This window comes from Pseudomonas sp. FSL R10-0056 (assembly GCF_009600105.1).
Classification (GTDB): domain Bacteria; phylum Pseudomonadota; class Gammaproteobacteria; order Pseudomonadales; family Pseudomonadaceae; genus Aquipseudomonas; species Aquipseudomonas bubulae.
The window spans coordinates 1-57268 of the sequence record NZ_WIWL01000044.1; the positions used below are offsets into that span (position 1 = coordinate 1).

General features: G+C 58.4%; 53 protein-coding genes and 1 tRNA gene (1 of these 54 cut by a window edge). 20 read left to right on the forward strand and 34 right to left on the reverse strand.

Annotated features, from left to right (window positions below; all coding sequences use genetic code 11):
* The coding region (locus GHO42_RS02470; protein ID WP_256670532.1) for a tyrosine-type recombinase/integrase at positions 1-595 on the forward strand (595 nt) is incomplete at its 5' end.
* A 43-nt stretch (positions 596-638) separates the two neighbouring features.
* Here GHO42_RS02470 and GHO42_RS02475 read toward each other — a convergent pair.
* The 9 genes from GHO42_RS02475 to dapA form a co-directional block, all read right to left on the reverse strand.
* Positions 639-1169 (reverse strand): YfbU family protein, encoded by a 531-nt coding sequence (locus GHO42_RS02475; RefSeq protein WP_153327229.1) that lies wholly within the window; start codon positions 1167-1169, stop codon positions 639-641.
* Positions 1170-1433: 264 nt separating this feature from the next.
* On the reverse strand, positions 1434-2081 hold the full coding sequence (locus GHO42_RS02480) for a hypothetical protein (protein WP_153327228.1): 648 nt from the start codon (positions 2079-2081) through the stop codon (positions 1434-1436).
* Entirely contained in the window at positions 2074-2739 is a 666-nt protein-coding gene (locus GHO42_RS02485) for a hypothetical protein (protein ID WP_153327226.1), read from the reverse strand. Before GHO42_RS02485 ends, GHO42_RS02480 begins: the two co-directional genes overlap by 8 nt.
* Entirely contained in the window at positions 2726-3436 is a 711-nt protein-coding gene (locus GHO42_RS02490) for a hypothetical protein (RefSeq protein ID WP_153327224.1), read from the reverse strand. Before GHO42_RS02490 ends, GHO42_RS02485 begins: the two co-directional genes overlap by 14 nt.
* Positions 3437-3815: 379 nt before the next feature.
* Positions 3816-3905, reverse strand: a tRNA-Ser gene (locus GHO42_RS02495).
* Between the two features lie 91 nt (positions 3906-3996).
* Positions 3997-4710 carry a phosphoribosylaminoimidazolesuccinocarboxamide synthase gene (purC, locus tag GHO42_RS02500; RefSeq protein WP_019410660.1) on the reverse strand — a complete coding sequence of 238 codons (714 nt, stop codon included), beginning with the start codon at positions 4708-4710 and terminating at the stop codon, positions 3997-3999.
* Positions 4711-4738: 28 nt separating this feature from the next.
* The gene (locus GHO42_RS02505) at positions 4739-5497 is read right to left on the reverse strand and encodes an MBL fold metallo-hydrolase (RefSeq protein WP_095002187.1); all 759 of its coding nucleotides are present in this window, start codon (positions 5495-5497) and stop codon (positions 4739-4741) included.
* A 4-nt stretch (positions 5498-5501) separates the two neighbouring features.
* Positions 5502-6617 (reverse strand): outer membrane protein assembly factor BamC, encoded by a 1116-nt coding sequence (bamC, locus tag GHO42_RS02510; RefSeq protein WP_153327222.1) that lies wholly within the window; start codon positions 6615-6617, stop codon positions 5502-5504.
* Between the two features lie 17 nt (positions 6618-6634).
* Positions 6635-7513, reverse strand: a complete 879-nt coding sequence (gene dapA / locus GHO42_RS02515) for a 4-hydroxy-tetrahydrodipicolinate synthase (protein WP_095002189.1) — start codon at positions 7511-7513, stop codon at positions 6635-6637.
* Positions 7514-7840: 327 nt separating this feature from the next.
* Between dapA and GHO42_RS02520 the strand changes: the two genes are divergently transcribed.
* Together GHO42_RS02520 and GHO42_RS02525 are read left to right on the forward strand one after the other, a co-directional pair.
* On the forward strand, positions 7841-8401 hold the full coding sequence (locus GHO42_RS02520) for a glycine cleavage system protein R (protein WP_016780071.1): 561 nt from the start codon (positions 7841-7843) through the stop codon (positions 8399-8401).
* Between the two features lie 13 nt (positions 8402-8414).
* On the forward strand, positions 8415-8888 hold the full coding sequence (locus GHO42_RS02525; protein WP_095002190.1) for a peroxiredoxin: 474 nt from the start codon (positions 8415-8417) through the stop codon (positions 8886-8888).
* A gap of 109 nt (positions 8889-8997) precedes the next feature.
* On the opposite strand, the gene queF is transcribed toward GHO42_RS02525, so the two are convergent.
* Entirely contained in the window at positions 8998-9828 is an 831-nt protein-coding gene (gene queF, locus GHO42_RS02530; RefSeq protein ID WP_095019361.1) for an NADPH-dependent 7-cyano-7-deazaguanine reductase QueF, read from the reverse strand.
* Positions 9829-9909: 81 nt separating this feature from the next.
* Positions 9910-10446, reverse strand: coding sequence for a plastocyanin/azurin family copper-binding protein (locus GHO42_RS02535; protein WP_153327220.1), 537 nt, complete (start codon positions 10444-10446; stop codon positions 9910-9912).
* Between the two features lie 155 nt (positions 10447-10601).
* Here GHO42_RS02535 and GHO42_RS02540 point away from each other — a divergent pair, with 155 nt between their 5' ends.
* Both GHO42_RS02540 and GHO42_RS02545 read left to right on the forward strand, forming a co-directional pair.
* Positions 10602-11282, forward strand: a complete 681-nt coding sequence (locus GHO42_RS02540; RefSeq protein WP_095002193.1) for a heavy metal response regulator transcription factor — start codon at positions 10602-10604, stop codon at positions 11280-11282.
* A complete protein-coding gene (locus tag GHO42_RS02545; protein ID WP_150629188.1) occupies positions 11282-12673 on the forward strand; it encodes a heavy metal sensor histidine kinase in 1392 nt (463 codons plus the stop codon). The genes GHO42_RS02540 and GHO42_RS02545 overlap by 1 nt, the downstream gene beginning before the upstream one ends.
* Positions 12674-12761: 88 nt before the next feature.
* On the opposite strand, the gene GHO42_RS02550 is transcribed toward GHO42_RS02545, so the two are convergent.
* The 3 genes from GHO42_RS02550 to GHO42_RS02560 form a co-directional block, all read right to left on the reverse strand.
* Complete coding sequence (locus GHO42_RS02550) at positions 12762-14006, reverse strand: lipoprotein-releasing ABC transporter permease subunit (protein ID WP_095020286.1); 1245 nt, start codon at positions 14004-14006, stop codon at positions 12762-12764.
* Between the two features lie 63 nt (positions 14007-14069).
* Entirely contained in the window at positions 14070-14753 is a 684-nt protein-coding gene (gene lolD, locus GHO42_RS02555) for a lipoprotein-releasing ABC transporter ATP-binding protein LolD (RefSeq protein ID WP_165446489.1), read from the reverse strand.
* A gap of 7 nt (positions 14754-14760) precedes the next feature.
* Complete coding sequence (locus GHO42_RS02560) at positions 14761-16011, reverse strand: lipoprotein-releasing ABC transporter permease subunit (protein WP_153327218.1); 1251 nt, start codon at positions 16009-16011, stop codon at positions 14761-14763.
* A gap of 94 nt (positions 16012-16105) precedes the next feature.
* Between GHO42_RS02560 and GHO42_RS02565 the strand changes: the two genes are divergently transcribed.
* A complete protein-coding gene (locus GHO42_RS02565; RefSeq protein ID WP_153327216.1) occupies positions 16106-16690 on the forward strand; it encodes a PilZ domain-containing protein in 585 nt (194 codons plus the stop codon).
* 36 nt (positions 16691-16726) lie between these two features.
* The gene (locus tag GHO42_RS02570; RefSeq protein ID WP_095002199.1) at positions 16727-17449 is read left to right on the forward strand and encodes a glycerophosphodiester phosphodiesterase family protein; all 723 of its coding nucleotides are present in this window, start codon (positions 16727-16729) and stop codon (positions 17447-17449) included.
* Positions 17450-17491: 42 nt separating this feature from the next.
* Here the strand turns inward: GHO42_RS02570 and sthA are convergent, their stop codons facing one another.
* Positions 17492-18886, reverse strand: coding sequence for a Si-specific NAD(P)(+) transhydrogenase (gene sthA / locus GHO42_RS02575; RefSeq protein ID WP_095002200.1), 1395 nt, complete (start codon positions 18884-18886; stop codon positions 17492-17494).
* Between the two features lie 258 nt (positions 18887-19144).
* On the opposite strand from sthA, the gene GHO42_RS02580 reads away from it, so the two are divergent.
* Together GHO42_RS02580 and GHO42_RS02585 are read left to right on the forward strand one after the other, a co-directional pair.
* On the forward strand, positions 19145-19708 hold the full coding sequence (locus GHO42_RS02580) for a chalcone isomerase family protein (protein WP_095020289.1): 564 nt from the start codon (positions 19145-19147) through the stop codon (positions 19706-19708).
* 155 nt (positions 19709-19863) lie between these two features.
* Positions 19864-21162 carry an MFS transporter gene (locus GHO42_RS02585; RefSeq protein ID WP_095002202.1) on the forward strand — a complete coding sequence of 433 codons (1299 nt, stop codon included), beginning with the start codon at positions 19864-19866 and terminating at the stop codon, positions 21160-21162.
* A 152-nt stretch (positions 21163-21314) separates the two neighbouring features.
* Here the strand turns inward: GHO42_RS02585 and GHO42_RS02590 are convergent, their stop codons facing one another.
* Positions 21315-22778 (reverse strand): glyceraldehyde-3-phosphate dehydrogenase, encoded by a 1464-nt coding sequence (locus GHO42_RS02590; protein WP_083369829.1) that lies wholly within the window; start codon positions 22776-22778, stop codon positions 21315-21317.
* Between the two features lie 285 nt (positions 22779-23063).
* Between GHO42_RS02590 and mfd the strand changes: the two genes are divergently transcribed.
* Complete coding sequence (mfd, locus tag GHO42_RS02595; protein ID WP_178126956.1) at positions 23064-26513, forward strand: transcription-repair coupling factor; 3450 nt, start codon at positions 23064-23066, stop codon at positions 26511-26513.
* A gap of 11 nt (positions 26514-26524) precedes the next feature.
* A complete protein-coding gene (locus tag GHO42_RS02600; protein ID WP_153327214.1) occupies positions 26525-29227 on the forward strand; it encodes a DEAD/DEAH box helicase in 2703 nt (900 codons plus the stop codon).
* A gap of 81 nt (positions 29228-29308) precedes the next feature.
* Here GHO42_RS02600 and GHO42_RS02605 read toward each other — a convergent pair whose 3' ends face one another.
* The 3 genes from GHO42_RS02605 to GHO42_RS02615 form a co-directional block, all read right to left on the reverse strand.
* Positions 29309-30046: an S-methyl-5'-thioinosine phosphorylase gene (locus GHO42_RS02605; protein ID WP_095002206.1), complete on the reverse strand. Its 738-nt coding sequence runs from the start codon at positions 30044-30046 to the stop codon at positions 29309-29311.
* 13 nt (positions 30047-30059) lie between these two features.
* Positions 30060-31058 carry a beta-N-acetylhexosaminidase gene (gene nagZ / locus GHO42_RS02610; RefSeq protein WP_178114885.1) on the reverse strand — a complete coding sequence of 333 codons (999 nt, stop codon included), beginning with the start codon at positions 31056-31058 and terminating at the stop codon, positions 30060-30062.
* Positions 31059-31241: 183 nt separating this feature from the next.
* On the reverse strand, positions 31242-31949 hold the full coding sequence (locus tag GHO42_RS02615; protein ID WP_095002208.1) for a TetR/AcrR family transcriptional regulator: 708 nt from the start codon (positions 31947-31949) through the stop codon (positions 31242-31244).
* 260 nt (positions 31950-32209) lie between these two features.
* Between GHO42_RS02615 and lexA the strand changes: the two genes are divergently transcribed.
* Positions 32210-32818: a transcriptional repressor LexA gene (gene lexA / locus GHO42_RS02625; protein ID WP_029611310.1), complete on the forward strand. Its 609-nt coding sequence runs from the start codon at positions 32210-32212 to the stop codon at positions 32816-32818.
* Positions 32819-32829: 11 nt separating this feature from the next.
* Positions 32830-33303: an SOS-induced cell division inhibitor SulA gene (gene sulA, locus GHO42_RS02630; RefSeq protein ID WP_095002210.1), complete on the forward strand. Its 474-nt coding sequence runs from the start codon at positions 32830-32832 to the stop codon at positions 33301-33303.
* A 69-nt stretch (positions 33304-33372) separates the two neighbouring features.
* On the opposite strand, the gene GHO42_RS02635 is transcribed toward sulA, so the two are convergent.
* The 7 genes from GHO42_RS02635 to GHO42_RS02665 all read right to left on the reverse strand — a co-directional run bounded on the left by GHO42_RS02635 (position 33373) and on the right by GHO42_RS02665 (position 41786).
* Positions 33373-33606: a hypothetical protein gene (locus GHO42_RS02635; protein ID WP_003446620.1), complete on the reverse strand. Its 234-nt coding sequence runs from the start codon at positions 33604-33606 to the stop codon at positions 33373-33375.
* A gap of 118 nt (positions 33607-33724) precedes the next feature.
* Entirely contained in the window at positions 33725-34246 is a 522-nt protein-coding gene (locus tag GHO42_RS02640) for a DUF6586 family protein (protein ID WP_095020292.1), read from the reverse strand.
* Between the two features lie 279 nt (positions 34247-34525).
* The gene (topA, locus tag GHO42_RS02645; protein WP_153327210.1) at positions 34526-37153 is read right to left on the reverse strand and encodes a type I DNA topoisomerase; all 2628 of its coding nucleotides are present in this window, start codon (positions 37151-37153) and stop codon (positions 34526-34528) included.
* Positions 37154-37267: 114 nt separating this feature from the next.
* The gene (locus GHO42_RS02650; protein ID WP_095002213.1) at positions 37268-37504 is read right to left on the reverse strand and encodes a DUF1653 domain-containing protein; all 237 of its coding nucleotides are present in this window, start codon (positions 37502-37504) and stop codon (positions 37268-37270) included.
* Positions 37505-37591: 87 nt separating this feature from the next.
* A complete protein-coding gene (gene fadA, locus GHO42_RS02655) occupies positions 37592-38767 on the reverse strand; it encodes an acetyl-CoA C-acyltransferase FadA (protein ID WP_095002214.1) in 1176 nt (391 codons plus the stop codon).
* Between the two features lie 27 nt (positions 38768-38794).
* Entirely contained in the window at positions 38795-40942 is a 2148-nt protein-coding gene (gene fadB / locus GHO42_RS02660; protein ID WP_095002215.1) for a fatty acid oxidation complex subunit alpha FadB, read from the reverse strand.
* A gap of 406 nt (positions 40943-41348) precedes the next feature.
* Positions 41349-41786 (reverse strand): hypothetical protein, encoded by a 438-nt coding sequence (locus GHO42_RS02665; protein ID WP_088379313.1) that lies wholly within the window; start codon positions 41784-41786, stop codon positions 41349-41351.
* Positions 41787-41889: 103 nt separating this feature from the next.
* Here GHO42_RS02665 and GHO42_RS02670 point away from each other — a divergent pair, with 103 nt between their 5' ends.
* Positions 41890-42330 (forward strand): universal stress protein, encoded by a 441-nt coding sequence (locus GHO42_RS02670; protein ID WP_016780044.1) that lies wholly within the window; start codon positions 41890-41892, stop codon positions 42328-42330.
* 76 nt (positions 42331-42406) lie between these two features.
* Here the strand turns inward: GHO42_RS02670 and GHO42_RS02675 are convergent, their stop codons facing one another.
* Positions 42407-44323 carry an ATP-binding cassette domain-containing protein gene (locus GHO42_RS02675; protein WP_016780043.1) on the reverse strand — a complete coding sequence of 639 codons (1917 nt, stop codon included), beginning with the start codon at positions 44321-44323 and terminating at the stop codon, positions 42407-42409.
* A 215-nt stretch (positions 44324-44538) separates the two neighbouring features.
* Between GHO42_RS02675 and GHO42_RS02680 the strand changes: the two genes are divergently transcribed.
* Entirely contained in the window at positions 44539-46467 is a 1929-nt protein-coding gene (locus tag GHO42_RS02680; RefSeq protein ID WP_153327208.1) for a transglycosylase SLT domain-containing protein, read from the forward strand.
* Positions 46468-46520: 53 nt separating this feature from the next.
* Here GHO42_RS02680 and GHO42_RS02685 read toward each other — a convergent pair whose 3' ends face one another.
* The 3 genes from GHO42_RS02685 to yegS all read right to left on the reverse strand — a co-directional run bounded on the left by GHO42_RS02685 (position 46521) and on the right by yegS (position 49319).
* On the reverse strand, positions 46521-47327 hold the full coding sequence (locus tag GHO42_RS02685; RefSeq protein WP_153327206.1) for an MOSC domain-containing protein: 807 nt from the start codon (positions 47325-47327) through the stop codon (positions 46521-46523).
* Positions 47328-47396: 69 nt separating this feature from the next.
* Positions 47397-48332, reverse strand: a complete 936-nt coding sequence (locus GHO42_RS02690; protein WP_095019373.1) for a chemotaxis protein CheV — start codon at positions 48330-48332, stop codon at positions 47397-47399.
* 75 nt (positions 48333-48407) lie between these two features.
* On the reverse strand, positions 48408-49319 hold the full coding sequence (yegS, locus tag GHO42_RS02695; RefSeq protein ID WP_095002219.1) for a lipid kinase YegS: 912 nt from the start codon (positions 49317-49319) through the stop codon (positions 48408-48410).
* 157 nt (positions 49320-49476) lie between these two features.
* Here yegS and GHO42_RS02700 point away from each other — a divergent pair, with 157 nt between their 5' ends.
* Positions 49477-50919, forward strand: a complete 1443-nt coding sequence (locus tag GHO42_RS02700; RefSeq protein WP_095002220.1) for a mannose-1-phosphate guanylyltransferase/mannose-6-phosphate isomerase — start codon at positions 49477-49479, stop codon at positions 50917-50919.
* Between the two features lie 83 nt (positions 50920-51002).
* Here the strand turns inward: GHO42_RS02700 and glp are convergent, their stop codons facing one another.
* Together glp and moaB are read right to left on the reverse strand one after the other, a co-directional pair.
* A complete protein-coding gene (gene glp / locus GHO42_RS02705) occupies positions 51003-52229 on the reverse strand; it encodes a gephyrin-like molybdotransferase Glp (protein ID WP_095020298.1) in 1227 nt (408 codons plus the stop codon).
* Positions 52213-52752: a molybdenum cofactor biosynthesis protein B gene (gene moaB, locus GHO42_RS02710; protein WP_095002222.1), complete on the reverse strand. Its 540-nt coding sequence runs from the start codon at positions 52750-52752 to the stop codon at positions 52213-52215. Before moaB ends, glp begins: the two co-directional genes overlap by 17 nt.
* Positions 52753-52830: 78 nt before the next feature.
* Here moaB and mobA point away from each other — a divergent pair, with 78 nt between their 5' ends.
* The gene (gene mobA, locus GHO42_RS02715) at positions 52831-53400 is read left to right on the forward strand and encodes a molybdenum cofactor guanylyltransferase MobA (protein WP_095025147.1); all 570 of its coding nucleotides are present in this window, start codon (positions 52831-52833) and stop codon (positions 53398-53400) included.
* Between the two features lie 104 nt (positions 53401-53504).
* On the forward strand, positions 53505-53726 hold the full coding sequence (locus tag GHO42_RS02720) for a YgdI/YgdR family lipoprotein (RefSeq protein WP_095002224.1): 222 nt from the start codon (positions 53505-53507) through the stop codon (positions 53724-53726).
* A 48-nt stretch (positions 53727-53774) separates the two neighbouring features.
* Here GHO42_RS02720 and GHO42_RS02725 read toward each other — a convergent pair whose 3' ends face one another.
* Both GHO42_RS02725 and GHO42_RS02730 read right to left on the reverse strand, forming a co-directional pair.
* On the reverse strand, positions 53775-54665 hold the full coding sequence (locus GHO42_RS02725; RefSeq protein WP_095002225.1) for a pseudouridine synthase: 891 nt from the start codon (positions 54663-54665) through the stop codon (positions 53775-53777).
* Positions 54666-54707: 42 nt separating this feature from the next.
* Positions 54708-54944 carry a glutaredoxin family protein gene (locus GHO42_RS02730; RefSeq protein ID WP_095002226.1) on the reverse strand — a complete coding sequence of 79 codons (237 nt, stop codon included), beginning with the start codon at positions 54942-54944 and terminating at the stop codon, positions 54708-54710.
* Positions 54945-55153: 209 nt separating this feature from the next.
* Here GHO42_RS02730 and GHO42_RS02735 point away from each other — a divergent pair, with 209 nt between their 5' ends.
* The gene (locus GHO42_RS02735) at positions 55154-56896 is read left to right on the forward strand and encodes a monovalent cation:proton antiporter-2 (CPA2) family protein (RefSeq protein ID WP_178126955.1); all 1743 of its coding nucleotides are present in this window, start codon (positions 55154-55156) and stop codon (positions 56894-56896) included.
* 142 nt (positions 56897-57038) lie between these two features.
* Positions 57039-57268: the 5' portion of a YqjD family protein gene (locus tag GHO42_RS02740; RefSeq protein ID WP_095002228.1), read on the forward strand. The gene runs 85 nt beyond the window's last position; 230 of the gene's 315 nt are visible here — the first part of the coding sequence; it begins with the start codon at positions 57039-57041; the stop codon falls past the right edge of the window.

Genomic DNA, 57268 nt, shown 5'->3' on the forward strand with positions numbered 1-57268 from the left:
CAACAAGTTTTGCGGCGATGGTCTCATTGGCCTGCGCTATGCGGTGCTTGCGACAATACTTTACGTACAGAGCCTAGCAGTAGAGGATGTGGATATAGAAACGGGCACCATTCATGTGCGCAGAGCTTCAGTGGTAGGCGAATTCAAAGTACCGAAAGAGCGCTCCAGGCTGCGGACAGTCGAGCTGATCGACCCTGCCCTGGAGTTGATGCGCAAAATTATTACCGACGCTTCACAGGCTCCAAGCGTTGAGATTAAAGTGATTCAACGCGACAACATCACCAGTAAAAAACAACAGGTACGATTCTTGTTTCGCAGTAGCACCAGTGGCCTGCTTTGGAACGGCAAGACCCTGAGCAACTGGTTTACTTCACACCTTAAAAAGGCAGAGATTCGCCATCGAGGTGCAAATCAGTGCCGCCATACATTTGCGAGTCAGATGCTATCGAGCTATGTGCCTGTCGAATGGGTCGCTCGGCAACTAGGCCATGCGGATACGACTATGGTGAGAAAGCACTACGGGAGATGGATACCGCGCGATACCAAGAGCATGGCAGGGGTCGTTTCTGAGATGCTGGGATTCAGAACACATTGAATACAGGCCCAAATGGGCCTGCATACGCTCTACTACCGAACGGCTACGCGCTAAGCACAGAAACAATCTCATCTGCAGTCATGGTGCGCTGTATTAGAGTTGCTCTGATAGGCTCAAACACTTGGTATTGACGTGCATATGTACCAGCCATATGTGTGTGAGAATTTCTCTCCGCCACATCCTTCATTGATTCAAAACGATCTAGGTCATTGACCATGTAGGCTGCAGCAGTTCTGTACTTTCCTTCATTATTACCATCGTACCCGGGAAACTCCACTGCAGTTCTTATTCTTGGAATTTCACTGACAACCACCGCTTTATCGGCGGCATCTAAACGCTCAAAGCCTTGACTCAGGAAAGAATACATATCCAATGTATTCACAACCTCAGTCACATGTGGAGGATTCCTAGCACCTTCATCCTTTATGTCGTACGCCCAATCCAGAACCCAGCAATCATCCGAAGATACGGCACTAGCAATGAGATCAGGATCGAAGCTGTCAGTAATTCCGAGCTTTTTATAAATATCGCACAGCATATGAAGAATAAGCTGCTCGGTTGCAGTAGGTTGCATTTCCTTGCTCCTAAGCGCCTACAGAAAAACCCTCAATCCAAGGGAATAACCAGACAACGGAATAATGCCAAATAGCCACACCCCAGAACACCCAAAAGCATTACTAGATATTTATTGCCTAGCATCACTCACGCCGTACCACCTGAAAAGCAGGTACTTTTACCGTAAACTGCCATGAATTTCCACTCACCCACAAAAAAGCCCCTGAAATACTAAAGAATTTCAAGGGCTTACTAATATTTGATAATAATGAAGATAGAAAGACTACTTAGCGTGCATTTCATCTAAAAGTTTTACACCTACCGTAACTGCATCAGAAAAATCGATCGGAGAGGACTCGAAAATAGCAAAAGAGCCAACAACTTCTTCTGGCCGGAATCGGTATGCAGCACCAATCAAATCTTTCTGAGCTTCTTTTCGCTCAGCCGTAAGACGGGGCTCAAGCGCCGCATAAATATTAGACTGCCACAGCGTATCATCATCTCGACTTTGCCATGACGAGAGATCAAGAATATCAAAGCCCAAGCTATTAAAAAAACCAAGTATGAAGGTCGCACAAGTCAACCCCGCGCCTGGTGCATCTATAAACCCCATTTCGCCATTAAAAACAGATGCACCCGTATATTCCATCCCGTAAGGAATACCAGCAGTATTTTCATCATACAAGCGAGAAGCTTGCTCAGCAAAAAGCTCAAGTTCTTCCTCATCAAAATTCAGATTCGGGACCGAACGATAAGGCGCATTGAGGGGATCACACTTCAAAGTGTAATGCCATGCCAAATGCAGAAGACTTAAGTGTTTCTTACTACGGTCTTTGAACACTAATGCCGCATGTCGCTGTCCGGGGGTTGGCGTCTGAAGAATTGCAGCCCCGAACAGGCCTACATCACCAATAAGTTTTACCTCAGGCAATATCAACTACCTTAGGTCGAGACAACCCCCGCAAGGCTCGATCAGGGTTTTGTTCAGTTTCGGTCAGATGAGCATGCACAAGGTCATAAAGTCCCGCCCAGTTACTCAGCTTATCTCGAACACGAAATGATGTACGCAAAATTGAAACACTGGTGATCTTTCGCATCGAAGCTGGCTGGGCAGCAGCTAAAAACTCATTTAGGCTCCAGAGATCCTTAGCCTTTATATAATCTTCTACAACATCCACTACAGCTCTAATTGCCACTCTGCTTTGCTCAGAGTCAATTAGTGCTGCAGCATCCACAGCATAAATTGAATCAAGCTGTTCTTCGATAGCAGCGATGAGTTTTCCCGCTATAGGTACAACCTGAGTATCAACAAGCTTATTTACAATCCAGCCTTCTTTAACATTAAGACGAGTAATAGTACTGTCATTAAAGCCGATATATTTTTTGGCCGAAGTTAACTTATCAATATCCTTTATGGAGGAATTATAAGAAACAATATTCAGCCTAAAATCATATGCAGGAACCGAAGTAGAACTAGTAACTACAACCGAGCCGATACGGCCAGAATCATAGAACTCCGAGACTCTCCTTTCTATTGGAGCCATCATTACAGATGACTCTAACATAGAGTATGCGCTATCCATTTGCATTTTCATTAACTCCTGCTAATGCACGAGCCTCGCTGAAGAATGCCGCAATAATACTTTTATACGCATCAGCATGTGGCAACTTAGAACCGGGACTAGTGTTCAAATCAAGTTCTAACTGAATAAGATGGTTATGCTTAGTATTCATCGCTTCGTTATTTTGATACTGAACAGTCTGGCTCAACAACTGCGACCATTTTGTCAGCCTGTTCATTACCAACCCACTAATCTTAGGGAATTTCTTAGCCCTGTTCACCTGGAATACCAAGTCTGATGCATCCGAACCAAAGCTTAATTCCGGCACCAGTTCTTTGAGCATAAGTGTACTTGCCACTAAAGAATCTGGGAAAACATTGAGCGTTGCACCCATCGCCAATCGTGCAACTGTCGGCAATTTTAGCCCTTTAAGGCTAGCCTCAAAACTTGCACTTACAGATGCAAATTCCCCTAGTGATGGATGACCCATAGGATCAGTAGGTATCGCACCCAAGGCGATATCAACTCTCCCTGGATGTGATGTGATTACAAGACGACCATTCCCGAAAGGGCCTTCCTGAATCGAAAGCTGCTGCGCCGGGCGATTTGTGACCGACTCTGGCTCTGCTCCCGCAACAGACTTCCAAGACACATTAACGCCCTCAGGAACCCCCAAGAGAGTTAAACGAATTGTCTCAGTGGCCCAAGCGGTGGTCTGTGTCATTGAAATTCACTTATCGGTTTGATGGTACGAGAATCGCATGAATGCCTCACATGCGCGCTCTGGTCACACCCATTTAGGGAATGATACAAATCATGCGCAGAGTCTAGCTAACTTTGGCCCCCCTTGCCTAGGTGGCCCGCGCGAACAAACTCACGTACCACAAAGAAAACCATCAATAGATGGCAGCTACCACTAGTTAACTCGGCGCCCCACTGAGACGCCTCTATAGCGAAATGCTTGGCAAGCTCGGAGCTAGCAGTGAACGTACTTAGCTTAAATCCCTGATGAAATTGCCCTAAAAATGCCCTAAGTAGAAAGACAAAAACGAAAAAGCCCCTGAAATGTTCAACCATTTCAGGGGCTTAGTCTTGTTCAATAATGGCGGAGAGATAGGGATTCGAACCCTAGGTACTGTCGCCAGTACAACGGATTTCGAATCCGTCCCATTCGGCCACTCTGGCATCTCTCCAACGGCGCGAATAATAGCGCGGTTTTTGATTATGGCAAAGCCTTTTTTCAAAAAAACCGCGCTGTATCAGTTGCTTGCGCGCCTTTACTGCTTAAAGCGGGACGCCGAGGCGGTTTGCAACTTCTTCGTAGGCTTCGATTACGTCGCCCAGACCCTGACGGAAGCGGTCCTTGTCCATTTTCTTGCCGGTAGCCTTGTCCCACAGACGGCAGCCGTCCGGGCTGAATTCGTCACCCAGGACGATGGAACCGTCGTGGAATACGCCGAACTCAAGTTTGAAGTCGACCAGCAGCAAGCCAGCGTCATCGAACAGCTTGTTCAGTACGTCGTTGACCTTGAGCGACAGTTCTTTCATGCGAACCAGTTGCTCGGCAGTGCCCCAACCGAAAGCCACGACGTGGGATTCGTTGATGAACGGGTCGCCCTTGGCGTCGTCCTTGAGGAACAGTTCGAAGGTGTACGGGTTGAGCTTCATGCCCTCTTCCACACCCAGACGCTTGACCAGGCTGCCCGCTGCGTAGTTACGCACAACGCACTCGACCGGGATCATGTCGAGTTTCTTCACCAGGCACTCGTTGTCACCCAGCAGTTTGTCGAATTGGGTCGGCACGCCGGCTTCTTCGAGTTTCTGCATGATGAAGGCGTTGAACTTGTTGTTCACCATGCCCTTGCGATCAAGTTGTTCGATACGCTTGCCGTCGAACGCCGAAGTGTCGTTGCGAAACAGCAGGATCAAGCGGTTTTCGTCGTCGGTCTTGTAAACCGATTTCGCTTTACCGCGATAGAGTTCTTCACGTTTTTCCATGATGGGCTCCGCATGCTAAGTAGGTGGGCTAGGCGATTGTGCGCCAGTCGAGCCCTGAATCTTGATCGGCCAGTTGCAGCCAGTCCGGGTCGCACCCTAGGGTGTCGACAAAACATTGCCGGGCCAGCTGCGGCAGGTTGTTCTTGCTGCTGAGGTGGGCCAGTACCAGGTGTTGCAGGTCTTGCCAGCCCAACTCGGCCACCAGGCTTGCGGCCTGGTGGTTGTTCAAATGTCCTTCCTGGCCCCCTACCCGGCGCTTGAGAAACGCAGGGTAGTGACCACGGGCAAGCAGGTCCCGACAGTGGTTGGCTTCAATCATCAGCGCATCCAGGTCGCGATAGCTGTCCAGCACGCCAGCACAATACGAACCCAGGTCGGTCAGCAAGCCGAACCGCCGCTTGCCGTCACTGAATACATACTGGGTGGGTTCCTGGGCATCATGGGCGACCAGGGTCACACTGATATTCAAGGCTCCGATTTGCAGCGTCTGACCACCCGCCACGTAACCGGCGGCCTCCAGAGGCTTGCGCATCCCGCGCTGGGTACCACGACTCATGTACACCGGCAAATTGTAGCGACGCGACAGCAAACCCACGCCATGCACATGGTCGGCATGTTCGTGGGTGACCAGAATCGCGCTCAGCTGGTGAGCGCTGATACCGAGCCTGGCGAGACGACGCTCGGTTTCTCGCAACGAGAAACCGCAATCGACCAGTACATAGGTGCTGTCGCTGGCTATCAGCGTGCCATTCCCTTGGCTACCACTGCCGAGAACGGCAAAACGCATACAATCAGCCCAGGTTGTCTTGGATAACGCCCAGCACCTTGCGCGCCACTTCTGGCGAGGCAACGGTGTTGATGTTTTCTTCGACGGTCACTTGCACGCTTTCACCCACCTTGCTCAGGCGAACCTGATAGCGCTGGGCACGGGCTTCAACTTCTTCCTTGTCCGGCTTGCTGCCAAAGAGACCGGAGAAGAAACCAGGTTTCTCGTCCTTCTTCTCGGCTTTTTCGGCGAGGTTGATGTAGTACAGGCCCAACGTGCGGTTGATGTCTTCAACGCGCCATTCGCCCTGTTCAAGTGCACGACCTACGCTGGACCAGGCACGGTCGAGGTCTTCGGTCAGAGTCAGCACCGGGTTGCCGCTGCCGTCTTCGTTCAGGCTCACACGTGCAGGGGTGTCGAAATCACGGGCAGCCAGCAGCGAAACCGAACCGCCCTTCTCGGCGTTGCGGCTCATGCTGATCAGCATTTCATCAACCAGGGCTGCATCCAGACCGGTGTTGACCGAGCGGTTGCCAAAGTCGACGTTGGCACTGCTACCGGCCGGGCGGTTGGCACTGACCACGTAGATTTCGCTGGTATTGCGCTGCACACCCGGCTCGATGCGTACCCGCAGGCGGGTTTCGCTGTCGGAGGCCAGGCCGCTGCTGCCCACATGACGGGCGATCGGAGCGGAAAGCTCGTCAGCACGCTGCCAGCTCGTGGTGAACTCGCCGGTTTGCGGGCGCTGTTCGTCGATGCGGAAGCCATTGTCCTGGAAGAATTGCATCGCTACCGGCCAAACCTCTGACGGCGAACGCTGCGCCATGACCCAGCGGCTGTCGCCACTTTTCTGCAGGCTGAAATCGCTGGCACTGGCGGCTACAGCCAACGGCTGTGGACGCGGTACTTCAAACTCGCCCTTGACGTTGTCGTCGGGCACATTGCTGGGGATCGGCAACAGCGGCACAAGGCGCTTGTCAGTCTGGACACCCGGCGGCAACTGCATTGGAGCGGTTTGACGCGCCTCCAGGTAGTCGCTGCCACGGTCGCGGAAGTAACCCTCTTGACCCCACAGCCAACCGCAGCCGCTGGTGCTGGAAATAATCACGGCTAGTGCGGAAAGTCCGGTCAATCGCTTCATGCGTAGTGCTTCCTCAATTAAACCAAGACACCGGACTGGCGCATTGCCTGACGCAGTGGTTCGTGGCAAGGCTCGCTGAGCCAGGTGAGTGGCAGACGGATACCGTCCGACATCATGCCCATCTCATGCAGCGCCCATTTCACGGGGATAGGGTTGGATTCGATAAACAGGGTTTTATTGAGCGGCATCAGCTTTTCGTGCAGCGCGCGGGCAGTGTCGGCATCGCCACGCATCGCAGCAGCGCACAGGTCGCTCATGTCACGCGGAGCAACGTTGGCGGTTACCGAGATATTGCCCTTGCCGCCGAGCAGGATCAGCTCGACTGCGGTGGCGTCGTCGCCGGAGTACACCAGGAAGTCGCTGCTCACCCCTGCCAGAATGGCCGGTACGCGCGTCAGGTCGCCGGTGGCTTCCTTGATACCGATGATGTTCGGCACGGTGGAAAGACGAATGACGGTAGCCGGCAGCATGTCGCAGGCGGTACGGCCCGGAACGTTGTACAGGATCTGCGGGATATCGACCGCTTCGGCGATCGCCTTGAAGTGCTGGTACAGGCCTTCCTGGGTCGGCTTGTTGTAATACGGTGTCACCAGCAGACATGCATCGGCGCCAGCGGCCTTTGCATTGGTGGTGAGTTCGATCGCTTCACGCGTCGAGTTGGCGCCCGTGCCGGCAATCACCGGAATGCGCCCTGCAACCTGCTTGACGACATGACGAATCACTTCAATGTGTTCGTTCACATCCAGAGTTGCCGATTCACCTGTAGTGCCAACGGCAACAATGGCGTTGGTGCCCTCTTGCAGGTGAAAGTCCACCAGTTTGCTCAGAGCGTCCCAATCAAGACGACCTTGTGCATCCATAGGTGTGACCAGTGCCACCATACTGCCCGCAATCATGCAACCGCTCCTGCCGGAAAAAGAGAGCCGTAATGGTACTGGCGCCATGACCCTTGCACAAGCAACAGCGCGCCCGATGAGCATTCCCCTTCGCGTTGCTTTTCGCTACCCTTCAGCCTTTGATTGGTACTGATGTGTGCGCAAGTCTGTTTCACAGGCCCTCAGCAAGCGCCAAAAGCCCCGCCCAAACGCCACCGAGCACGTTTTGCAGAGCCTGCAAACCGCCTGGAACGCAGTATTGACGGGCTTCTGACGCTCAAGTGTTACCTGATACTCAACTTGCCTGCCATCGACCGTACTGACCGCTCATCGTTTTAGGAAGGTTGAATGTCCACCCCCACAGTTCGCGAACAATTCCTTGTCATCAGTGCCCTTGGCGCCAACCCAATGGAGCTGACTAACGTGCTGTGCCGCGCCAGCCATGAAAATCGCTGCGCTGTCGTGACCTCGCGCTTGACTCGCCACGGCGAATGCAGTGCCCTGGTCCTGGAAGTTACCGGTAGCTGGGACGCCCTGGCACGCCTTGAAGCTGGCTTGCCTGCGCTGGCCAAAAAGCACGCGTTCAGCGTCAATGTAGTACGCAGTGCGGCCCTTGAAACCCGCCCGCAGGCGCTGCCGTACGTGGCCTATGTCAGCTCGGCCTACCGCTCGGACATCATCAACGAGCTGTGCCAGTTCTTCATGGACCATAACGTCGAGCTGGAAAACCTGACGTGCGATACCTATCAGGCGCCACAAACCGGCGGCACCATGCTCAACGCCACCTTCACTGTGACCTTGCCGGCCGGCGTGCAAATCAGCTGGCTGCGTGATCAGTTCCTCGACTTCGCCGACGCGCTGAACCTGGACGCACTGATCGAACCTTGGCGCCCACAGAACCCGATGTAAGGAAACCGATTCAATGGCTGTTGCAATTGACCAACCCGTAGACGATTTCCAGATCCCGGCGACGAGTGAAAAAACCGTCAGCCTGTCGCAGCTCAAGGGCAAGCAGGTAGTGATCTACTTCTATCCCAAGGACAGCACGCCGGGCTGCACCACTGAGGGCCAGGGTTTTCGCGACCATTACGCCGAGTTCCAGGCGGCCAATACCGAAGTGTTTGGTGTGTCCCGCGACAGCCTCAAGTCCCATGAGAACTTCAAGGCCAAGCAGGGTTTTCCGTTTGAGTTGCTGAGCGACAAGGACGAAGCCCTGTGCCAGCTGTTTGACGTGATCAAGCTGAAAAAACTGTACGGCAAGGAGTACCTCGGCGTGGACCGCAGCACCTTCCTGATCGACAAGGATGGCGTGTTGCGTCACCAATGGCGCGGCGTGAAAGTGCCGGGGCATGTCGAGGCGGTACTTGAGCAGGCCAAGGCGTTGAATAACGGCTAAGCAAAACTCTGTGGGAGCGGGCTTGCTCGCGATTCAGGCGACGCGGTTTGTCAGGCAAACCGCATAGACCTATCGCGAGCAAGCCCGCTCCCACATGAGTCACAGCGTATTACTGACGCACCAACCGCACATTCTGGAACTCGACCGCTTCGGTGCTGCGGTACGGGTTTATATCCAGCCCGCCACGGCGCACATAGCGCGCATACACGGTCAACTTCTCGGGCTTGAGCAAACGCTGCAGGTCGAGAAAGATCCGCTCCACACACTGCTCATGAAAGTCCGAATGCTGGCGAAAGCTCACCAGGTACGCCAGCAAACTGGCGTGATCCAGCGCCGCCCCACGGTACTCGACCACCACCGTGCCCCAGTCCGGCTGACTGGTGACCGGGCAGTTGGATTTGAGCAAATGGCTGTAGACGCTTTCTTCAACCACCTGGGAATCGTCGCACTTGAGCAATTCAGGACGCGGCTGCGCGTAATCACTGACCGTGATATCCAGGTCATCAATGCACACACCCGGCAATACGGCTACGCCATCAGCCTGAACTTCATCCAGACTGCGTACGCGCACGCTGACAGGCTTGCCGGATGCGGCCGACAAATCTGCACGCAATGTAGCCTCAAGGCTCGGGGTATCGGCAAATACCGTCTGGTTCAGCGAGTTGAGATACAGCTTGAACGACTTGGACTCGACGATATTCGGCGAATCGGCGGCAAAGCAAAACTCGCCAATGGCCACCACCGGCTTGCCCGATGGCAACAACCAGGACAGCTCGAAGCAGGTCCAGAAATCCACGCCGACATAAGGCAGCGTTTCGGCGCTCAGCCCCAGCTCGGCCCATTTCGCCGCGCGCGGGATCGGGAACAGCAAGGACGGGGTATAAGTGCTGATGTATTCACTGGACTTGCCCAGCGGGGAATGTTCGGCGGCGGGATGCATGACAAAAACCTGGCTAGAAAAACCCGGTAATTCTATCGGGTTTAAGCCAGGCTTTCAGCGTTCACCGACAATCAGGACGTTTTAAGGCGCAACTTTCACCTTGCCGACCATGCCAGCCTGATAGTGACCCGGCACATTACAGGCAAATTCCAGGTTGTCGGCGCGGGTGAAGGTCCAGGTCAACTCCGCGGTTTTACCCGGCTCGACCAGCACGCTGTTGGGGTCATCGTGCTTCATGCCCGGCATATTCATGGCGCCGTGGCCCATTGCCGAGTGATCCATGCCGTCATGCCCCATACCGGTCGGGGTAAGCATGCCGCTTTGCTGCATTTCGAGCATTTCTTTCTGATGTGCCGCGTGCATCGCCGCATTGCCCAGGTTGAACTCGTGCAATAACTGCCCTTTGTTGACCAGGACAAAACGCACCGTTTCACCGGCTGTCACATCCAGCGACTTTGGCGTGAAGGCAATATCAGTCATGTCGATTTCAACCGTGCGCGTGGCGCTGGCGGCAGGTGCGGGCTGACCAAAATCAAAATGCCCGGCAGGCGATGCCATTACCGGCAGGCTCAAGGCCAAAAAACAGCCAGCAAGCGACAAACGGATACGTGCGGTCATACTTACTCCCAGAAACAAAAATGTCAGGCTTGGCGCTACTTTAAAGTCTCGGCACTGGCATTCAACTGACTGCAAGATTACAACTTTGTCAGCTTGACCCTGCATAACCTGCACCAAGGTATAAGGCTGAGGATAATTTTTATGATGAGTCGACCATGAAACTGCTGATAGTCGAAGACCAGGTCAAAACCGGACAGTACTTGCGCCAGGGCCTGAGCGAGGCCGGGTTCACCACCGAACTGGCGGCCGACGGTATTACCGGGCAACACCTGGCCCTGACCGGGGATTACTCGCTGCTGATTCTCGACGTCATGCTGCCCGGCCGTGATGGCTGGCAAATCCTGCAAGCGGTGCGTAGCGCCGGACTGAGCATGCCGGTGCTGTTTTTGACCGCACGGGATGCGGTCGCTGACCGCGTCCACGGCCTGGAGCTGGGGGCCGATGATTATCTGGTCAAGCCGTTCGCCTTTTCCGAGCTGCTGGCACGGGTTCGCAGCCTGTTGCGCCGCGGTAGCAACACTCCCCAGGAGACCAGCCTGCAACTGGCCGACCTGCGCCTTGATCTGATCCGCCGCCGTGTTGAGCGCAACGGCCAGCGCATCGACCTTACCGCCAAGGAATTCGCCCTGCTGGAGCTGCTGCTACGCCGTCAGGGAGAAGTGCTGCCCAAGTCGTTGATTGCTTCACAGGTATGGGACATGAACTTTGACAGCGACACCAACGTCATCGAAGTGGCGATTCGCCGCCTGCGCCTGAAAATCGACGACAACCATGAGCAGAAGCTGATCCACACCGTGCGCGGCATGGGTTATGTGCTTGAAGAGCGCAGCAGTTGATGCGCCGCCTGTCGTTGAGCAGCCGCCTGGCGCTGCTGTTTGCCGGTTGTACCGCCGTGGTATCGCTGTTTGCCGGGGTGCTGTTCGGACGCGCCAGCGAGGTGCATTTTGTCGAGCTCGACCAGCAACTGATGGAAAGTCGCCTCGCCGTACTACGCAGTACGCTGCAAGGGGCTGACACCCTTGAACGCTTCACCCTGCGCCTGCCCGCCCTGATGCAGGATCTGGCCCACCAGCCGGACCTGGCGATACGGGTGCGCGGCCCGGACGGGCATCTATGGTTTGACAGCTCACCGCGCCTGCCACTGGCGCTTGAGACCCGCCCGGGCTTGGGCAGCCTGCAAATAAACGGCACCGATTACCGTGTTCTGGTCCCGCAGACCGACAGCCCCGATGCGCCGCATCTGACCCTGTTGCTGGATATCACCCACCACCAGCACTTCCTGCAGCGCATGCAGAGGTTGATCTGGATGACTGTAGGCCTGTCGGCACTGGCCACGGCGATTCTTGGTGCGTGGGCAGCCCGCAGCGGCTTGCGCCCTCTGCGCCGCATGAGCGCGATCGCAGCCAGCGTTTCGGCCGACTCGCTTAACGCCCGCCTGCCCCAGGAACAAATGCCCGCTGAACTGGCAGAGCTGGCCACGGCTTTTAACGCCATGCTTGCGCGACTGGACGATTCATTCCAGCGATTGTCGGCATTCTCCGCCGACATCGCACATGAACTGCGTACGCCATTGTCCAACCTGCTGACCCACACCCAGGTCACCCTGACCCGCCCCCGGGGCATTGAAGAGTACCGCGAGGCACTGCATAGCAACCTTGAAGAGCTGCAATGGATGGCGCAACTGGTCAACGACATGCTCTATTTGGCCAAGGCCGATCACGGCTTGCTTACGCCTCGGCGCGAAGCCCTGGATCTGGGTCAGGAAGTGGAGGCATTACTGGAGTTTTATGCGCTGCTGGCCGAAGACTCGCACATTGAACTGACCCGCGAAGGCAATGCACTTCTTGCAGGCGACCGCAGCATGCTGCGCCGCGCCCTTTCCAACCTGCTGGATAACGCCTTGCGCTATACGCCGGCGGGTGGCGCGATCAAAGTGCTGATTGAGGCTTTGCCGGGCACTGCGCGCATCAGCATTGAGAACACGGGCACGGGAATCCCTGCAGAACTGCTGCCACGCCTGTTTGACCGGTTTTACCGGGCAGATCCGGCACGCCGTGAAGGCAGCAGTGAGCATGCGGGGCTGGGGCTGGCGATCACCCAGTCGATCATTCGTGCCCATGGCGGACAGATCTGCTGTGAGTCGCAGGAGGGGGTAACGCGGTTTGTCGTGGAGCTGCCAGCAAAGCTGCCCTCACCCCAGCCCTCTCCCGGAGGGAGAGGGAGCTGATTTGTGGCGCTGCGCAGAACTGCTTTTGCCTTTAGTCCCCTCTCCCTCCGGGAGAGGGTTAGGGTGAGGGGCTTTTGCTCTTCAACTATCAGGAATACCGCAACGCATGGGCCGGTTGAATCTTCGCTGCCCGATACGCCGGATACAGCGTAGCCAGAAAGCTCAGTACAAAGCCCGCACCGCAGATCAGCGCCACATCGCCGCCCTGCAGCTCGGATGGCAGGTTGCTGACAAAATACACGTCGGAACTGAAGATATGCTGCCCGGTCACCCGCTCCATCCAGCCCACCAGTTCACTGACATTCAACGCCGCAATCACCCCCAGCACGCCACCGATCAAGGTGCCGACAATACCGATCACCGTGCCCTGCACCATAAAGATGGCCATGATCTGCCGCGGTGTCGCACCGATGGTGCGCAAGATCGCGATGTCGGCGCCCTTGTCGTTCACCACCATGATCAGCGTGGCGATGATATTGAACGCTGCCACGGCCACGATCATCAGCAACAACAGACCGATCATGGTTTTTTCCATTTTCATGGCGCTGAACAGACTGCCCTGGGTGTGAGTCCAGTCGTCAGCCTTGTAACCATCCCCCAGGCCGGCCGCCACTTGCTGTGAAACCTGCGGTGCCGCGTACAGATCCTTGACCGCCAGGCGCACGCTTTGCACCTGGTTCGGCTCCCAGTGTTGAATGGCTGCAGCATCGGCCATATGGATCAGGCCCATGGTGCCATCCAGTTCAGCACCAACCTTGAAGATACCCACCACATTCAACCGCTGCAGGCGCGGAGTAATGCCACCAGGCGCGGTGCTGGCCTCGGGGACGATCAGGGTGATCTTGTCACCCACGCCCAGACGGAAACGCCGCGCAACAATATCGCCCAGCACCACACCGTATTCGTCGGGTTTCAAGTCCTGGAGGCTGCCCTGCACGATGTGCTGGGTCACGATCGAGACCTTGCCTTCCTGCTCCGGATCGATGCCGCTGATCTGGATCGGCTGCATCGAGCCTTTATAGGACAGCATGCCGTCCAGCTCGGTAAACGGCACGGCTGCCGTCACCTCGGGGTTTTTCATCGCGGCCTCGGCCACCGGGCGCCAGTCATCGATGGGCTTGACGCCCACGATGGTCGCGTGGGGCACCATGCCGAGGATGCGGTTACTCATTTCACGCTGGAAGCCGTTCATCACCGACAACACCACGATCATCGCCAGCACGCCGAGGGCGAGGCCGATCATCGAGGTCATGGAGATAAACGAAACAAAACGATTGCGGCGCTTGGCGCGGGTATAGCGCGTGCCGATAAAAATCGATAACGGTCTGAACATTCGCGGGCACCGTATAAAAATTGAAGACCTGACGCCCGCTTGCAGGCGTCAGATGCTGGCCAGTCAGATCGTGGTCAGGCGACCTTCCTGAAGGTGCAACACGCGATCCATCTGGCGGGCCAGGTTCATGTCGTGGGTTACCACCAGGAACGCAGTGCGCATTGACGTGCTGAGTTCCAGCATCAGGTCCTGAATGCCCTGGGCCGTGTGCGAGTCGAGGTTGCCGGTGGGCTCATCGAGCATCACCAGCCCCGGCTTGTTGACCAGCGCCCGGGCAATCGCCACACGCTGGCGCTCGCCGCCCGACAGTTCGGCCGGCTTGTGCTCCAGGCGATGACCCAGACCCACCCGGGTCAGTAGCGCCGTGGCCCGCTCACGCGCCTCGGGGATCGCCGTCTTGCCGATCAACAGCGGCATGCAGACGTTTTCCAGGGCGGTGAACTCGGGCAACAAGTGGTGAAATTGATACACGAAACCCAGCGAGCGGTTGCGCAACAGGCCACGGGCCTTTTCGCCCAGGGCCGATAGCTCTTCACCCGCCAGCCAGACACTGCCACTGGTCGGGGTATCAAGCCCGCCGAGCAGGTTGAGCAAGGTACTTTTGCCCGAACCCGAAGTCCCGACGATCGCCACCCGCTCACCAGGGTGCAACTCAAGCTGCAGCCCCGACAGCACCACCACGGATTCCGGGCCTTCCTCGTAGGACTTGCCCAGGTCGCGGCAACTCAACACTGCTTGTTCTTTCATGCCCAACTCACTCATAACGAAGCGCCTGCGCAGGCTGGGTGCGCGCAGCACGCCAGGCCGGGTACAAGGTCGCGAGGAAACTCAGAACCAATGCCGCACCGCACACCATCAACACGTCCTGTGCCTGCAACTGCGAGGGCAGGTAGTCGATGAAATACACGTCGGCATTGAGAAACTTGTGCCCGATCAGGCCTTCAAGGGCCGAGATCGCAGCGCTGACATTGAGCGCAGCAAGCATCCCGACCACCGCGCCGATGGCCGTCCCGACCACACCGATAACGGTGCCCTGAACCATAAAGGTGGCCATGATGGTGCCCGGCGTCGCCCCCAGGGTACGCAGGATGGCGATGTCGCCTTTCTTGTCATTGACCACCATCACCAGCGTGGAAATGATGTTGAACGCGGCCACGGCCACAATCAGCAGCAACAGCAGGCCAATCATGGCTTTTTCCATGCGGATGGCCTGGTACAGGTTGCCGTGGGTACGGGTCCAGTCACGGGCGTAATACTGGCTCTCGCCCAGCTGCTGGGCGATTTCCCAGGCAGTGCGCGGCGCTTCGAACAGGTCATCGAACTTCAGCCGCAGGCCCTGTACCTGGTCAGGTTTCCAGCGCTGCAAACGCGCCAGGTCCTGCAGGTTGGTGATGCCCAGGTAGCCGTCGATCTCACCGGCACCGACATGAAAAATGCCCTGCACGGTAAAACGCTTCATGCGCGGGAACATGCCAGCCGGTGTCACCGTGACTTCCGGCGCAACGAAGGTCAGCTTGTCGCCGACGCTCACACCCAGCTTTTTCGCGGCCTTGTCGCCAATGATGATGCCGAAGCTGCCCGGGGTCAGCGAGTCGAGCTGGCCCTGCTGCATGAACCGGTCAATGATCGAGACATTGCGTTCCTGCTCCGGGTCAATGGCATTGAGCAGGACTTTCTGCACGTTGCCATCATTGGTCAGCAAGCCCTGCATCTGGGTAAACGGCGCAACCGCCTCCACCTTGGGGTTCTGCTTGACCTTGGCCGCCAGGCTTTGCCAGTCACTGATCGGCTGATCGCCGACGATGGTCGCGTGGGGCACCATGCCCAGCACGCGGGTGCGCATCTCATGATCGAAGCCGTTCATCACCGATAACACGACAATCATCACGACCACGCCAAGGGCGAGCCCGATCATCGAGGTCAGGGAAATAAACGACACAAAATGATTGCGACGCTTTGCACGGGTATAACGCGTGCCGATAAATAAAGAGAGAGGTCTGAACATGTCGGGGCTTGTTCGAGGGAAAAGAAGACGTCCTTGTGGCGGGGCCTGATAAGCAGCTTTACACTCAGACCACAGCCGCCATCATGGGTTCGCCATGTCGACATTAGATGAAGCAGATCGCCGCGAATACTACCGTATCGAGGATATGATCGCACTGGAAATAACCCCGCTGTCGGCCCTCGAAGCCGCGAGCAGTGAAGTGTTGCAGGATGAGTCACCGCTGTTCAATTTGCTCAGCGAATTGCACCTGAGCGAATTCGAGTCCCAGCATTTGCTGCGCCAGATCAGCGAACGCGACCGCACCCTTTCCAGCTACCTTAAAACCCTGAACAAACGTGTCGAACTGCTGAGCCAGATCGTTGCGCAAACGGTGCTGGGCCAGATCGGTGAACTGCAGCCGGTCATGCTGTCCGAAGGCGGTATCGAGTTCCATCACCCGCACCCCTGCCCGGCGGGCAGCCACCTTTCAGTCAAGCTGGTATTGATGCCCCAGGCCCTGGGCTTGTTGTTACGCGCCCGCGTCATCGATTGCCAGGCACAGGATGCCGGTTACCGCGTCAATACCGAATTTGAATCCCTCACCGATACGCAGCGCCAGTTGCTGGCGCGCTACATTTTGCAAAAACAGGCACAGGCGCGCCGCCTGGCCCGCGAACAACAAACATCCGCGCCCGAGTAAGCACCGGGCCGTGATCACTCTGTACAAGGAGCAAATGTGACCCTGATTTATGGCCATCGCGGCGCCAAAGGCGAAGCACCGGAAAACACCCTTGCCAGCTTTGAGCAATGCCTCAAGCATGGCGTACGGCGCTGTGAGCTCGACCTGCACCTGTCGAAGGACGGTGAGCTGATGGTCATCCACGACCCGACCCTCAAGCGCACCACGGACCGGCGCGGCAAGGTTATCGAGCACACGGCTGCCGACCTGGTGACCTATGACGCGCGCAAGGGTGGCCCGGGCTGGATGCAGCCGTGCCCGATCCCGCGCCTTGAGGAGCTGTTTGAAAAGTGCGACTTCGAGCACTGGCAACTGGAGGTCAAGAGCGCCTCGCGCACCCGCGCAGCAACCACCGTGCTGGCAATCCGCGAAATGGCGGTACGTCACGGGCTGATGGACAAGGTCACGGTCACGTCAAGCTCGCGTGAGGTGCTCAAGGCTGCGCTGGAGTTGACGCCAGACCTGTCCCGCGGCCTGGTGGCCGAATACGCCTGGCTCGACCCGATCAAGGTCGCCCAGAGTTATGGCTGCGAGATGCTGGCATTGAACTGGACACTGTGCACGCCTGAACGCCTGGAGAAGGCCCAGCGTCAGGGTTTGCATGTGTCGGTATGGACAGTCAACGAACCTGCGCTGATGCGCAGGCTCGCCGACTTCGGCGTAGATAGCCTGATTACAGACTTTCCCGGTTTGGCCACTGCCACCCTCGGGAATAGCTGAAATCGGTCTCCCCGGCCGGCTCAGGCCACCGGCCGGAGCCGCTCAAAAAAGCCGGTTGAGGCCATCGTAGGCGGCTACCCGATAGGCTTCGGCCATGGTCGGGTAGTTGAACGTCGTGTTCACGAAGTACTTCAGGGTATTGAGCTCGCCCGGCTGGTTCATGATCGCCTGGCCGATGTGCACGATCTCTGATGCCTGATAACCGAAGCAGTGAACGCCCAGCACTTCCAGGGTTTCACGGTGGAACAGGATTTTCAGCATGCCCTGGGGCTCGCCGGCAATCTGTGCGCGCGCCATGCTCTTGAAAAACGCCTTGCCCACTTCGTACGGCACCTTGGCCTGGGTCAGCTCCTGCTCGTTCTTGCCGATCGAGCTGATCTCCGGAATGGTGTAGATGCCGGTCGGCACGTCATTGACGAAGCGCCAGCTGCCGTTATCAACGATGCTGCCCGCTGCCGAACGCCCCTGGTCGTGGGCGGCACTGGCCAGGCTTGGCCAGCCGATTACATCACCTGCGGCAAAAATGTTCGGCACGGTGGTGCGGTAGTTTTCATCAACCGTGATCTGGCCACGGCCATTGGCCTTGATGCCGATGTTTTCCAGACCCAGCAGATCGGTGTTGCCGGTACGGCCATTGCACCAGAGCAAGGCGTCGGCCTTGATCTTCTTGCCGGACTTGAGATGCAGGATCACGCCGTTTTCGACGCCTTCTACCCGCTCGTACTCTTCGTTGTGGCGTACGGTGATGTTGTTGTTGCTGAAGTGGTAGCTCAGCGCTTGCGAGATCTCGGAATCGAGGAAGCTCAACAGTTGCTCGCGGTTATCCACCAGCTCAATCAACACCCCCAGACCACTGAAGATCGACGCGTATTCGCAGCCGATCACGCCTGCCCCGTAAACAATCAGCTTACGCGGGGTGTGGCCCAGACTGAGGATGGTGTCGCTATCGTAGATACGCGAGTGAGTGAAATCGATATCAGCCGGGCGATACGGGCGCGAGCCGGTGGCGATAATGATTTGCTTGGCCATCAGGGTTTCGACAACGCCGTTGGTGCACACCACTTCGATGGTTTGCTCGTCGGTGAAGCTGCCGGTGCCGAAGAACAGGTCGACGCGATTACGTGCGTAGTAACCGGTGCGCGAAGCCACTTGCTTGGAAATAACCTTCTCGGCACTTTTCAGTACGTCCGGGAACGAGAACCAGCGCGGCTCACCAATGGCCCGAAACATCGGATTGGTGTTGAACTGCATGATCTGGCGAACCGAGTGACGCAAGGCTTTGGACGGGATCGTGCCCAAGTGCGTGCAGTTGCCGCCAACCTGACGCCGGCTATCCACCATTGCCACCTTGCGCCCTGCTTTTGCGGCGTTCATTGCCGCACCTTCTCCTGCCGGGCCGGAACCCAGTACCACTACGTCGTAGTTGTAGACAGCCATGCGTACTCCTCAGAACAGGCCGTGGCACCGCTTTGGGCACCTACGGCTAAATCATGTCGCGGCCAGCGCCATGAAGGATCAAAACGTGGGGCACAGTCTATAGAAGCCTGAACGCCGCGAACATTAACCCTTGGTCTGGTCGTTGGCTATTTTTGTGTTCACTACATCTCATCGCGCGCGAGAGCCTGCCTAGCAGCTGCCGCACACTTAGCAAAACTGGCATAACCTCTAACAACCCATCGATCAGAGCCATCCACCATGCGCCAGTTGTTGATCGTATTGTTGCTGCTTTACTCCACCACCAGCCTGGCCGATGAGTCAGCTCGGCTAAAAGAAGCCAACTTTCCCGCCCAATGGCGCGATGGCACGCAACTCATGGAACGAAAAGGCCAGATCGTGCTGACCTACCTCTGGGCCGATATCTATGCCGCAGCCCTTTTCACCCAGCCAGGCATCCAACCGCAACAGGCCTTTGACGAACAGCGCGAGCTGCGCCTTGAGCTGTTCTATCTGCGCGATCTGGAGCACAGCGATATCACCCGGGCCTCGGCCACCATCCTCAAGCGCCAGCAACCGGCAGCCACCCTGGCTCGCCTCGACGCCCCGCTAAAACAACTTCAGACCAGTTTTGGCGATATCAAACGCGGCGATCGCTACGCCCTGGACTACAACCCGCAACGCGGGCTGAAGCTGGAGCGCAATGGTCAGGTCATTTTCACCAGCCAGAATCATCAACTGGCCAAAATCTACCTGGGCATCTGGCTCGCACCCGAAGGTCTGCCCGACCCACTGCGCCTGAGCCTGCTTGCGCAAAGGCCCTAGCCCGGCCGTGTAGCGCCAACAAATGTTGCCTACACACTTTGTTACACATATGGTTACAAAACTGTTTTGCGCAATGGCGCAGGTCATTGCCTGGCAGTGTGGACGAGTAAAAACACGGATAACGCATAAAAACAGATAAGAGCGGGTGATTTCTGATGGCCTCCAGTACGGGCAAAGGCAAGGCGATTTTTCGCGTTGTCAGCGGTAACTTCCTAGAGATGTTCGACTTTATGGTCTTTGGCTTTTACGCCACGGCCATTGCCAAAACCTTCTTCCCAACCGATAGCGCTTTTGCCTCACTGATGCTCGCCCTGGCCACCTTCGGTGCCGGTTTTCTCGCGCGCCCGCTGGGTGCGATTTTTCTCGGTGCCTATATTGACCGCCACGGCCGTCGCAAGGGCCTGATCATTACCCTGGCTCTGATGGCCATGGGTACCGTACTCATCGCCTGCGTGCCGGGCTACGCCACCCTGGGTGTTGCCGCACCCCTGCTGGTGTTGCTCGGGCGCTTGCTGCAAGGTTTTTCGGCAGGCGTGGAACTGGGCGGGGTGTCGGTGTACCTGGCAGAAATCGCCACACCGGGCCGCAAGGGTTTCTTCGTCAGCTGGCAGTCGGCTAGCCAGCAGGCTGCCGTGGTGTTCGCAGGCTTGCTGGGGGTTGGTCTCAACCATTGGCTAAGCCCTGAAGAAATGGGTGAATGGGGCTGGCGGATTCCGTTTCTGCTGGGTTGCATGATCGTGCCGGTGATCTTTGTGATCCGCCGCTCGATGGAAGAAACTCCTGAGTTCGAAGCCCGCAAACATCACCCTACCCTGCGTGAAATCCTTCGCTCAGTCGGTCAGAACTTTGGCTTGGTGCTGGGTGGCATGGCCCTGGTGGTGATGACCACCGTGTCGTTCTATCTGATCACTGCCTATACCCCGACCTTCGGCAAGGCTGAATTGCATCTGTCGGACTTCGATGCCTTGCTGGTCACAGTGTGCATTGGCCTGTCGAACTTTTTCTGGCTGCCGGTCATGGGCTCGCTGTCGGACAAGATCGGGCGTAAACCGCTGCTGCTGGGTGCGACCATCCTGGCGATCCTGACCGCATACCCGGCGTTGTCCTGGCTGGTGGCCAACCCGAGCTTCAGTCATCTGCTGATTGTCGAACTGTGGCTGTCGTTCCTGTATGGCTCGTACAACGGCGCGATGGTGGTTGCCCTGACCGAAATCATGCCAGTTGAAGTGCGCACCACCGGTTTCTCCCTGGCCTACAGCCTGGCGACCGCCACTTTCGGTGGCTTTACTCCGGCGGCTTGCACTTACCTGATTCATGCCCTGGACAACAAGGCCGCCCCCGGTCTGTGGCTGACCGGGGCGGCGATACTGGGCCTGATTGCGACCGTGGTGTTGTTCCGTGGCAATCAGCATCAGTTGCGTACGGCGCAATCGGCGGTGGCGGGTAATGCCTGACCCCTGTGGGAGCGGGCTTGCCCGCGATGCCAGCAACGCGGTCTGACTGAACAACCGCGCTGATCCCATCGCGAGCAAGCCCGCTCCCACAGGTTTCCCGCACAAACAAAAACGCCCCGACAAGTCGGGGCGTTTTCAGTTGCGGCGGTTGCTTAGCGCGGGAACGCTGGCGGGTTGACCCCAGCCATGTCTTCCATCACGCGTACTACCTGGCAGCTGTAACCGAATTCGTTGTCGTACCACACGTACAGCACAACGCGGTTGTCATTGCAGATGGTCGCTTCAGCATCCACCACACCGGCGTGACGCGAACCCACGAAGTCAGTGGACACCACTTCCTGGGAGCTGACGAAGTCGATTTGCTTGTGCAGATCGGAGTGCAGCGCCATGTGACGCAGGTACTCGTTCATTTCTTCACGGGTAGCCGGCTTCTCAAGGTTCAGGTTGAGGATGGCCATCGACACGTTCGGCGTCGGCACACGGATCGCGTTACCGGTCAGCTTGCCGGCCAGCTCAGGCAATGCCTTGGCAGCAGCGGTAGCAGCACCGGTCTCGGTGATAACCATGTTCAGCGCGGCGCTACGACCACGGCGGTCGCCCTTGTGGAAGTTATCGATCAGGTTCTGGTCGTTGGTGTACGAGTGAACCGTTTCAACGTGACCATTGACGATGCCGAACTTGTCGTTGACAGCCTTGAGCACCGGCACGATGGCGTTGGTGGTGCAGGATGCCGCCGAAACGATCTTGTCGTCTGCGGTGATTTCGCCGTGGTTGATGCCGTGAACGATGTTCTTCAGCTTGCCCTTGCCCGGAGCGGTCAGGACCACGCGATCGATACCAGGGCACTGCAAGTGCTGGCCCAGGCCATCGGCATCACGCCATACACCGGTGTTGTCCACCAGCAGGGCGTTCTGGATACCGTACTGGGTGTAGTCCACTTCGGTAGGGTTTTTCGCGTAGATAACCTGAATCAGGTTGCCGTTGGCGGTGATGGTGTTGTTGGCTTCATCGACCACGATGGTGCCATCGAACGGGCCATGCACCGAGTCACGACGCAGCAGGCTGGCACGCTTGACCAGATCGTTGTCGGCGCCTTTGCGCACAACGATGGCACGCAGACGCAGACCGTCGCCACCACCGGTTTTTTCAATCAGGATGCGCGCCAGCAGACGGCCGATACGACCGAAGCCGTACAGCACAACGTCAGTACCTTTACGTGCAGAAGCGTTTTGCTGACCCACAACATCGGCCAGTTCTTCGCGCACAAACTGCTCAGCCGTGCGGCCATTGCCTTCGGCCTTGAACTTCACGGCCAGCTTGCCCAGGTCTACCGAAGCAGCGCCGAGCTTGAGCTCGCTCATTGCCTTGAGCAACGGGAAAGTTTCGTGCACGGACAATTCGATATCATCGGACTGACGATGGCGAGCAAAGCGGTGAGCCTTGAGAATCGCAATGACTGAACGGTTGATCAGGCTGCGGCCATAGATCGAGCTAACCACATTGTTATTGCGGTAAAGCTGACCGATAAGCGGAATCATCGCTTCTGCGAGTGCTTCACGGTCGATCCATTCACCAAGACACTGGTCGGGCTTCTGAGTCACGGGAACCTTCCACATGTAGGGGCTGAAAAAAGGGGCTACATTATGCCGCTGCGCCCATGCAGGGGCAATGCACGCCTGTCATACGCCGTTACTGAAACGATTAAGCATCAACAAATATAGGCGAAAAATTTTATAACAACTGCCATTTCATCAGTCTGCTGCCCTTGCACAGCCCCTTTGGCACCCCCATGTCAGTGTTATGCGCTGATTTGCGCCGCTGTTAAAGGCTGCAACTGACAGCCAGCCCCTTGGCCCGTTACAATCGCCAACTTTGTCGCAACGCTTGGAGCTCAACCTTCCGTGCCCGTCCTGCGTCTACCGAAACTCCCTGCCACGGCAGGTAAACAGCACTGGAGCAATCTGCCCGGTGCCGCCCTGAGCCTCGCGATTGCCGAGGCTGCCAGCGCCGCCAGGCGCTTCACCCTGCTCCTGACCGCTGACAGCCAAAGCGCCGAGCGTCTTGAGCAGGAACTGAGATTCTTTGCCCCCGACTTGCCGGTGCTGCATTTTCCCGACTGGGAAACCCTGCCTTACGATCTGTTCTCGCCGCACCAGGACATCATCTCCCAGCGTATCGCCAGCCTGTACCGGCTGCCGGAACTGAGTCATGGTGTTTTGGTAGTGCCGGTGACCACCGCCCTACATCGCCTGGCCCCGACCAAGTTCCTGCTCGGCAGCAGCCTGGTGCTGGACATCGGCCAGAAGCTGGATGTGGAGCAAATGCGTACCCGGCTTGAGGCCAGTGGCTATCGCTGCGTCGATACGGTGTATGAGCATGGCGAGTTCGCCGTGCGCGGCGCGTTGATCGACCTGTTCCCGATGGGCAGCAAACTGCCTTACCGGATCGACCTGTTCGACGACGAAATCGAGACCCTGCGCACCTTCGACCCCGAGACCCAGCGCTCGATCGACAAGGTTGAATCGGTGCGCCTGCTGCCGGCACGTGAGTTCCCGCTGCAAAAAGACGCGGTGACCCGGTTCAAGGCGCGCTTTCGCGAGCGTTTTGATGTCGACTTCCGTCGCTGCCCGATCTTTCAGGACTTGAGCAGCGGCATCACCCCTGCGGGTATCGAGTACTACCTGCCGCTGTTTTTCGATGAAACCTCGACCCTGTTCGACTATTTGCCGGCTGACACGCAAGTGTTCTCGCTGCCAGGCATCGAGCAGGCCGCCGAGAATTTCTGGTCTGACGTACGCAACCGCTACGAAGAGCGCCGTATCGATCCGTCGCGACCACTGTTACCGCCTGCCGAGCTGTTCCTGCCGGTTGAAGACTGCTTCGCCCGCCTCAAAAGCTGGCCGCGGGTGGTCGCCAGCCAGGATGACGTGGACACCGGCAGCAGCCGCGAACGCTTCCCGGCGCAACCGCTGCCCAACCTGGCCATCGAAGCCAAGGCCAACCAGCCATTGGCGGCTTTGTCCGGTTTCCTTGAGCAGTTTGATGGCCGCGTGCTGTTTACCGCCGAATCGGCCGGGCGCCGCGAAGTGCTGCTCGAACTGCTGGAACGCTTGAAGCTGCGCCCCAAAACAGTCGACAGCTGGCCGGATTTCGTCGCCAGCAAGCACCGCCTGGCGATTACTATCGCCCCGCTGGATGAAGGCCTGCTGCTGGAGGATCCAGCGCTGGCGCTGATCGCCGAAAGCCCGTTGTTCGGCCAGCGCGTGATGCAGCGCCGGCGCCGGGAAAAACGCGCCGATGCCAACAACGATGCGGTGATCAAGAACCTCACCGAGTTGCGCGAAGGCGCACCCGTTGTGCATATCGACCACGGCGTAGGTCGCTATCAGGGCCTGGCCACACTTGAAGTCGACAATCAGGTGGCCGAGTTCCTGACCCTGGAATACGCCGAAGGCGCCAAGCTCTATGTGCCGGTGGCCAACCTGCACCTGATCGCCCGCTATACCGGCAGCGATGATGAACTGGCGCCGCTGCACCGCCTGGGCTCGGAAACCTGGCAAAAGGCCAAGCGCAAGGCCGCCGAACAAGTGCGTGACGTGGCTGCCGAGCTGCTCGACATCTACGCTCGTCGTGCAGCCCGCGAAGGTTATGCATTTGCCGATCCGAAAGCGGATTACGCAACGTTCAGTGCCGGCTTCCCGTTTGAAGAAACCCCGGACCAGCAAACCACCATCGAAGCCGTACGCGCCGACATGCTGTCGCCCAAGCCCATGGATCGTCTGGTGTGTGGCGACGTGGGCTTCGGCAAGACCGAAGTGGCCATGCGCGCGGCCTTTATTGCTGTGCATGGCGGCCGTCAGGTGGCCATTTTGGTACCCACCACCCTGCTCGCCCAGCAGCACTACAACAGCTTCCGCGACCGTTTTGCCGACTGGCCGGTAACGGTCGAGGTGATGAGCCGCTTCAAGTCGGCCAAAGAGATCAACCAGGCAGTCGCCGACCTGGCCGAAGGCAAGATCGATATCGTCATCGGCACCCACAAGCTGCTGCAGGACGATGTCAAAATCAAAAACCTGGGCCTGGTGATCATCGATGAAGAACACCGCTTCGGCGTGCGCCAGAAAGAACAGCTCAAGGCCTTGCGCAGTGAAGTCGACATCCTGACCCTCACCGCCACGCCGATCCCGCGTACGCTGAACATGGCCGTGTCAGGCATGCGCGACCTGTCGATCATCGCCACGCCACCGGCGCGCCGGCTGTCGGTGCGCACCTTCGTCATGGAACAGAACAAAAGCACCGTCAAAGAGGCGTTGCTGCGTGAGTTGCTGCGCGGCGGGCAGGTCTACTACCTGCACAACGACGTTAAAACCATCGAGAAATGTGCGGCCGAACTAGCCGAGCTGGTGCCTGAAGCACGGATCGGCATCGGCCACGGGCAAATGCGCGAACGCGAACTCGAACAGGTGATGAGTGACTTCTATCACAAGCGCTTCAACGTCCTGATCGCCTCGACCATCATCGAGACCGGGATCGACGTGCCGAGCGCCAACACCATCATCATCGAGCGCGCCGACAAGTTCGGCCTGGCACAGTTGCACCAGTTGCGCGGACGCGTCGGACGCAGTCACCACCAGGCCTATGCCTACCTGCTGACGCCACCGCGCCAGCAGATTACCGGGGACGCGCAAAAACGCCTGGAAGCCATCGCCAACACCCAGGACCTGGGTGCCGGCTTTGTCCTGGCCACCAACGACCTTGAAATCCGTGGCGCGGGCGAGTTACTGGGGGACGGTCAAAGCGGCCAGATTCAGGCGGTTGGTTTTACCCTGTACATGGAAATGCTCGAACGCGCGGTCAAGTCGATCCGCAAGGGCGAGCAACCCAACCTCGACCAGCCGCTGGGTGGCGGCCCGGAAATCAACCTGCGGGTACCTGCGCTGATTCCCGAGTCGTATCTGCCGGATGTGCATGCGCGACTGATCCTCTACAAACGTATTGCCTCGGCAACCGATGAAGAGGGCCTCAAGGACTTGCAGGTCGAGATGATCGACCGCTTCGGCCTGCTCCCCGAGCCGACCAAGAACCTGGTACGCATCACCCTGCTCAAATTGCAGGCCGAGCAACTAGGCATCAAAAAAGTCGACGCCGGCCCGCAGGGCGGGCGCATCGAGTTTGCCGCCGACACCCCGGTTGACCCGATGGTGCTGATCAAATTGATCCAGGGCCAACCCAACCGCTACAAATTCGAAGGCGCGACCCTGTTCAAATTCATGGTACCCATGGAGCGCCCGGAAGAACGCTTCAATACCATTGAAGCGCTGTTCGAGCGCCTGACGCCGAAGTCTTCCTGAATGAAAAACCCATGCCCCTGAACCCCACCGACCGACTGACCCAGCCGCTGGCACCAAGCTGGGTCAGTCGCTTCAAGGAACAAAGCCTTGAGCGTGGCCGCCGCTACGCCAAGGAAAATCGGGTCAGGATCGCCCAGATCGGCGACAAGCTGATTACTGCCAGCTGTCAGGGCTCTGGCGAAAACATCTACCGACAGACCATTCAGTTGCGCGAGTCGGCCAAAAGCACCTTGCTGCTGGTCAGCGCCCACTGTACCTGCCCGGTGCGGGTTAATTGCAAGCACACCGCAGCCGTCTTACTGAAGATTGAAGAAACCTTGAACTACCCCGCCGCTGCTCAGGATGCCGAGCTTCTGGAAAAACTCCAGGCCGTACTCGACTCACGTCGCCCCAACAATCTGCCAGAACAGCTGGTCGAGGACGTCCAGCCAGTACCGCGACTGTGGCTGGCCAGTGCCGAATTCAGCGCTTTCGAGCCGCGCAACGGCAAAATGCAGCGCTATATCCAGCACCGCGCCGCCCTGTCGTTCAACTACCTGGACCAGTACGTGAGCGGGCAAAAAAACGCTGACATCCTGCTGCGCCAGGAACAGCAAACCCTGCGCATCAAGCGCAAGCCCGAGGTCGAAAACCTTTACCGCGAGCAACTGCGCAGCCTGGGCTTTAAAATTGCCACGCGCCAGAGCAAGGCACTACCGGAAAGCGCCGGCGAGCTGTTTGAGCTGGTCAATGACAGTGCCTGGCTGAATTTCACCCTCAACCAGTTGCAAGGCCTGGCCGAAAAGGGCTGGGAGTTGCAGATCGATGAAGGTTTCGGCTTTGACCTGACCCCGGTAGAAGACTGGTATGCCACTGTCGACGAAGCCCCGGAGCGCGACTGGTTTGACCTGGAGCTGGGGATTATCGTCAACGGCCAGCACCTGAGCCTGCTGCCGATACTGCTCAACCTGATGCGCTCCCACAGCGACATCCTCAACCCGGAAAAACTCGCCCGGCGCAGGGACGACGAACTGATCCTGGTGAATATTCCGGCCAACCCTGCCAGCGGCCATGGTCCGCTGCAGGTTGCGCTGCCGTACGGGCGGCTGAAACCGGTACTGGCCACTCTGGACGAGTTTTATCTGGGCGAGCCGGACGCCACTTCTCTGCGGATCAAAAGTGCTGACGCACCGCGGCTCAACGCCCTGGATGCACTCCCCCTGCGCTGGGAAGGTGGCGAGCAGATTCGCGGCTTCGCCCAGCGCCTGCGAGATATCAAGAACTTCAGCGTCGAAGCCCCCGAAGGGCTCAATGCCAACCTGCGCCCCTATCAGCTCGAAGGCCTGAGCTGGATGCAGTCATTGCGTCAGCTGGAAGTGGGCGGCGTGCTGGCCGATGACATGGGCCTGGGCAAAACCCTGCAGACCCTGGCGCATATCTTGTGCGAAAAAAATGCCGGCCGCCTTGATCGCCCAGCCATGATTGTGATGCCCACCAGCCTGATCCCCAACTGGCTCGACGAAGCGGCGCACTTTACGCCGCAGCTCAAGGTACTGGCGCTGTATGGTGCCACGCGCAAAAAATATTTCGCGCACCTCAACGACTACGACGTGATCCTGACCACCTACGCCTTGCTGCCCAAGGACATCGAGCATCTGGCAAAACTGCCGCTGCACCTGCTGGTGCTGGACGAAGCACAGTACATCAAGAACCCCGGCAGCAAGGCCACCCAGGCCGCCTGCGAGCTGGTTGCCCGCCAGCGCCTGTGCCTGAGTGGTACCCCGCTGGAGAACCACCTGGGTGAGCTGTGGTCACTGTTCCACTTCCTGCTGCCCGGCTGGCTGGGCGACGTCAAGACTTTCAATCGCGACTACCGGGTGCCCATTGAACGCCAGGGCAGCAACGAGCGTCTGCAGCATCTCAATGCGCGAATCAAACCGTTTCTGCTGCGCCGCACCAAGGAGCAGGTCGCTACCGAACTGCCGCCCAAGACCGAAATCATCCACTGGGTGGACCTCAACGAAGCCCAGCGCGACGTGTACGAAACCATGCGCATGGCGATGGACAAAAAAGTCCGCGACGAAATCACCCGCAAGGGCGTGGGACGCAGCCAGATAATTATCCTCGAAGCGCTGCTCAAACTGCGCCAGGTATGTTGCGACCTGCGCTTGGTCAGCGACACCCCGCCGAAAAAAGGCAGCACCTCGGGCAAGCTCGACAGCCTGATGCTGATGCTCGAAGAGCTGTTTGCCGAAGGCCGACGCATCCTGCTGTTTTCGCAGTTCACTTCGATGCTGGGGCTGATCGAGGCCGAGCTGAAAAAGCGCAAGGTGCCCTACGCCATCCTCACCGGGCAAACCCGGGACCGACGTACACCGGTCAAGGACTTCCAGAGCGGCAAGCTGCAGATTTTTCTGATTAGCCTCAAGGCGGGTGGTGTAGGCCTGAACCTTACCGAGGCAGACACGGTGATTCACTACGACCCTTGGTGGAACCCGGCGGCAGAAAACCAGGCCACTGACCGCGCCTATCGTATAGGCCAGGAAAAACCGGTGTTTGTGTACAAAATGATTGCCCGCGGCACTGTGGAAGAAAAAATCCAGCATTTGCAGCAGGAAAAGTCAGATTTGGCGGCAGGCGTACTGGACGGACGCGTCGCAGGGGACTGGAAACTGCAGGATGACGACATCGACGCATTGTTTGCGCCGTTGCCGCCTAAAACTGAAAAGCGCTGAAAATTGACGCAACTTGCGGCTTGATTCTGTAGCAGCTGCCGAGCTCCGCGAGGCTGCGTTCGGCGGCTGCTACGGACTTGATTAGCCCGCCAGCACCCGCGCCAACGTCGCTTTTACCTTGCCCATACCCTCATGCAGCGCCTGCTCGATTTCAGCCATGGTGATAATCGCTGTCGACTTGCCCGCTGCCGGGTTAACCACCAGCGCCAGGCACGCGTAATCCAGTTCCAGCTCGCGGGCCAGTGCCGCTTCCGGCATGCCGGTCATGCCCACGATGTCGCAACCGTCACGTTCAAGACGGGCGATTTCTGCCACGGTCTCAAGACGCGGGCCCTGAGTAGCGGCATAAACACCATGACTGCTGTAGGAGCAGCCCTCGGCCGCCAATGCGCCAATCAATTGCTCGCGCAACGATTCGGTGTAGGGATAGCTGAAGTCGATATGGGTCACCTGCTCCAGATCACCGGCAAAAAAAGTATGCTCGCGGCCACTGGTGTAGTCGATCAACTGATGAGGCACACAAAAATGCCCGGTGCCCATCGCCATATGAATCCCGCCCACGGCATTTACCGCAAGAATCGCTTCGGCCCCGGCCTGCTTCAGCGCCCACAGGTTGGCGCGGTAGTTGACCTGATGCGGAGGCACCCGGTGCGGATGGCCGTGACGGGCCAGGAACAACACTTCGCGGCCGCCAAACTCACCGATCTGGATATCTGCCGAGGTCGGCCCGTAGGGCGTGTCCAGCGCCAGCGCGCGGCTGATGGTCAACCCTTCCAGCTGGGTAAGGCCCGTACCGCCGATAATTGCGTAAACCGTCATTGAGGCAGATCCCTTAATCAATTAATTGAGCATCTTTGAGTGCGCCCATCGCCACCAGCCAGCGCGGGCTCTGGCGATAATCGGTACTGGCCCAGGCCTGGCCACGCATGCGCGCAATCCGTGGCGATGGCGTAACTTTCAAGCGCTGCGCAGCACTGAGTGCCAGCTCTGCCGCGGCGCGGTCGTTGCACACCAGGCCCATGTCGCAACCGGCCGACAAGGCGGCCTCGATACGACTGGCGGCATCACCCACCACATGAGCACCAGCCATCGACAGGTCGTCACTGAAAATAACACCATCAAATTGCAGTTCACCGCGCAGGATGTCCTGCAGCCAGCGCCGGGAAAAACCTGCGGGTTGGCTGTCGACTTGCGGATAGATCACATGGGCCGGCATGACCGCCGCCAGTTGCTTGCTCAAACGGGCAAACGGCACCAGGTCATGGGCACGGATCTGCTCCAGGCTGCGCTCATCCGTAGGGATGGCTACATGAGAGTCAGCTTCAGCCCACCCGTGCCCCGGAAAGTGCTTGCCGGTGGCAGCCATGCCCGCGTCGTTCATCCCGCGAATGAATGCCCCGGCCAATACAGCGGCGCGCTCGGGGTCACCCTCGAACGAGCGGCTGCCGACCACAGCACTGCGCTGATAGTCCAGGTCCAGAACCGGGGCAAAGCTCAAGTCCAGCCCCACCGCCAGCACTTCAGTGGCCATGATCCAGCCACATTGCTCGGCCAGGTATTCGGCATTGGGGTTGTCGGCAATGGCGCGCATGGCTGGCAGGCGCACAAAGCCCTGACGCAGGCGCTGCACGCGGCCGCCTTCCTGATCGACCGCCAGCAGCAGGTCCGGTCGTATGGCCCGAATAGAAGCACTCAACCCACGCACCTGGCGCGGGTGCTCGATATTGCGTGCAAATATGATCAATCCGCCCACTTCAGGCTGGCGCAGCAATTGCCGGTCTTCAGCCGTCAGCCAGGTACCGGCGACGTCCACCATCAAGGAGCCTTGCAAGGCAGAACTCATGGGAAATCCTTTAGAAAGAGAGAGCGCTTGTTAACCGGTCCGGATACGCAGGCACGGGCCTGCGCACCGCACTCCAGAGAGGCGGCGGCGAATTGGCAGACGGGAACAAGACAGGGCTGGGCATGACAGCTAGCTTAGCGGATCAAAGCTGCCGCGCCCACCCGCAGCGGGTCAAACCTTGACGCTGACCGGTGCAGTTTTACTGCGAGGACGCATCTGCGCACTGGCCATGGCCGGATCGCTGACGCCGCTCTGGGCACGCATGCCGGCGGCGAGAAACGGCACCATCAGGCGCATCACCTGCTCGATCGAGGTGTTAACGCCAAAATCGGTCTCGGCAATGGCACGCAGCGCCTTGATCCCCGACATGCTGAAGGCCGCCGCGCCGAGCATGAAATGCACGCGCCAGAACAGCTCGATGGGCGGGATCTGCGGAGCCGCTTCATTGACCAGCAGCATATAGCGGCGGAACACCTTGCCGTACATGTCTTCAAGATAGCGGCGCAAGTGGCCCTGGCTCTGGCTGAAGGCCAGACCCAGCAAACGCATGAAGATCGACAGGTCGTTGCCACTGCGTGGCTGAATCACCAGCGCCTGCTCGACCAGCATCTCCAGCAACTCCTCAAGAGTCGGGCGATTCTCCGGCTTGCCCTGACGGCGCTCCAGCTCACGGTCCAGGTTGGCACAGAAAGGCCCAAGGAAGCGTGAGAACACCGCCTGGATCAGCGCTTTCTTTGAACCAAAATGGTAATTGACCGCTGCCAGATTGACCCCGGCCTTGCTGGTAATCAGCCGCAATGAAGTTTCAGCAAACCCTTTTTCCGCGAACAGCTGCTCGGCAGCATCAAGGATACGTTCAACGGTTTCCGACTGGGCCATGACTACTCCGCCTGACAAACATTTAAACACTTGTTTGAAACATACGTTTCAGCCAGTCAAAAGTCAAGATGACCTATTCGTTTTGCGACCGGTCGGTTTCGCATTTAACCACAGCCTCGGCCAGCCCGGCCCCAACTGATAAGGTACGGACCACAGCGCTTATCGACGACCGTCCAGCGGACTGCCGGAAATGGATGATTGCCAATACGCCTTCACTGTATATAATCCCAGTCACTGTATAAAAAGACAGAGCGATCATCATGTTAAAACTGACGCCACGCCAAGCTGAGATCCTGGCTTTCATCAAGCGATGCCTGGATGACAACGGATACCCGCCCACCCGTGCCGAGATCGCACAGGAACTGGGCTTCAAGTCACCCAACGCTGCCGAAGAGCACCTCAAGGCCCTGGCCCGCAAGGGTGCCATCGAGATGACCCCCGGGGCTTCACGAGGCATTCGCATTCCCGGCTTCGAAGCCAAGGCTGACGAATCCACCCTGCCCATTATCGGCCGGGTTGCTGCCGGTGCGCCGATCCTGGCGCAGGAACACGTTGAAGAGTCCTGCAACATCAACCCGACCTTCTTCCATCCGCGAGCTGATTACTTGCTGCGCGTACAGGGCATGAGCATGAAGGACGTCGGCATCTTCGATGGCGACCTGCTGGCTGTGCATACCTGCCGCGAAGCGCGCAACGGCCAGATCGTGGTAGCCCGCATCGACGACGAAGTGACCGTAAAACGCTTCAAGCGTGAAGGCAGCAAAGTCTGGCTTATCGCTGAAAATCCGGATTTTGCCCCTATTGAAGTCAATCTCAAGGAGCAGGAACTGGTTATTGAAGGCCTGAGCGTCGGCGTTATTCGCCGCTAATAGGAGGCGTCATGCAGTTCCCCCACACACCGCTGCCCGCACAACTGACCCTGTTCGAGGCGTTCATGGCACAGCCCATGGCCCCTGCGATCAAGGACGTGCTCGAATCACCCTGGAGCGCCGAACCTGAAGTCTTCAGTGAGCTGTCGCTACGCGGTGCTGCCGGAAACTGCCTGAACCTGCTTGCCCCCATGCTGCGCGAACTGAGCGAGCAGCAAAACGCCCGCTGGTTGACCCTTATCGCACCACCGGCCAGCCTGACCCAAAGCTGGCTGCGCGATGCAGGGCTGAACCGCGAGCGAATTTTGCTGCTGCAGCCCAACGGCAATAAAAGCGCGTTGCAGCTCACCTGCGAAGCGCTACGCCTGGGCCGCAGCCACACCGTTGTCAGCTGGATCAACCCGCTGAACAGCGCTGCACGCCAACAGTTGATCAGCGCAGCCCGCACCGGTCACGGGCAAAGCCTGAATATTCGCCTGGGCTAAACAAGCAACGCTGCCACAGGGCCAGTGCAGAATGCACTTGCCTGGCTGCGGCACAGGGTTGCGGGGCGATTAATGAAGAATGCGCGGCCCGTCGTCTTTTTCCAGCTCGCCTTCTGCCAGCCGACCCGCCATTTGCACTCCGACGCTGAGCATGGCCTTGGCCACCTCTACGTGCTGACCCTGAAGAAAAGCCTTGGCATCTTCAGAAAAATTCAGCGTGACCAAAGACCCTTCGTCCTCAGCACGGCGCAACTCGATGCGGCCGTCTGGCAACTCGACAATTTCTAGAAAGGACGTTGGCATATAAATTTGTTCTCCACGAAAGCGTGGGAGTATATCAGCCATCCTATGGGAAATTCCCAGGATCTGTGCGCTTTGTACTACAGACTGATGAATGACTGTACCGTTTCGCTTATGACCCTCAGCACTCATTGAGTCCATCACGGAACCGAATGGCCAGCGCCTTGAGATTCTGGCGCCACTCTTCCATGGTTTCGCGGCTTAGCTCATGTGGCGCCTCGTCCTCCAGGCTGACCGTATCGATCAAAGGCTGGAATACATCTGCCTTGACCTTTTTCGGCGCCTGCAGCGGCTGATACAGCGCCGCATGGGTGGCCACCAACTGCGCCAGCCAGGTTTGCGGCGCGCAAGCCAGCTCGACCAGCTCTGCCAGTTCAGGGATGGCTTTCTCGTCCAGCACCTGCCGGGTGAGCAACAACTCAACCCGTGGTGCGCTGGCTTGTGACAGGCGATAAAAGCCTGCAATTTCATGACACAGGCCTAGCAAGGCACCATATAAATGGAATACCGCCGCCTCGCGCTCGGCCTGAACCAGCGCCTGGGCATTCATGGCCCGACCTTCGCTCGCCTTGTTCATGGCCTCCAGGGCCAGACCGGCGAAATAGATCTTCTGATTGGTGCGGGTATAGAGTTCGTGAGCCATGCGGGCGCTCCACAGCGGATGGGTAAAGGCAGGTCGTGCAGTCTCAGGGATCAGGGCGTGCTGGCGCAAGGCCCACGCTCCCTAACGTCACGTGTGGGAGCGGGCTTGCTCGCGATGCAGGCGCTGAGGTGTTCCAGTCATACCGTGTCGATGCCATCGCGAGCAAGCCCGCTCCCACAAAAAGTGCTCCAGCGGCGACAAACACGCCCGGAACCGGCAAAAAAAACCGCGCAAGGCATGCAGCCCTTGCGCGGTTTTTTATTCAGCTATCAGCTCGGATCAGGCGTCTTTGTCTTTACGCTTGTCTTCAACCTTCCAGCTCTTGCCATCGTAGAACGCACGCCAGCCAGTCGGCTTGCCATCCACTTCGGTCTGTACGTACTGCTCTTTGGTTTTGCGACTGTAGCGAATCACCGCCGGGCGACCATCCGGGTCTTTCTTCGGTGCTTCACACAGGAAATGGTACTTGGGATCGATCTCGTCCTTGTGTGGAATGATTTCAATCACCAGCGGCGCTCGGGTCTCGCGGTTCTTGGGGAACTGGCTGGCCGCCAGGAACAACCCCGAAGCGCCGTCACGCAGGATATACGTGTCGTTGACCTTCTCGCACTTGAGCTCCGGCATCTTCACCGGATCCATTTTCGGCGGCGCCGCTTCACCGCTTTTCAGCAGTTTGCGGGTGTTTTTGCATTCGGCATTGGTACAGCCGAAGAACTTGCCGAAACGACCGGTTTTGAGCTGCATCTCGCTGCCGCACTTGTCGCACTCAAGGCTCGGCCCTTCGTAGCCCTTGATCCGGTAGTTGCCTTCCTCGATCTCGTAGCCAACGCAATCCGGGTTGTTACCGCAGATATGCAGTTTGTGCTTCTCGTCCAGCAGGTAAGCGTCCATGGCCGTGCTGCAAATCGGGCAACGGTGCTTGCCCAGCAGTACCAGCGACTCGGATTCACCTTCGTCGTCGGCGGCAATTTCGTCGCCCGGCACCAGGTTGACCGTGGCCTTGCAGCGTTCTTTCGGCGGCAGGCTGTAGCCCGAGCAACCCAGGAATACGCCGGTCGATGCCGTACGAATCTGCATCGGACGACCACATTCCTTGCACGGAATATCTGTCATGACTGGCTGGTTGGCGCGCATGCCACCTTCCGGCGCAGCAGCAACTTCAAGCTTCTTCTTGAAGTCGCCGTAGAACTCGTCCAGGACGTTTTTCCAGTCGCGCTCACCTTGCGCAACGTCATCGAGGTTCTCTTCCATGCCGGCGGTAAAACCGTAGTCCATCAGGTCGGAGAAGCTTTCAGACAGGCGCTCGGTAACGATATCGCCCATTTTTTCGGAGTAGAAACGGCGGTTGTGCAACGCCACGTACCCCCGATCCTGAATGGTCGAGATGATCGCTGCATAGGTCGAAGGACGACCGATGCCACGCTTTTCCATCTCTTTTACCAGGCTGGCCTCGGAGTAACGCGCAGGTGGCTTGGTGAAGTGCTGGCTCGGATCGAGCTCGATCAACTTGAGCTTATCGCCCTGGGCCATGTCCGGCAGCACATCGTCGTCGCCCGGCTTGGCAATTTGCGGCATCACACGGGTGTAACCGTCGAATTTGAGGATGCGACCTTTGGCACGCAGCTCAAAATCACCGGCCGCCACAGTGACGGTGGTCGACAGGTATTTGGCCGGCAGCATCTGGCATGCCACGAATTGGCGCCAGATCAGCTCGTAAAGGCGCTCAGCGTCGCGCTCCATGCCCGTCAGCTTGCTCGGGTGCATGTTGACGTCGGAAGGACGAATCGCTTCGTGAGCCTCCTGTGCGCCTTCCTTGCTGCTGTACACGTTGGCTGCCGGCGGCAGGTAGTCCGCGCCGAACTCGCCTTCAATGTAGGCACGTGCCATTTCGACCGCATCGGCCGACAGGTTGGTGGAGTCGGTACGCATGTACGTGATGTAGCCCGCTTCATACAAGCGCTGCGCCATCATCATGGTTTTCTTCACCCCGTAGCCCAGGCGATTGCTCGCTGCCTGCTGCAGGGTGGACGTGATAAACGGCGCCGACGGCTTGCTGCTGGTCGGTTTGTCTTCACGCTTGACGATGCTGTAGCTGGAAGCCTTGAGCTTCTCCAGGGCAGCCATGGCCTGGGTTTCGTTCAGCGGCTTGAATGCCTCGCCTTTTTCGCGGGCAACGTCGAAGCGCACCTTGGCACCCTTGGCGGTGCCAAGGTCAGCGTGAATTTCCCAGTATTCTTCGGGGTTGAACGCACGAATTTCGCGCTCACGCTCCACCACCAGCTTCACCGCCACCGATTGCACACGGCCTGCCGACAGGCCACGGGCAACCTTGGCCCACAGCAGCGGCGAAACCATGTAACCCACTACACGGTCGAGAAAACGGCGTGCCTGCTGGGCGTTGACCCGGTTGATATCCAGTTCACCCGGCTTGGAAAAAGCTTCCTGAATCGCCTTTTTGGTGATTTCGTTGAACACCACGCGCTTGTAGCGGCTGTCATCACCCCCGATGGCTTCGCGCAGGTGCCAGGCAATGGCTTCCCCCTCGCGATCCAAGTCGGTTGCGAGATAGATGGTGTCAGCATCCTTGGCGAGCCGGCGCAGCTCTTCGATGACCTTTTCCTTGCCCGGGAGGATCTCGTACTTGGCTTTCCAGCCATGTTCCGGATCGACGCCCATGCGCGAGATCAGCTGCTTTTGAGCTTTCTCTTTTGGCGACAGGGCCGGCGCCTCGCCGGCCGCAGCCTTACCACGCTTGGCAGCAGGTTCTTTGCTGGCGCTAGCCGAACCGCTGGTGGGCAGGTCTCGGATATGGCCGATACTCGACTTCACCACGTACTCGTTACCCAAGTACTTGTTGATGGTCTTGGCCTTAGCCGGGGATTCCACAATGACCAGCGATTTGCCCATGGATCAGAAAATTCCTGAATTCTAGAAGTGAAAGGCGGTTCGCGCCTGACGCGGCACCGCTATATATAGTGGCTACAAGGTGAGGTCAAGCACAGGGTTCTGCGCGACCATGCCTTATGGCCGGGAAAAAACGCTGGGTTCGGCCTGAATCAGGGCAAAGCGCGGGACCTGTTCGCCCTCGACAATGACTGACTCCAGGAACATGCTCAGCGGGCGCACCCAAAAGCCGTAATCGCCATACAGGGCTTGGTAGAACACTACATCCTCTTCGGTTTCGGAGTGGCGAGCCACACTGAATACCCGATATTGAGGGCCTTTGTAATGTTGATAGAGCCCGGGTTGTAGCGGCATGTTGCGGCCCCTCTGCAAAATAAAAAAATAAAAACGCTTAAAAACAAAAACCGGGGCACAAGGCCCCGGCTTCCATCATCGCAACGCTTAGACGCGTTCGAAGACGGTGGAAATGCCCTGGCCAAGACCAATGCACATGGTGGACAACCCGAAGGTGCCGCCATTTTGCTTCATTACATTGAGCAAAGTGCCAGAGATACGAGCGCCCGAACATCCAAACGGGTGACCCAGAGCGATGGCACCGCCGTGCAGGTTAACCTTCTCATTCATCTTGTCGAGCACTTTCAAATCTTTCAGCACTGGCAGGGCCTGTGCAGCGAAAGCTTCGTTAAGCTCGATGAAGTCGATATCAGCCATATTCAAGCCCGCACGCTTCAACGCTTTTTGCGTAGCCGGTACTGGACCATAGCCCATGATCGCAGGATCCACACCGGCAACGGCCATGGAGCGGATAACGGCCAAAGGCTCCAGGCCCAGGTCTTTTGCACGCTGAGCCGACATCACGATCATGCACGAAGCACCATCGGTGATCTGCGACGACGTGCCCGCAGTCACTGTACCGCCTTTAGGGTTGAAAGCAGGTTTCAACGCCGCCAGGCTTTCCAGGGTGGTATCTGGACGAATAGTTTCATCGTAGTCGAAAATCTTCAGGAAGCCGTTTTCGTCATATCCCTGCATCGGGATGATTTCGTCTTTGAACTTGCCTTCAATCGTCGCCTTGTGCGCCAACTGGTGCGAGCGCACTGCAAATGCGTCCTGCTGTTCGCGGGTGATGCCGTGCATCTTGCCCAGCATTTCAGCGGTCAAACCCATCATGCCCGAGGCTTTCGCTGCGTACAGCGACATGTGCGGGTTAGGGTCAACGCCGTGCATCATGCTCACGTGGCCCATATGCTCGACGCCGCCAACCACGAAAACGTCACCGTTGCCGGTCATGATCGCTTGCGCAGCCGTGTGCAGAGCGCTCATGGACGAGCCGCACAGGCGGCTTACGGTCTGTGCAGCGCTGGTGTGCGGGATCTGGGTCATCAGCGACGCCATGCGCGCGATGTTCCAGCCCTGCTCCAGGGTCTGGTTCACACAGCCCCAGATCACGTCTTCCACTTCGCTCGGGTCAACCTTGTTGTTGCGCTCCAGCACTTTGCTGATCAGGTGCGCAGACATGTCTTCAGCACGGGTGTTGCGGTGCATGCCACCCTTGGAGCGGCCCATCGGGGTGCGACCGAAGTCTACAATCACCACGTCTCTAGGATTCAAGCTCATAATTTCACTCTCACTCTAATGGGGCGCTTAACCGAAGAAGCTCTGGCCGTTCTTGGCCATCTCACGCAGCTTCGCAGTCGGGTGGTACAGCGCGCCCAGTTCAGCGTACTGATCGGCCAGGGCCACGAACTCTGCAACACCGATCGAGTCGATGTAGCGCAGTGCGCCGCCACGGAACAGCGGGAAGCCAATACCGTAGACCAGACCCATATCGGCCTCGGCTGCGGTTTCAACGATGCCGTCTTCCAGGCAGCGTACGGTTTCCAGACACAACGGAATCATCATCCAGTTGATGATGTCCTCGTCGGTCACGTCGCGCTGCTCGTAAACAATTGGCTTGAGCACTTCAAGTACGCTGGAATCAACGACTTTCTTCTGCTTGCCCTTTTTGTCAGCCTCGTAGGCATAGAAGCCCTTGCCGTTTTTCTGACCCAGGCGCTTGGCCTCGTACAGGGCGTCGATCGCCGAGCGGCGGTCGTCTTTCATGCGGTCCGGGAAGCCTTCAGCCATCACGTCGCGACCGTGGTGGCCGGTGTCGATGCCGACCACGTCCATCAGGTACGCCGGGCCCATTGGCCAGCCGAATTTTTCCATTACTTTGTCGATGCGCACAAAGTCGACACCGGCACTGACCAGACGGGCAAAACCGCCGAAGTACGGGAACAATACGCGGTTGACCAAAAAGCCCGGGCAGTCGTTGACCACGATCGGGTTCTTGCCCATTTTCTTGGCGTAGGCAACGGTGGTGGCAACAGCCAGGTCGCTGGACTTCTCGCCACGAATCACTTCAACCAGCGGCATCATGTGCACCGGGTTGAAGAAGTGCATGCCGACGAAATTTTCCGGACGCTTGAGGGCCTTGGCCAGCAGGCTGATGGAAATGGTCGAAGTGTTGGAAGCCAGGATGGCGTCTTCGCGAACGTGGTTTTCCACTTCCGCCAGTACCGCTTGCTTGACCTTCGGGTTCTCGACTACCGCTTCGACCACCAGGTCGACGTTGCCGAAATCGCCGTAGGACAGAGTAGGACGAATACCGTTCAGTACTTCGGCCATTTTCGCCGGAGTCATGCGACCTTTATCAACGCGACCCACCAGCAACTTGGCGGCTTCAGCCAGCCCTTGCTCGATGCCGTGTTCGTTGATGTCCTTCATCAGGATCGGCGTGCCTTTGGAGGCCGACTGATAGGCAATACCGCCACCCATGATGCCTGCACCCAGAACGGCGGCCTGCTTCACGTCTTTGGCGATTTTGTCGTAGATCTTGGCTTTTTTCTTCAGTTCCTGATCGTTCAGGAACAGGCCGATCAGACAGTTTGAAGCGGAGGTCTTGGCCAGTTTGGCAAAACCTGCAGCTTCCACTTCCAGCGCCTTGTCACGACCGAAGTTCGCGGCTTTCTGGATGGTCTTGATCGCTTCAACCGGGGCCGGGTAGTTCGGGCCGGCCTGGCCAGCCACGAAACCTTTGGCGGTTTCGAACGCCATCATTTGTTCGATTGCGTTGAGCTTGAGCTTTTCCAGCTTCGGCTGACGCTTGGCCTTGTAGTCCAGCTCACCACTGATGGCGCGCTTGATCAGGTCCAGGGCAGCTGCGCCCAGCTTGTCAGCGGTGACCACAGCATCAACGGCACCTACTTTCAGAGCGTCTTCTGCGCGGTTTTCCTTGCCGGAGGCAATCCATTCAACCGCGTTATCAACGCCGATCAGGCGTGGCAGACGCACGGTGCCGCCAAAGCCCGGATAGATACCCAGCTTGACTTCCGGCAGGCCGATCTTGGCGCTGTCAGCCATGACCCGGAAGTCGGCTGCCAGGCACATTTCCAGACCGCCGCCCAACGCGATGCCATTGATGGCAGCGACGGTCGGTACGTTGAGGTCTTCAAAATCGCTGAAGATTCTGTTGGCTTCCAGGTTGCCGGCAATCAGCTCGGCATCCGGCAATTTGAAGTTTTCAACGAATTCGGTGATGTCGGCGCCGACGATAAACACGTCTTTACCGCTGGAAACGATGACACCCTTGACCGAAGCATCTGCCTTGATCGCATCTACTGCCTGACGCAATTCGTTCAGGGTTAGACGGTTGAACTTGTTGACGGACTCACCCTTGAGGTCGAACTTGAGTTCGACGATGCCACTTTCAAGAGCCGTAACCGTGATGGCTTTACCTTCGTAAATCATCAACTGATCTCCAGGATATGGAAGCTGAACAGTACACGTCAGAAGCTAGCGTCTGGCTGTCACTGACCTTTGCGTCAATGCTGTTGCCAATCCGCCAGGCACACCCGCCAACGCGATAATCGGGATTGAACAAGCATCGTCCGACACGACAAACACTCAATTCATACGCCCGTTTGATTTGGGTGTCGACACCTTCACGGAAAAGCGATCGATTGTCAATTGTCCAAAACAATGATGACAAAACGACCCGGCAGTCAGTTTAGACACCTGCGCTATGAGCGCCCGAAACCATTAAGGCGCCTTGCAGGTGAAAAGTGTGGGAGCGGGCTTGCTCGGGATTCAGACGCCGCGGTTTGCCTGCCACACCCCGCCGATTCCATCGCGGGCAAGCCCGCCCCCACAAGGGTCATGCCAGCGCCTTGAGCACCTCGTCAATGGCCTTGAGCACCTGGGCCTCGCCCTTCTCGCCCCAGACCAGCACAATCATTTGTTTATCGGCCTCAACCTTGTAGACATTGGCTGGCAGCTTGCGAAACTGCGCCAGCAGGCGCTCGTCCTCGCATTCTTCCTGCCAGCGATTGAGCCATTTTCCCGGTGCCGATTGCCAATAGCACCAAACATCAGGTTTAGTACTGCGGCGCGGACGGTGGTACTGCGCGCAGGAACCGGGCGGTTGCGGCTCAAGCCAGTGCGGCCACTCCTGAGGCGCCAGCTGCATGGACAACCCCATGCGCCGCGCCTCCATGCGCAGGTCCATCCGACCACTCTGCCCCCGGGACGGGCGCAACCACGCCAGGGGACTCAGAACCAGTGCCAGGATTGACACCACTATCCATACCGTCATATCTGTACTCTCACTGCTTGATAAACGCATGACCCAGACTTGAACCAAGGCTCTGGAAAAGGGCCATACTCATAATTAATCGCCATCTACAGGAGCACCCCACATGCCCTACGAACATATCCTGGTCGCCGTCGACCTGACCGACGAATGTGACCCCGTGATCAACCGCGCCAGTGAAAGCGCCAAGGCCAACGGCGCCAAATTGTCACTGATCCATATCGTCGAACCGATGGCGATGGCGTTCGGCGGCGATGTGCCAATGGATCTCTCGCAATTGCAGCAGCAACAGTTCGACCAGGCCAAGGAACGCCTTGAACGCCTGATCGCCAAATACCCGCAGCTGCACAAGGACTACTGCCACCTGAACTACGGCCAGCCGCGCCAGGAAATCCATGCCCTGGCCAAAGCGCAAAACTGCGACCTGATCGTGGTTGGCAGCCACGGCCGCCACGGCCTCGCCCTGCTGCTGGGCTCGACCGCCAACGACGTACTGCATGGTGCACCGTGCGACGTGCTGGCGGTCAGCCTGAAAAAACCTGACTGAGTTTATCTGCAGCAACCACAAAAAAGCCCGGCCCCTTATAAAAGGGCCGGGCTTTTTCAGTTCAGCACGGGGTCAATCAGGCATCCAGCTCGGCCCAGCGCTCAACCAGCTGCTCAAGCTCGGCTTGCAATGTTTCAAGCTTGGCAATCACTTCCGCGGTTTTGGCCGCAGGCAGTTGATAGAAACCAGCGTCAGCCATTTCTGCTTCAACCGCAGCAATGGCCTGTTCCTTGGCGTCGATATCGGCCGGCAGGGCTTCCAGCTCACGCTGCAGCTTGTAGCTGAGTTTCTTTTTCGCCGCAGGAGCAGGCTGAGCGGCCACAGGTGCCGGTGCAGCCTCGACCACGGCCGAGTTGAGGTCGGCTTTGCCCGACTTGCTCTCGGTCACGCCCAGCAGGCGCGGTGAACCGCCCTGGCGCAGCCAGTCCTGATAGCCGCCCACGTACTCGCGAACCTTGCCTTCGCCCTGGAAAACCAGGGTACTGGTTACCACGTTATCGAGGAATGCCCGATCGTGACTGACCATCAGCACAGTGCCCTTGAAGGTCAGCAGCACCTCCTCAAGCAGCTCCAGGGTTTCAACGTCGAGGTCATTGGTTGGCTCATCGAGCACCAGCAGGTTGGCCGGCTTGCTGAACAGCTTGGCCAGCAACAGACGCGCACGCTCACCACCCGACAGCGCCTTGACCGGCGTGCGGGCACGCTGAGGGCTGAACAGGAAGTCACCCAGGTAGCTGAGCACGTGACGGCTCTGGCCGTCGATATCGATAAAGTCGCGGCCTTCGGCCACGTTGTCGATCACGGTTTTTTCCAGATCCAGCTGATGGCGCAGCTGATCGAAGTAAGCCACGTCGATACGCGTGCCCTCTTCAACCGTACCTTCAGTTGGCACCAGGCCGCCCAGCATCAGCTTGAGCAGCGTGGTTTTACCGGTACCATTGGCACCCAGCAGGCCGATACGGTCGCCGCGCTGCAGCACCATCGAGAAGTCCTTGAGCAGGAACGGACCACCCGGGTGAGCAAAGCTGACGTTTTCCAGCACCATCACTTGCTTGCCGGACTTGTCTGCCGTGTCCAGCTGGATATTCGCCTTGCCGGTACGCTCGCGACGTTCGCTGCGCTCTACGCGCAGTTCTTTCAGGGCGCGCACGCGGCCTTCGTTACGGGTGCGACGGGCCTTGATGCCCTGGCGGATCCAGACTTCTTCCTGAGCCAGACGCTTGTCGAACAGCGCATTGGCGGTTTCTTCCGCGGCCAGGGTGGCTTCCTTGTGCACCAGGAAACTGGCGTAGTCGCCATTCCAGTCGATCAGGCCGCCACGGTCCAGCTCCAGAATCCGAGTGGCCAGGTTCTGCAGGAATGAACGGTCATGGGTAATAAACAGAACCGCGCCCTGGAAGTCCTTGAGGGCCTCTTCCAGCCACGCGATTGCGCCGATATCCAGGTGGTTGGTCGGTTCGTCGAGCAGCAGCAGGTCCGGTTCGGAAACCAGAGCCTGTGCAAGCAGGACGCGACGACGCCAGCCGCCGGACAATTCGGCCAGGGTTTTGTCGGCAGGCAATTGCAGGCGGCTCAGGGTGCTGTCCACCAATTGCTGCAAGCGCCAGCCATCACGGGCTTCGAGGTCTTGCTGGACGTGCATCAGCTTGTCCAGGTCAGCATCGGTGACGATGTTCTGGCTCAAGTGATGGTACTGGGCCAGTAGCTCGCCAACACCGTCCAGGCCTTCGGCCACAACGTCGAATACAGTCCGCTCGTCGGCAACCGGCAACTCTTGCGGCAATTCGCCAATCTTGAGGCCGGGCGCGCGCCAAACAGAGCCGTCATCGGGTTTTTGATCACCTTTAACCAGCTTCATCATGCTGGACTTGCCGGTACCGTTGCGGCCGATGATGCACACCCGCTCTCCACGGGCGATCTGCCAGGACACCTTGTCCAACAACGGCATAGAGCCGAAAGCAAGGGACACATCGCTGAATTTGAGCAGGGTCATGAGCTTCTCCAAAAACTGGGCGCGCATTCTACCTGATTTGAACCCCCGGGCGGCCGGGTATTTCTTGTACGGTGCCGTCTTGCCTTCATTTAGTGCCAAGTTGCTATGGTTGGCCGCCAAGACGTTCACGCGTCGCTGGCAAAAGGCTAAGCTACGAAATAATCCGTGCAGGTTCGGCCTGCGCTCGTCACGTTTTTTATCAGTACGGAAGCCTCATGCGCAGTCGTCTCTTCAACTTTTTATCCTGCCTGCTTCTCACCAGCTGCGCCGTGCAAGCCGCCCATGGCGCAGACCTGACCCAACAACGCCAGCTCTACGACCAGGCCAAGCGCGCCTTGGCCAAAGGCGATTCCGGCCCTTACTTTCAAAATTCCGCAGCCTTGCGCAGCTACCCGCTTACGCCGTACCTGGCCTATGACGAGTTGACCGCACGCCTGAAGTCCGCAAGCAATACAGAAATCGAACAGTTTCTCGCCGCACATGGCGACCTGCCGCAAGCCAACTGGATGAAACTGCGCTGGCTGCGCTGGCTGGCAGACCGTGGCGACTGGGCCACTTTCACAAAGTACTACGACCCCAAGCTCAACTTCACCGAGCTGGACTGCCTCAACGGCCAATATGAGTTGCAACACAACCGCAAGGCCGAGGGTTATGCCAGCGCAGAAAAACTCTGGATGGTCGGCAAGGCGCAACCGGCCGCCTGCGATGCCCTGTTCAGCCAATGGGCCGCGGCAGGCCAGCTGACCGAGCAAAAACGCTGGCAGCGGGTCAAACTGGCCGCTGAAGCACGTAATTACGCCCTGGCCACGCAACTCGCCAACGGCCTCAATACGCTTGGCCCACAAGCCCGGCTGATGATTGACGTGGCGCAAAAACCCGACATGCTCAGCCAGCCGTCACGTTTTGCCCCGGCCAGCGAGGCCATGTCTGACGCCGTAGGCCTGGGCCTGCGCCGCCTGGCACGTCAGGACCCGGAAAAAGCCGCGTCCCTGCTCGACACCTACGCCACCAACATGCATTTTTCCCGCGATGAAAAAGTCGCCATCGCCCGGGAAATCGGCCTGACGTTCGCCCGCCGCTACGACAGCCGCGGCCTGGACATCATGACCCAGTACGACCCCGAACTGCGGGACAATACCGTCACCGAGTGGCGCCTGCGTCTGCTGCTGCGTCTGGGCCGCTGGGAAGATGCCTACCAGCTCACCCGCAAACTCCCACAAGACTTGGCAACCACCAGCCGCTGGCGCTACTGGCAGGCCCGCAGCCTTGAACTGGCCGAACCCAAAAACCCGCAAGCTCAGGTCCTGTTCAAAAAAGTCGCCAACGAACGTGATTTCTACGGGTTCCTGGCCGCTGACCGGGCGCAAACCCCTTATCAACTCAACAACCGGCCGCTGGTGCTCAGCCCGCAACTGATCAAAAAAGTGCGCAATACGCCAGGCGTGCAGCGCGCACTTGAATTCCATGACCGCGGCCAGGTGGTCGATGGTCGTCGTGAGTGGTATTACGTCAGTCGCCTGTTCAGCCGTGACGAAATGGTCGCCCAGGCCAAGCTGGCTTACGACCTCAAGTGGTATTTCCCGGCTATCCGCACCATCAGCCAGGCCCAGTACTGGGATGACCTGGACATTCGCTTCCCGATGGCCCACCGCGATACTCTGGTGCGCGAAGCCAAACTCCGCGGCTTGCACTCCAGCTGGGTATTCGCCATCACCCGTCAGGAAAGTGCCTTTATGGATGACGCCCGCTCCGGCGTTGGCGCCAGCGGCCTGATGCAGTTGATGCCCGCCACCGCCAAAGAGACCGCACGAAAATTCAGCATCCCGCTGGCCTCGCCGCAGCAAGTGCTGAACCCCGACAAGAACATCCAGCTGGGTGCCGCTTACCTGAGCCAGGTGCATGGCCAGTTCAACGGCAACCGGGTGCTGGCTTCAGCGGCTTACAACGCCGGGCCGGGACGTGTGCGCCAGTGGCTCAAGGGTGCCAACCACCTGGGCTTCGACGTGTGGATCGAGAGCATCCCGTTCGACGAAACCCGCCAGTACGTGCAGAACGTGTTGTCTTATTCGGTGATCTACGGGCAAAAGCTCAATGCACCACAGCCTGTAGTGGACTGGCATGAGCGCTATTTTGATGATCAGTGACAGGTAGCCTGTAGCAGCTGCCGAAGGAACGAGGCAGCTGCTACAGGGCTTGGCTACTCCAGGATTGTTACCGGCATGCCGACCTCCAGAACGCCATTACCCTCGTTAACCAGGTTCTGACCGAACATGGTGCCGTTTTCCTGCTTGCGGTAGGTCATCAGGGTCGCCAGCGGTTCGCGCTGTTCATCACGCACCCCTGTATGCGGATCAACAGTAGTGAGGATGCAGCGCGAGCAGGACTTGACCACGCGGAACTCGACATCGCCGATGCGGATACGCTTCCAGCCGTCTTCGGCAAAGGCTTCGCTGCCTTCGATCACCAGGTTGGGGCGAAAACGCAGCATGTCCATCGGCCGGCCGATCTTGTGCGAAATATCATCCAGCGATGCCTGGCCAATCAGCAAAAGCGGATAACCATCGGCGAACGCAACCTGGTCATCATCCCGGCCGTAGCCCGACTCCGTGGTGCGCGCCCTTTGCAGTGGCACATGCACCAGCCGCACCGGCTTTTCTACAAAGCGGCTTAGCCAGTCAGCAGCAGCATCCCCTGCATCCGGTACACGCAAGGTGTCGCGCCATATCGTCACGCCACGCAGGTCGGTGTCGGCATCCGGCACTGCGACCTCCAGTGCCTCGAACCCTTCGGCATTCAAGGTCAAGCCACCGGCGGCATTCCACAGCGCAGACAGCTGACTCATTTTGGGGTCGGCACGCTGGGTCAGAAACCGCCCGCTAGCTTCATCCACCAACATCCAGCGTCGATCGCCCACCAGCCCCAGCTTGTCCAGCGTGGCCAGAGGCAAGCTTTCACCTTTGCCGGATTTAAGTGGAAAACGATAAAGCGCGCTTAGACGCAGCATGACTCAGCTCCCTGCGGGGTTAAAAAGCCACAGTATACGAGCCGATCACTGATGCAAAGGTGCAGGACTTCAAGCAGGTTGTTGGTCCAGTATCAGGCGCTGGCGTACGACATCCACCAGCTTGTCCGGCTGGAATTTGGACAGAAAATTGTCGCACCCGACCTTTTTCACCATCGACTCGTTAAAGCTGCCGGACAACGAGGTATGCAACACCACATACAGCGCGCGCAAACGCGGGTCATTACGGATTTCAGTGGTCAACCGGTAACCGTCCATTTCCGGCATTTCGGCATCGGTGAAGATCATCAGCAACTTGTCGGTCATTACCTGCCCGGTATCGGCCCAGCCCTTGAGCATGTTCAGCGCCTTCAAACCATCGCTGGCAATATGCATCTTGACCCCCAGTTGCGAAAGCGTTTCACGCAGTTGCGCCAGCGCTACACTGGAATCGTCGACCAGCAGCACTTCACGCCCGCGCACTTGCTCGAAGATCGGATCGGCAAGCTTCTCGCGCGAGACTTTGGCGTTGTACGGCACGATTTCGGCAAGAACTTTTTCCACGTCGATGATCTCGACCAATTGCTCCTCGACCTTACTGATGGCCGTCAGGTAATGACTGCGCCCGGCACTGGCGGGTGGAGGCAGGATGGCCTCCCAGTTCATATTGACGATACGGTCAACCCCGCCCACCAGGAAGGCCTGCACCGAGCGGTTGTACTCGGTGACGATAATGGTGCTGTCCGGGCCCGGCACCAGCGCACGCATGCCGATGGCCTGGGACAGGTCGATCACCGGCAGGGTTTTACCGCGCAGGTTGACCACGCCGCACACATGGGGATGACGGTGCGGCATCAAGGTCAGTTTTGGCAATTGCAGGACTTCTTGCACCTTGAACACGTTGATCGCGAACAACTGCCTGCCGGCCAGACGAAACATGAGAAGTTCCAGTCGGTTTTCACCGACCAGTTGAGTGCGCTGGTCTACCGTGTCGAGAATGCCGGCCATGAGTAACTCCTGGGGTAGGTACTTGATGCCTGACCTTATCGGCCGGATTCCCAGGACCTTGATATCGTTTAGCTATCAACTAACCCGCAGTTCTGACTGGCCCAGCAAAGGCGACCCCTGGGGCAAGTGGACCTTCAAAGCACCCTTGCGCACGGCAAAGCGCATCGCATCGCCCGCAAGCGGCTCACCATCGAGGTTGATCGCCAGCCCCTCGGCGGCCTTGATCTCGACCCAGGGCAAACGCGCGCGGACAAACAGGTTATCCAGCCCCCAGCCTTCGGTCATCAGGCTTTTGAGCGTACCGACGATTTCCGTGGGTGCTGGCAAAATGCTGATATCCAGCAAGCCATCATCGACCAGCGCCTCAGGGCACAGGACTTGCCCGCCCCCGGCCTGACGACCGTTGCCGATGCCCAGCGCCAGCAACTCGCCTTGCCAGTGAAAGTCCGGCCCCTGTAGCTCGGCATAGGCCGCGTGCAGCTCAGTAAAGCGCGACAGCCCGGTAAACAGATAGGCCGCCCCGCCCAGTACCTTTTTCAGGTCTTCGGAGGTATTGGCGGTGACCTGGCTACCAAAGCCACCGGTGGCCATGTTCAAAAACAACTGGCCGTCGACTTCACCCAGATCGATGGGACAGGCTGGCACATCGAGCAAGGCCAGGGCTTGAGCGGGCTCCAGGGACACACCGGCCGCCCGGGCAAAGTCATTGGCGGTGCCCAACGGCAATAGCACCAGGCTGGCCTCGGTATCGGCCAGTGCCATCGCCTCGCAAATATCACGCAAAGTGCCATCGCCGCCACCGGCAATCAGCCGGGTGTAGCCGCCCTCCAGCGCCTCGCGTACCAGACGCTGCGCATCCCCGGCCTCCCAGGTCAGCCGCACCGCCAGTTCCCACCCCGCCGCCCGCTGCTGCTCAACGGCAGCGCGCACGTCTTCGTTGAGCGCCTGCTTGCCGTGCAAAATCAAAAAAGCCTTACCTGCACTCATATTCCATCCCTCGACATAACGGTCTGATTGCTTGGACAACAGCCAGACCGAAAAGGCCCATGCACCCGTGATTTAACCTTCACGGCTCGATCAAAAGCGCAGAACCGGTCAGACTTCAACCCCTGTAAGTTGTCCAATGATTCTAGAGGCGTTCTGTATGAGCACACTGGTTCCCTGCATCATCGCCGGTGGCGCTGGCACCCGGCTATGGCCAGTGTCGCGCGAGGCCATGCCCAAGCCCTTTATGTGCCTGCCCGATGGTCAGAGCCTGCTGCAAAAGACCTTTGCCCGCGCAACCGGCCTGCGTGACGTTGGCCCGTTGCTGACCGTAACCAACAGGGAGGTGTTTTTTCGCACGCTTGATGATTACCGCGCACAGAGCATGGACGACATCGAACTGGACTTTATCCTCGAGCCATTTGGCCGCAATACTGCCCCGGCGATTGCCGCAGCCGCCTTGCAGATTGCGCAGCGCTACGGCGGTGATACGCAGTTGCTGGTGCTCCCCGCCGACCATCTGATCACCGATATTGCCGCCTTCGGCCGGGCCGTCGACAACGCCCGCAAACTGGCCGACGAGGGCTGGCTGGTGACCTTTGGCATACTGCCAACCCGGGCCGAAATCGGCTTTGGTTATATAGAAAAAGGCCAGAAGCTGAACCAGGATGGCTTTGAAGTGGCGCAGTTTGTTGAAAAACCGGACGCCAAAACGGCCCAGGGCTACCTCGACGGCGGCCTGCATCTGTGGAACAGCGGCATGTTCTGCATGCGCGCCGACAGCGTACTGCAAGAATTCAGGGCCCATGCGCCTCTGGTACTGGATGCCGTGACCCACTGCCTTGATCACAGCCAGATGTTTGAGGGCAAACAACAACGCCACCTCGAACTGGACAGCCAGAGTTTCGCCCTGGTGCCCGATATCTCCATAGACTACGCCGTGATGGAGCGCTCGCAAAAAGTTGCCGTGGTGCCCTGCCAGCTGGGCTGGAGTGACATAGGCTCATGGCAGGCGGTGCGCGAGCTGACCCCGGCCGACGCCAATGGCAACCAGTGTACTGGCGAAAACGTACTGCACGATGTACACAACTGCTACATCGACTCGCCGAAACGGTTGGTGGGCGGGGTCGGACTAAACGACCTGATCATTATCGATACGCCGGATGCTCTGCTCGTGGCCGACGCCCGACGCAGCCAGGACGTCAGGCACATCGCCCGAACACTCAGACTCCAGGGCCACGACGCCTATCGCCTGCACCGCACTGTCACCCGCCCGTGGGGCACCTACACCGTGCTGGAGGAAGGTCCGGGGTTCAAGATCAAACGCATCGTGGTCAAGCCCGGAGCCGCGCTGTCCCTGCAGGTGCACCAACGGCGCAGCGAACACTGGATTGTGGTCAGTGGCAGGGCCGAAGTGAACAATGATGGCCTGGACTTCACCCTCGAAACCAACGAGTCCACCTTTATCAAACCCGGCAGCCCACACCGGCTGGGCAACACCGGGGAGGCTGAACTGGTCATGATCGAAGTGCAAAGCGGCGAGTATGTGGGCGAAGACGACATCGTGCGCCTGACTGATATCTATGGGCGCGCGCCTGTCTGAGATCATTGTGGGAGCGGGCTTGCTCGCGATGGCGATCACCCGCAATCGCGAGCAAGCCCGCTCCCACGGGTGACGCAACAGTGCTAGCCCAGCACTTCACTCAACGGGATAAACCCCACCCGGTCGCCTTCGGCCAGGGTGCAATCCTCAAGGACTTCCACCAGCCCTTCAGCCCATGCCGCGCTGCGCAACACGCCTGAACTCTGGTTTTTGTAAATCACCGCACGCCCTTGCTCCAAACGCCCGCGCAGGTACTCGCGACGATTGCCCGGCTTGGGCCAGACAAATCCTGCAGGCACCTGGAACTTCAGCGGTTCGACAGCCTGCACGCCTTGCAGGCGCAGCAGATAAGGCCGTGCCAGCAACGCGAACGTCACCAGAGTCGAGGCAGGGTTACCTGGCAGGCCGATCACCGGCACACCGCGAAAATGCCCGCAGGTCAGGGGTTTGCCCGGCTTGATTGCCAACTTCCACAGCGCCAGCTCGCCCTCTTCGCGCAACGCAATGCCCAAAAAGTCTGCCTCACCGACCGACACTCCGCCGGTGGATAAAATCAGGTCAACCGTTCCCAACTCACCCAAGCGTTGGCGGGTGGCGGGCAAGTCATCAGGCAGAATCCCCCCATCGACCACTTCACAACCCATGCGCGCCAACCAGCTGCACAGCACTATGCGGTTGCTGTTGTAGATTTGCCCCGGGCCCAACGGCTGCCCGGGCTCGATCAGTTCATCGCCAGTGGATAACACCGCCACCTTGACCCGTCGCATGACTCGCAGCTCGGCGCAGCCCAGGGATGCTGCCAGCCCCTGCTCGATCGGCCCCAAGCGCGTCCCCGCAGTAAGGACTACCTCACCAATGGTGGTTTCCTGCCCTTTAGGACGAATGTTCTGACCTGCACGCAAGGCATGGGTGAATACCACTCGTCCGTCGGCCTGCACCACGGCATTTTCCTGCATTTCGACGCAGTCCGCGCCCGCAGGTACCGGGGCACCAGTAAAAATGCGTGCACAGGTGCCTGGCGCCAGTGGCTCCGGGGCAGTACCGGCAAAAATTCGCTGGCTAACGGTTAGCGGTTCCCCGGACCAGTCGCCCAGGTTCAACGCATAACCGTCCATTGCACTGTTGGGCCAAGGGGGAAGATCAAGGCTTGCAATCAAGTCGTGGGCCAGTACGCGGCCATCCCCTGCGCCCACCGGAACCGATTCGGTGTCAAGGATCGGCGCCGACTCAGCCAGTGCCAGCAAACGCTCAAGTGCCACCTCGACGGGCATCAGCGCGCCGGTTCGACCCGGCTTATCCACGGGTTTCACAGGCCGGCGCCTGCTTCAAGTGGGCGACGAAGTTGCAGGGGCGATGACGGGAATCCAGTTGCTCGGCCAATATCCCGTCCCAACCGGTGCGTACAGCGTTGGTCGAACCCGGCAGGCAGCACACCAGCGTACCGTTGGCCAAGCCGGCAAGAGCACGGGACTGCACGGTCGAAGTGCCGATATCGGCCACGGAGATCTGGCGGAACAGTTCACCAAAGCCATCTACTTGCTTGTCCAGCAGACAACTGACGGCTTCTGGCGTGCTGTCCCGTGCAGTAAAACCTGTGCCGCCGGTAATCAGCACCACCTGCACCCCATCGTCGGCGATCCAGGTGGCGACCTGGGCGCGGATTTTATACAAGTCATCCTTGAGCAACACCCGTGCCGCCAGGTTGTGCCCGGCATCACGCAGGCGATCGACAAAAACCTGACCCGAAGTGTCCGTTTCCAGGGTTCGAGTGTCACTGACGGTAAGAACGGCGATATTCAAAGGTACGAAAGGTGCATCAACCTTGGCTTTCATAGACGAGGTCCAGTTGTAGGAGAAACAGCCCGGTGTTATATCACAGCGCTTCTTTTGCCTGGTTGCGCGGAGTTCCATATGAACCGGTTTCAATGCTCCATCTTGCTGCTGGCAGGTGGCCGTGGCCAGCGCATGGGCGGTCAGGACAAGGGGCTGGTGAGATGGCAGGGTCAGCCGCTGATCGCGTATGCCCAGCGCGTCACCCGCCCGCTGACCGATGACCTGATCATTTCGTGCAATCGCAACCACGAACAGTACACCCGCCTGGCCGATCAACTGGTCAGTGATGGCAATGATGACTTTGCCGGGCCGTTGGCGGGGATCCGCGCCGGGCTGGCCGTGGCCCGCCACTCACACTTGCTGGTGTTGCCCTGCGATGTACCGAAAATCGACCGCGGGTTGCTCGATGCCCTGCTGGGCGCTGCCGCTCAACATCCCGATCAGCCGCTGATGGTGCGCCACGGGGAGCACTGGGAACCGCTGTTATGCGTGATCCCCACAGCACTGAAAGATGTATTCGAGGCCGCCTGGCAGGCAGGTGAACGCAGCCCGCGCAAAATCATGCTCCAGCTCAATGCACGGGCCTGGCAATGCGCCGAAAATGACCCGCGGCTGGCCAATTTCAATACCCCGGACTGGCTGAAATAATCCGCGCCAGTGTCTGCCTGGGGCTAGCAATGGAACTTGCAGACGATGTATACGTCTCAAGGACAGTAATCATTAACAGCACATTCACTTGTTGGAGATACACAATGACTCACCGGACTCTCGCCGCCCTGATGCTCGCTGCTGGCATGGCCGCCCTTGCCGGCTGCTCCTCGCCTTCGGTGATCACCCTGAACGACGGTCGCGAAATCCAGACTGTCGACGCGCCAAAATACGATGACGACTCAGGCTTCTACCAGTTCAAGCAACTGGACGGTAAAGAAACCCGCATCAACAAAGACCAGATTCGTACCGTTAAAGAGCTGTAATACCGCTCTCTGGTCTTAAAACAAAACCCGCCTAGTGCGGGTTTTGTTTTACCAGTCCAGATGAATCCTGCTCTCGAAAAAGCGCGCTTCTCCCGTGAGCGGATCAACAAAGCGCAAACTCTGGGCCAGCAGTTTCAGCGGCTCGGCATAGTCATCGACAGCGTCCCTGATCACGTCCGGGTAGAACGGGTCATTGCATATCCCTGCCCCCAGCGCCGCCATATGCACCCGCAACTGATGCTTTTTCCCGGTGACGGGGTACAACGCATAACGCCACAACTCACCGTTTTTCTCACAAACGTCGACCAGGGTCTCGGTATTGCTGACGCCCGGCCCTTCTTTCATGCGGAAAAAAGGCTCGCCCTCCACCAGGCGGCTTTTATGCACCAGCGGCAGCTCAAGTTCAGGCAATGCGCGAGCAATGGCCTCATAGCGTTTGTCGATCTTGCGCGTGGGAAACAACGACTGATACGCCGAACGAGTGTCCGGATTGGCAGAAAACAGCACGAGGCCCGCCGTGTGCCGGTCGATACGGTGCAGGGGCACCAGATGGGGGTTGCCCAGGGTGCGGATCAAGCGCCGCAGCAGTGTTTGCTCGACATACTCACCGCCCGGGGTCACCGGCAGGAAGTGCGGCTTGTCCGCCACCACCAGATGCTCATCGGCATACAGGATGGTTTCCTGCACCGGAATGGGCGTTTCGTTGGGCACTTCGCGAAAGTAATGAATGCGCAGGCCTTCCCGGTACGCCAGCTGCGGGCTGATAGGCGCACCGTCGGCATCCAGCACCCGGCCACGGGCGATACGGTCAAGCCACTGTTCGCGGCTGATGGCACTGAAGTGTTCACTCAGGCAGTCGAGCACCGTCAACCATCTGCCTGGCGGCAGGTGCAAGGTACTGGCTTGATGCTCGGCGGCGATGAAAGGCTGGGACGACATAAAGGGTCTCGAGCGGAAAATGCAGCCGGTGATTATGCAGGTTTATCCAAGAAAATTGACCACCTGCGCAGTATCAAACGGCCAGCCCAACTCCTGGCCCGTATCGACCCGGCGCAATACCGGAATACGCAAGCCGTAGCTTTCAAACAACGAGTCGCTGTCAGCAATATCGACCAGCTCGACCATCAACCCATGCTCGACCAAGGGCATTAAAACCGCTTCGGCCAGTTCACACAGGTGACAACCCAGGGTGCCGAACAATTGGCATTCGGGAGGCATAAATAACGACCTTAGAAATAAAGTGTTTATCTTAAGAGCCTGGCCCGGTGACGTCGACCCGTAGCAGATACCCGCAGCCGTATGCCTGATTTGCCAATACAATCGCTCTATTCCCCTGCTTGCGACTACGCTTGACCCACATCAGCGACAGACCTTCGTATTTGCCGGATGCTCGCGACCTTTTTCCCGACCTGCCAAGGAAGCCTTTCGTGTTTGCCAATCTGTTAATCATCCTTGCCTCGTCACTGGTGGTCATTGCCCTGTTCCGGCGCCTGAAGCTGCCGCCGGTGCTGGGTTACCTGTGTGTCGGCCTGTTTGTAGGTCCCACCGCCCTCGACTGGATCAATGACAGCCCCGACCTGCCTGACCTGCCTGACCTGGCAGAGCTTGGAGTGGTGTTTTTGCTGTTTTCCCTGGGGCTGGAGTTCTCGCTGCCCAAGATGCTCAAGCTGCGTCGGGTGGTATTTGGCCTGGGCAGCCTGCAAGTGCTGTGTTCGGCAGTGGCGCTGGGCGGCCTGCTGTATGCCTTTGGCATGAGCCTTAACGGCGCGTTCCTGCTCGGTGCCGGACTCGCCCTGTCATCCACGGCGATCGTAAGTAAAGAGCTGACTAGCCTGGGGGAAATCTTCAGCCGTCACGGTCAGAATGCCATTGGCGTACTGCTGTTTCAGGACGTGGTCGCGGTACTGTTGCTGACCTTGGTGCCGGTGTTCGCCGGCAGCAGCGACCAGGCCTGGTATTGGGCCTTGCCAGTTACCTTGGGCAAGACTGTGATCCTGTTTCTGGGGCTGCTGTTTGCCAGTCGCTTCCTGCTGCCGCGCCTGTTCCACGAGGTGGCCGCGTCGCGCTCGGCAGAGCTGTTTGTGTTGCTGGCGCTGGTGATCGTGCTGCTCACCGCCTGGCTCACCCACCTGCTGGGCCTGTCCCCTGCGCTCGGCGCCTTCCTGGCCGGCATGCTACTGGGTGAAAGCCACTATCGACACCAGATTGAAGCCGATATCCGACCTTTCCGGGACATTCTGCTGGGTCTGTTTTTCGTCAGCATCGGCATGCTGATCGACCTGCAGCTTTTCATTCACCACGGTTTCCTGATTTTAGGCCTGACCCTGGTCCTGATGCTGATCAAGGGTGCCGTGGTCGCGATTCTGGTCAAGTTGCGTGGCAGCGACGGAGAAACCGCCTGGCGCAGTGGCCTGGCCCTGGCCCAGGGCGGTGAGTTCTGCTTTGCCCTGATGGCGCAGATGCAGAGCAACTCGCTGATCCCGGCGGATATGGCTGCCTATCTGCTGGCCGCCACGTTCTGCTCGATGCTGCTGACACCCCTGCTGCTGCGCGCCGCGCCACTTATCGCAGCCAGCCTGCACCGGCAATCCTATGAAGAGGCGGAGCTGGAAGAAATCGCCAGCCAAAACGCCGAACTGCACGGGCACGTGGTGATGTGCGGCTATGGCCGCGTGGGCCAGTCCATTGGCCGTTTCCTGCGCAGCGAACACAAGGACTTTGTCGCGCTGGACTACGACCCCGATCGCATTGAGGAAGCAGCTAAAGCGGACAGCTGCGTGCACTACGGCGACGCCCGCCGGGGTGATCTGCTGCGCGCTGTAGGCCTGGATCGTGCGCGACTGCTGGTGATTGCCGTGGACAACACCGAGGTGGCCATGAGCGTACTCAAGGAAGCCCGGCTGATTACCCTCGAAGTGCCTATCCTGGTCAGGACCCGCGATGACAGCCAGCTCACCGAGCTGAAGGCCGCCGGGGCAACTGAAGTGGTACCGGAATTGCTCGAGTCGAGCCTGATGCTCGCCTCCCATGCCTTGATTTTGCTGGGCCTGTCAGAAAAAATCGTGCAACGCCGGGTCGACCAGGTACGCCATGACCGCTATCACCTGCTCGAAGGCTGTTTTGAAAGCGAAGACGCGCGGGAAGCTGCAATCCCCCGCGAAAACGACTGATTTAAGGTAAGGTTTTGCCTCTGTACACAAAAGACATCTCTGGCATTGCCCATCCAACCGCGCAAGCAATGCCAAGGAAACGAGTGAACCTTCACCGAAGGCCTACACTCGAACGATTATCAAGCCACTAATGGAGTGAATCATGGCCCGTAAAACAGCAAAGAATGCTCAAGAAATCCTGATGGCCGATTTCCAGACGCTGGTACTCGATGCCGAAAAGCTGCTGGAACACACCGCGTCCCTGGCCGGTGACCAGGCTGAAGAACTGCGCGCCCAGATAAAGGACAGCCTGTTCAAGGCCCGCGCAACCCTGGAAGAAACCAAGGAATCGTTGAAAGACCGCAGTCAGGCGGCTGTGGTGGCCACCGAAGA

Bases quoted from the DNA above. Each gene is read 5' to 3' on its own strand.
- GHO42_RS02505 (WP_095002187.1), bottom strand. From the start codon at position 5,497: ATGCGTTTTGCCGTTCTCGGCAGTGGTAGCCAAGGGAATGGCACGCTG.
- GHO42_RS02680 (WP_153327208.1), top strand. From the start codon at position 44,539: ATGCGCAGTCGTCTCTTCAACTTTTTATCCTGCCTGCTTCTCACCAGC.
- dapA (WP_095002189.1), bottom strand. From the start codon at position 7,513: ATGATTGCGGGCAGTATGGTGGCACTGGTCACACCTATGGATGCACAA.
- lexA (WP_029611310.1), top strand. From the start codon at position 32,210: ATGTTAAAACTGACGCCACGCCAAGCTGAGATCCTGGCTTTCATCAAG.
- purC (WP_019410660.1), bottom strand. From the start codon at position 4,710: ATGGAAAAACGTGAAGAACTCTATCGCGGTAAAGCGAAATCGGTTTAC.
- mobA (WP_095025147.1), top strand. From the start codon at position 52,831: ATGAACCGGTTTCAATGCTCCATCTTGCTGCTGGCAGGTGGCCGTGGC.
- GHO42_RS02685 (WP_153327206.1), bottom strand. From the start codon at position 47,327: ATGCTGCGTCTAAGCGCGCTTTATCGTTTTCCACTTAAATCCGGCAAA.
- GHO42_RS02525 (WP_095002190.1), top strand. From the start codon at position 8,415: ATGGCTGTTGCAATTGACCAACCCGTAGACGATTTCCAGATCCCGGCG.
- GHO42_RS02580 (WP_095020289.1), top strand. From the start codon at position 19,145: ATGCGCCAGTTGTTGATCGTATTGTTGCTGCTTTACTCCACCACCAGC.
- GHO42_RS02640 (WP_095020292.1), bottom strand. From the start codon at position 34,246: ATGGCTCACGAACTCTATACCCGCACCAATCAGAAGATCTATTTCGCC.
- queF (WP_095019361.1), bottom strand. From the start codon at position 9,828: ATGCATCCCGCCGCCGAACATTCCCCGCTGGGCAAGTCCAGTGAATAC.
- lolD (WP_165446489.1), bottom strand. From the start codon at position 14,753: ATGAAAGAACAAGCAGTGTTGAGTTGCCGCGACCTGGGCAAGTCCTAC.
- GHO42_RS02665 (WP_088379313.1), bottom strand. From the start codon at position 41,786: ATGACGGTATGGATAGTGGTGTCAATCCTGGCACTGGTTCTGAGTCCC.
- GHO42_RS02670 (WP_016780044.1), top strand. From the start codon at position 41,890: ATGCCCTACGAACATATCCTGGTCGCCGTCGACCTGACCGACGAATGT.
- GHO42_RS02650 (WP_095002213.1), bottom strand. From the start codon at position 37,504: ATGCCGCTACAACCCGGGCTCTATCAACATTACAAAGGCCCTCAATAT.
- topA (WP_153327210.1), bottom strand. From the start codon at position 37,153: ATGGGCAAATCGCTGGTCATTGTGGAATCCCCGGCTAAGGCCAAGACC.
- GHO42_RS02485 (WP_153327226.1), bottom strand. From the start codon at position 2,739: ATGCAAATGGATAGCGCATACTCTATGTTAGAGTCATCTGTAATGATG.
- GHO42_RS02560 (WP_153327218.1), bottom strand. From the start codon at position 16,011: ATGTTCAGACCTCTCTCTTTATTTATCGGCACGCGTTATACCCGTGCA.
- GHO42_RS02725 (WP_095002225.1), bottom strand. From the start codon at position 54,665: ATGTCGTCCCAGCCTTTCATCGCCGCCGAGCATCAAGCCAGTACCTTG.
- fadA (WP_095002214.1), bottom strand. From the start codon at position 38,767: ATGAGCTTGAATCCTAGAGACGTGGTGATTGTAGACTTCGGTCGCACC.
- sulA (WP_095002210.1), top strand. From the start codon at position 32,830: ATGCAGTTCCCCCACACACCGCTGCCCGCACAACTGACCCTGTTCGAG.
- GHO42_RS02635 (WP_003446620.1), bottom strand. From the start codon at position 33,606: ATGCCAACGTCCTTTCTAGAAATTGTCGAGTTGCCAGACGGCCGCATC.
- GHO42_RS02545 (WP_150629188.1), top strand. From the start codon at position 11,282: ATGCGCCGCCTGTCGTTGAGCAGCCGCCTGGCGCTGCTGTTTGCCGGT.
- GHO42_RS02690 (WP_095019373.1), bottom strand. From the start codon at position 48,332: ATGGCCGGCATTCTCGACACGGTAGACCAGCGCACTCAACTGGTCGGT.
- bamC (WP_153327222.1), bottom strand. From the start codon at position 6,617: ATGAAGCGATTGACCGGACTTTCCGCACTAGCCGTGATTATTTCCAGC.
- GHO42_RS02520 (WP_016780071.1), top strand. From the start codon at position 7,841: ATGTCCACCCCCACAGTTCGCGAACAATTCCTTGTCATCAGTGCCCTT.
- GHO42_RS02540 (WP_095002193.1), top strand. From the start codon at position 10,602: ATGAAACTGCTGATAGTCGAAGACCAGGTCAAAACCGGACAGTACTTG.
- GHO42_RS02565 (WP_153327216.1), top strand. From the start codon at position 16,106: ATGTCGACATTAGATGAAGCAGATCGCCGCGAATACTACCGTATCGAG.
- GHO42_RS02720 (WP_095002224.1), top strand. From the start codon at position 53,505: ATGACTCACCGGACTCTCGCCGCCCTGATGCTCGCTGCTGGCATGGCC.
- GHO42_RS02590 (WP_083369829.1), bottom strand. From the start codon at position 22,778: ATGTGGAAGGTTCCCGTGACTCAGAAGCCCGACCAGTGTCTTGGTGAA.
- sthA (WP_095002200.1), bottom strand. From the start codon at position 18,886: ATGGCTGTCTACAACTACGACGTAGTGGTACTGGGTTCCGGCCCGGCA.
- GHO42_RS02615 (WP_095002208.1), bottom strand. From the start codon at position 31,949: ATGGCCCAGTCGGAAACCGTTGAACGTATCCTTGATGCTGCCGAGCAG.
- GHO42_RS02600 (WP_153327214.1), top strand. From the start codon at position 26,525: ATGCCCCTGAACCCCACCGACCGACTGACCCAGCCGCTGGCACCAAGC.
- GHO42_RS02490 (WP_153327224.1), bottom strand. From the start codon at position 3,436: ATGACACAGACCACCGCTTGGGCCACTGAGACAATTCGTTTAACTCTC.
- yegS (WP_095002219.1), bottom strand. From the start codon at position 49,319: ATGAGTGCAGGTAAGGCTTTTTTGATTTTGCACGGCAAGCAGGCGCTC.
- GHO42_RS02550 (WP_095020286.1), bottom strand. From the start codon at position 14,006: ATGTTCAGACCGTTATCGATTTTTATCGGCACGCGCTATACCCGCGCC.
- GHO42_RS02475 (WP_153327229.1), bottom strand. From the start codon at position 1,169: ATGCAACCTACTGCAACCGAGCAGCTTATTCTTCATATGCTGTGCGAT.
- moaB (WP_095002222.1), bottom strand. From the start codon at position 52,752: ATGAAAGCCAAGGTTGATGCACCTTTCGTACCTTTGAATATCGCCGTT.
- GHO42_RS02535 (WP_153327220.1), bottom strand. From the start codon at position 10,446: ATGACCGCACGTATCCGTTTGTCGCTTGCTGGCTGTTTTTTGGCCTTG.
- fadB (WP_095002215.1), bottom strand. From the start codon at position 40,942: ATGATTTACGAAGGTAAAGCCATCACGGTTACGGCTCTTGAAAGTGGC.
- GHO42_RS02700 (WP_095002220.1), top strand. From the start codon at position 49,477: ATGAGCACACTGGTTCCCTGCATCATCGCCGGTGGCGCTGGCACCCGG.
- GHO42_RS02675 (WP_016780043.1), bottom strand. From the start codon at position 44,323: ATGACCCTGCTCAAATTCAGCGATGTGTCCCTTGCTTTCGGCTCTATG.
- GHO42_RS02585 (WP_095002202.1), top strand. From the start codon at position 19,864: ATGGCCTCCAGTACGGGCAAAGGCAAGGCGATTTTTCGCGTTGTCAGC.
- GHO42_RS02605 (WP_095002206.1), bottom strand. From the start codon at position 30,046: ATGACGGTTTACGCAATTATCGGCGGTACGGGCCTTACCCAGCTGGAA.
- GHO42_RS02730 (WP_095002226.1), bottom strand. From the start codon at position 54,944: ATGCCTCCCGAATGCCAATTGTTCGGCACCCTGGGTTGTCACCTGTGT.